Here is a 57,671-nt window from a genome sequence, read left to right as displayed (position 1 = left end):
AAACCGCCAAATGCTTTCGTCAGAGCACGCTTTGGTTCGCTAAAAGTCCAGATTATCAAAGGTTTATCCGATTTTTTCTTGTGTGGCATGAGGTTTGCTTTTGCAGGCTCAAGGTCGCGATAAGCGTGCCTATAACAAATCCCTCCAGGTCAGGAGGGTTGGCGCCTAAACAAGAAAGGTGGTGCGGACGTCTCTGGATGTCATTGCCGCGCCCATGAGGATTCACCATGACTGCCACAACGAACGATGTTGTCCGTCAACCGTTCTACAAAATGCTCTATGTCCAGGTGCTGGTCGCCATCACCATCGGCATCCTTCTCGGTCACTTCTACCCAGAAACAGGCGTTGCCCTCAAACCGCTCGGCGATGGTTTCGTCAAGCTGATCAAGATGGTCATCGCCCCCATCATCTTCTGCACCGTGGTCAGCGGCATCGCCGGCATGCAGGACATGAAGGCAGTCGGCAAGACCGGCGGCTACGCGCTGCTCTACTTCGAGATCGTTTCCACCATCGCCCTGATCATCGGTCTGGTCGTGGTCAACGTCGTGCAGCCGGGCGTCGGCATGCACATCGACCCAGCCACGCTGGATGCCAGCAAGATCGCAGCCTATGCCCAGGCGGGCGAAGCGCAGACCACCATCGGCTTCCTGCTCAACGTGATCCCGGCAACCGTGGTCGGTGCATTCGCCAACGGCGACATCCTCCAGGTGCTGTTCTTCTCCGTGATCTTCGCTTTCGCCCTGCAGCGCATGGGTGAATTCGGTCGTCCGGTGCTCGAGTTCATCGATCGCATCGCTCACGTGATGTTCGGCATCATCAACATGATCATGAAGCTCGCGCCTATCGGTGCCTTCGGTGCCATGGCCTTCACCATCGGTCAGTACGGTGTCGGCTCGCTGGTGCAGCTCGGTCAGCTGATGATCTGCTTCTACGTCACCTGCGTGTTCTTCATCCTCGTGGTGCTCGGCGGTATCGCTCGTGCCCACGGTTTCAGCGTACTGCGCCTGATCCGTTACATCCGCGAAGAGCTGATGATCGTGCTGGGTACTTCCTCTTCCGAGTCGGCACTGCCACGCATGCTGACCAAGATGGAAAAACTCGGTGCCAACAAGTCGGTCGTCGGCCTGGTGATTCCTACCGGTTACTCCTTCAACCTCGACGGTACTTCGATCTACCTGACCATGGCGGCGGTGTTCATCGCCCAGGCCACCGACACACCGATGGATATCGGTCACCAGATCACCCTGTTGCTGGTGCTGCTGGTCGCTTCCAAAGGTGCTGCAGGCGTTACCGGTAGTGGCTTCATCGTCCTGGCCGCCACGCTGTCGGCCGTTGGCCACCTGCCGGTCGCCGGCCTGGCGCTGATCCTGGGTATCGACCGCTTCATGTCCGAAGCCCGTGCCCTGACCAACCTGATCGGCAACGGCGTTGCCACCATCGTGGTCGCCAAGTGGTGCAAGGAGCTGGACGAAGACACCCTGCAGCGCGAACTGGCTTCCGGTGGTCGTCCGGACATCGTGACCCTGCCTGGCGACACGGCTGGCAAGGTGTCCTGATACTTGATGTCGTCGACCTCCCCGGCTAGGGGGAGGTCACCTGGCCCGCCCTTGTGGCGGGCTTTTTTATGGGCGTTGAAAACAGGTGGCCTCGACGCCGAGAGCCTGCTGGGCCTCGGACAGGGGGGACCCGTATTCTGCCGGCTCGCCTCGATCACTTCCTGAAGACTGACTCGCGCATCGCAAGAGCGCTCACGGTCTCGACCGATGCTGGCTGCTCAGCTCAATCCACTAGTGTCTCAGTGCGTCTCGACTATGCTTCTGGCTGGCTCCTGCCGGCAGTAGTGTGCAGAAAAGGGCACCAGGCGTAGGGTCATAAGTCGATCGAGGACAGGGTGTTGCAGTTATTGTCGCCAGGGAGTTGCAGTGAGCCATGGACGTGAAGCCAATTGCGCGCGGCGCCAAAGCCCTATCGAAGTGGCTATTCATCGTTGCGGTCATACCGTCATCGATAGGGATGGTTTGTTTTTCCGGTGACATTCGTGAGTTGTCGATTCTGATCGTCGGCGCAAGCCTGTCCGTCCTGTTCTTGGTGAACGCCATTGTCTGCATCGTTCTCAGAACCGTCCCGGCCTCGTTCAGCGAATATGGCCGAGTCGATCCCACTCCCTGGAAGACCAAGCCACTGCAGTTCGTGTTGTGCATACTCCTGTTCGTTTCAATATCGGCAGCGATGATGCTAATCACGGTGCAGCGTTACGCGGAGTTTTATCCGTAGCATTCATGGCCGTCAGGTACGGGTTGAAACCGCTCGCCCCAGCCACCACTGATGTTTGCCAGACCCAATGCAATTCCTCGCTCAAGGTCCGGTAGCTCTTCGGGCGGCGAGTGAAATCAGGATAGGGCGGGCAGGGCAGCTGTTTGCCTTCACCCGCCCGATTCTCAGCGCTGGCGCGCCTCCCGCACCGCTGCCTGGTGGGCTGCCCTGACCAGGTCCCAGGCGTCTGCGCTAAGCAGGTACGCGGCTTCGCTTATGTGTTGCACGTCCAGCGCATCTGCCTGGGTAATGTTCATGGCGGCGAGACTGTGCAGCAGGCCGCGCACCGCTCTGAGGCGCTGTTCGACGCTTTCCTGCAGGTCCATGTACGAGCAACTGCTGTCGATCAGCAGCACCGCTGTGGTGGTCGGGTTGCTGGTGAGTGGGAGGAGGTCAGTCATGGCGCTGGCCTCCGTTCTGGTGATCGGCGCGGCGGCGTGCGGACGAATTGGGGGCGTGCGTATGCTTCATGGCTTGAGGCTCCTTGATTGAGGAACCGCCAACATCACTTCCACATGATGGGTGGCGGCTGTGCGCAGGTGTGGAAGACCGGGAATCAAGGAACCCGGCGCGCCCGAAAGCGCCCCGCGCACAGCCACCATAAATCGAAACGGCGGGCACAAAAATAGCGCCTGCATTCGGTATGGTGGCGCTTGTGCGCCTTGATTTGCACGGGCTTCCACACCCGGTCGCTGAATGTGCAGCGACGCGCGCAGGTTAGCGTGGCAAATGCTCAAGGGCAAGCCAGTGCCACACCTGATCGAGTGGCCGATGCCCGCTGGGAGGCCGCAATTGCCGCGGGGGCGTGCAAGCGATAGTGCAGGCATTCTGTGCCGCTGGTCGACACACCGTGTCGTCCGCTTTCCAGCACCGCGCGTGTTTACCGGATTATCCTGATATGGCCATATGCGATTACTATTTGCAGCCTTAGATGGCCGAATGGCTTAAAAGCGGGATCGGCGGGTTCGCCGCTCCTGCAATGCCCGGCTCCTGCCAGCTCTTCACGTGCACGAATCCATGGTCACCACCGTCATCCTTGGCATGCTCTGCGTGCATTTGCTGTGTTTCAGCGTGATGTTCCTGCTGATCAGCACCCGGCTGAGCGGCAAGAAACTGGGCATGGATGTCTTTGCGCTAGGCAACCTTCTGCTCGGGCTCGCCTACATCTTGCAGTTGTTCGGTGGCCCCGCGAGTGGCGCGGTGCTGAGTATCGTCAACCACACGCTGACGCTCTGCGCCCCCGTTGCCTATGTTTTGGGTGCCATGCGTTTCTTCGATCGGCCCACCTCGGTATGGCGCCCGCTGCTCGCGCTGGCAGGGACCTACACGGCAGTGCAACTGCTGGTGCAGTCGACGCTCGGGACCGAGGCGCGTCACGCGCTGCTGGCGGGGGCCTGTGCGTCGCTGTTTCTGGCCATGGCCCTGGGCGCGCTGCTTGTCAGACGAAATCTGGCTAGGGATCTGCGTGTCGAAATGCTCGTGTTTGCCGTGTTGATCGGCGGCATCTGCGCCCTGAACGCGGCGAAGCTGGTGATGATTCTCGGTGGCGGGCTGGCGGCGCTCGATATGAACACCAGCTTCCAGCGCACCTTCTACATCTACATGTCGTTCCTGGGGACGGTACTTCCTCCGTGCGCCGTCTGGCTGGTGCTGCGCCGCCTCACCGACGAGCTGCGCAGTGTGGCCGCACAGGACCCGCTCACCCGCCTGCTCAACCGGCGCGGGCTGACGGATGGCCTGGATGCATATTTCCGCTCGCGAACGGCCGCCCCTGCGTACCTGCTGATCGTGGATATCGATCACTTCAAGCGCATCAACGATACCTACGGTCACAAGGTGGGCGATCTCGTGCTGTGCCATGTGGCCGACGTGCTCAACGCCAGCGCCCGGGAGGGCGATCTGACCTGCAGGCTGGGTGGCGAGGAGTTCGCGGTCGTCTGCCTGGGCACCGACAGGGCTGGCGCCATGCAACTGGCAGAACGCATGCGTGTGGCCATCGAACGAACCCAAGTGCCTGGCATCGGCCTGAACCCGTTCATCCGCTGCACCGCCACCATCGGCGTTTCGGATCACTTCACCAGCACGCATGCGCTGGACGAAGCGATGCAGCAGGCAGATGCCGCGCTCTATCGAGGCAAGGCGTCAGGGCGCAATCGCGTCGAGGCAGACCAGGCGCGGTCCACCGTGATCCAGGTTGGTTGATGGGCGCAGGGAAGCCTGCGGCCTGACAGTGCTACAGGACCGTACGCGGTACCCATCCGCCCTCAGGCTCGCGATCGTCTCAGGGTTGGCCGCCGAGCTGGGAAAGAGTTTCTGCAAGCTCGTTCTTGCGGAACGGTTTGGCAAGCCGCGGGATATCCGGATCTAGCCCTTCAAGTTCGGCATAGCCAGAGACGATCAGAACCGCGGTGCCGGGCCGGGCAGTACGTACCCGCCTGGCCAGATCGGTGCCGCTGATGCCGGGCATGAGGTGGTCCGTGACGAGCAGGTCGAACTGCTGCCCGCTGTCCAGCAGGCGTATGGCTTCTTCGCCTGACGCGGCCTCGATCACCCGGTAGCCCAGGTCCGCCAGCATGTAGGAGGTGCTGGCGCGTACCAGCTCTTCATCGTCGACCAGTAAGGCCACCCCACGCGTCGATCGTGGTTCTGGGGCCTCGACGATGCGCGACGCCTCTAGCGGCATTGTCGTGCTGCGCGGCAGCCAGAACTCGACATTGGTGCCCAGACCAGGCGTGCTCTGGATCGTCAGCGCGCCGTTGAGCTGGGATGCCAGCCCGTGGGCCATCGACAGGCCGAGCCCGGTGCCCTTGCCGATGCCCTTGGTTGAGAAGAATGGCTCGATCGCCCGGGCGAGCGTGGCCGCATCCATGCCGGTGCCGGTGTCCGCCACGGACAGGCAAAGATACTCGCCTGCCGCAAGCTTCGAGCGGTGTCCCTCACGGACCGATTCCGTGCTCGCTGATATGCGCATCGTGCCGCCCTCGAGCATGGCATCGCGCGCATTCACGGAGAGATTCAGGAGGGCCATTTCCAGCTGGTTCGGATCCGCGATCGCCGCTGGCAGATGCTCCGGGGCATCGACGACGACCTTGATTTGCGGCCCCGTAGAGCTGGCCACCAGATCGCCCATGTCGCTCACCAGCTTGCCCACGTCGACCGAAACCGCCTGCAGCGGCTGGCGGCGAGCGAAGGCGAGCAACCTCTGCACGAGCGTCTTCGCCCGGTCGGCCGATTGCATGGCGCCGGCGATCAGCCGCTGTTCCCGTTCGCCCCCTACGCCTCTGCGCTGGAGCATGTCGAGCGTGCCGACGATCGGCGTGAGCAGGTTGTTGAAGTCGTGTGCCACGCCGCCGGTAAGCTGCCCCATGGCTTCCATCTTCTGGCTCTGGCGCAGCGCCGCCTGAACTTCTTCCCGTTCGGCGATGGCCTGGACGATCCTGCCTTCGAGCGTGGCATTGAGTTCGCGCAGATCTTCCTCGGCGGCCTTGCGGGCGGAGATATCGACTGCAGTGCCGGTGACGCGCAGGCAGCGGCCAGCTGCATCGAACACCCCACGGCCTTTGGCTGCCACCCAGCGAACGATGCCATCCTCCCGGCCAATCGTGCGGTAGTCGACATCGTAAAGCGTACGGCGCTCAGGGTCGGCCGCCGCTACGAAAGCGTCTATCGTCGCCTCTCGGTCCTCGGGATGCAGGCCATCGTAGAAGTCGTCCAGCGTCACCGGCACGTCAGTAAAGATGCCGAAGATCTCTTTGGTCCGCAGCGACCAGATCAGCGTGTCGTGAACGATATCCACGTCCCAGAAGCCGACCTCGGCGTTGTCGACGGCAAGGCGCAGGCGTTCTTCGCTCTCGCGCAGGCGCATCTCGGCAGCCACGCGTTCGACATGCGCCCAGCAGCGCTCGACGACCTCCCTGACCAGGGAAATTTCCGACGGCGACCAGTTCCGGGGCTGATTCTGGTGAACCGCCATCATTGCCGTCAGCCGGCCATCCTTCACCAGCGGGCAGCAGATGATCGCGCCGATGTCGATGGCGCTGAAGGTCTCGCGCCCCTCATCCTGGCCAAGCTCCGCCATGACGTCGCGGACGATCAACGTGCGCCCGGCGCGCATGTCCGCCGCAGCCCTTGGGCCAAAGAGGTCGAGGCTGTAGGTTCCGGCCGAACTCTGGATGCCGGGCGCGTTGTAGTCACTGCGGATCCAGAAACGGTCGTGATCGATATCCACGTCCGCATAGGCGCAGCGCGATACATTCAGCGTCCGTCCGAGCAGCCCGATCGCTGCGAGCATCGCCTCTTCGGCATGGCGGATGTTGAAGAGCTGGTTGTCGAGCTCATCGAAAAAGTGCAACCGCGCTGCGCTCTCTTGCAGCGCCGCTTCCGCCTCGTGCTCCGCGGTACGGTCGCGGAAGATCTTCACGAAGCCGCCATGGTCCATGGCCAGCGGCATCATCAGCCCTGAGCCCCAGAAGCGCGTGCCGTTCTTGCGAACGTGCCAGCGTTCGTTGGCTGCCCGACCCTGAGCCTGGGCGAGTTCGAGCTCGGCGTGGAATACATGCTCGGTCTGGTCCATGGCCGTGTAGAACAGGTCGCCCGCGCGGCCCACCACCTCTTCGGCGCGGTAGCCGACGATGCGCTGCGCACCGATGCTCCAACTGGTGATGGTGCCTTGCGCATCGAAGGTGATGATCGCGAAGTCCTCGGCGCCCTCGACGATCTGCCGATAGCGCGCCTCGCTGACCCGGATAGCGGCCTCCGCCCGGGCGCGGTGCACGACCAGCCCGACCGTCTGCACGACGAAGTCGACGATCTCGAGGTCCGCCGACAGAGGCTGGCGGGGTTCACTGTGGTACAGGACGAAGGTGCCGAGCAGGTCGCCCTGCGCCGAACGGATCGGCGTCGACCAGCAGGCGTGCAGACCCTGCCCGACGGCCAGCTCCCGGAACTCGGCCCACAGCGGATCGTTGGCGATGTCCGACGCGTACCGTGGTTCGCTGTGCAGTGCCGCGGTGCTGCACGCGCACAGGCTCTGGCCGATGGCGAGGCCGCTGATGGCGTCATGGTAAGCGCGCGGCAGGCTCGGCCCTGCGCAGTGCCGCAGTTGCTGGCTGTCTTCGTCCAGAAGCAGGATGCTGCCCAGGAAACGGGAGGTGGACAACGCTTCCACCTCACGGACGATCGCATCCAGGGTGGAGCTGAGGGGCGTCTCTGCGACGGCCAGTTCCAGGATGCGGTTCTGCGCAGCCCCAAGTGCTGCCGCGCGATTGCGTGCCTGGGTAAGGCGCGCATTCTCGATGGCGATCGTCGCCAGGCGCGCCAGACTTTCCAGGCGTTTGATCGTATCGTCGTCGTGTTCGCGAGCCTCCGACCAATAGGCCCCGAGCGCTGCGACCGGAACCGGCCTGCCGATGGGCACCATCACCAGGCTACGGACGAAGGTCGGCGCGTAGGCATCCTGCGGGATGCGCGGGTCGAGGCGGACGTCACGCAGGGCGACCGTCTCGGCGTGGTGCATCACCCACCCCGAAATGCAGTGGTCGGCCGGAAAGGTCTGGCCTTGCCAAAGGGGAGACACCGCATCTTCCGCCACGTAAGAGCAGCGTCCGTCGTGTTCGATGACGACCGCGACGCCCTCCGCGCCGACAGCAGCCCGCGCGGTGTCGCGCAGGATGGCGACGACCTCGTCCACCGATCCGGCCATGACCAGTCGCTCGCTGGCATCGAGCAAATGAGACAGGCGCTCATCACTCTGTGGGGCTACCGGAACAGTAGGCAAATCGATCTCCCGACGGCGGCCACAGATATCTCTTCCGGGGGCTGCTGCAAAATGAATGTGGCGAAAGGGGAAGGGCGTCCCCCTTGCTTGGCATGGTCCAATTTCAGTTTCTCAGCATACGACTGCCGAACAGTACGAACAGCATCGCTCAATTTTAGGACGCCTGAAATGGGCCGCCCGAAAATCTTCGGGGGTACGCAAAACAGCCGCACTGGCAAGGTCGGGTCGAGGGCTCTAGATCAGGCGATTGGGTGTGCGGTCTCGGCAGTTTCACGGATTTCTTCCTGGGGCAGAAAGCGATCGACGTCGATGGCGTCGATCTGATCGGCGTGCAAATGGCGCTCGGCGTAACGCATCGGCAGCCCTGCCTGCAGAAACAGTGCGAACAGATCGGCATCGATATGGCCCTTGTCGCGCAGCCTGGCGAGGATTTCGATCGACTCGGACAGGGTCTTCGCCTGCTTGTAGGGGCGGTCGGAGGCGGTCAGCGCTTCGAAGATATCCGCGATGGCCATGATGCGCGCCGGAATGGACAGCTGGCTCTTGTCGAGCTTTCGCGGGTAGCCGGTTCCGAGCAGGGTTTCGTGGTGGGTGCCGGCGTACTCGGGAACCCGCTTGAGGTTCGAAGGCAGCGGTAGATTTTCGAGCATGACGATGGTCTGGATGATGTGCTCGTTGATCTTGAAGCGCTCTTCGGCAGTCAGGGTGCCGCGGCTGATACTCAGGTTGTAGAGCTCGCCATGGTTGTAGAGATGCTCGGGCACGCTGACCTGAAAACCGTACTTGGGGTCGAACGCCTTGGTCTCGGGGCGCGGGAAGATGTGATGGGGCTTGTCGGCCAAGAGCCGTTCGACCGCAGGCAGAGGCGCCACTGGCAGTTCGGCGACGCGCGCCAACTCGGCGGTGGAGAGCCCCAGGCGATCATCGAAATGCCGCAGCCAGGTTCGTTCTCCCGCTGTGTGAAGGGTGCCCACATGCTCGGGGTTCATGAGCTCGCCGCCGATATTGCACCCGGCAATGAAGGCGAATTCATCCTGCAGCGTCTGGGCCAGTTGCCGATACTGCGCATCGGCCTGCGACCGATCCTGGCCATCCAGCACGCGCTGCAGGCGCTCGATCTGCGCATCGCGCAACAGCACCTCGAAGCGCATGCGCACCTCGTGGATGCGGTTGTAGATCGTTTCCAGCTTGGTGGCCTTGTCGACCACGTGTTCCGGCGTGGTGATCTTGCCGCAGTCGTGCAGCCAGGCACCGATACGAAACTCGCGCCATTCGTCTGCGGTGGTGAAACGGAAGTGCTCCAGCGGCCCTTCGCTGACCTCGCTGGCGGCCTCGGCGAGCATCATCGCCAGCTCCGGTACGCGCTCGCAGTGCGCGCCGGTATAGGGGCTCTTGGCGTCGATCGCGCCGGCGAGGATTTCGATCATGCCGTCGATCAAGGCCCGCTGCGAATCGATGAGGTTGTGGTTTTCCAGGGCGACGGCAGCCTGGGAGGCCAGCGCGCCAATGAACGAGATCACCTGTGGCGAGAAGGCGATCACCTCGCCGGTGTCGACATCCAGGGCATTCATGAACTGCAGCACGCCGATCACTTCGCCGCCACGTGGCGCCAGCGGCACGGTCAGCATGGAGACGGTATGGAAGCCGGACTCGCTGTCGAAACCACGGGTGCCGCTGAGGTCGAAACGGCTCTCGGCGTAGACGTCGTCGATCACCACGGTTTCGTTGTGCAGTGCCGCGTAGGTCGACACATGCCGTTCGTTGCGCAGCCCGGTCTGCGGGTCGTACAGGGGGATTTCGAACGTCGGCAGTTCATCGTCCATGGAGCGCAACGCGAAGCGCAGCGTTTTGTGCTCCGTCTTCAGGTACATGGTGGCGGCCTGGGCATTACAGATGCGCTTGCCCTGCATCAGGATATGCCGCAGCAGCGCGTCACGGTCGCGTTCGGATGACAGCAGCAGGCCGTTCTCGACCAGGCTGGAAAGCTTCATCTGGGAGACCTGCAGCGCGTGGGTCTGGCTTTGCAGGGCCGCTTTCATCTCGATGTGGTTGCGATTGAGGGTTTCGATTTCGGCGAACATCGACGCGGGCGGCAGCTCGCCGGAAAAATCCATCTGGCGGATTTTCTGGGTGTCCTGCACCAGCAGATCGATGGTGCGATCGATGCTTTCCATTCCGTTGAGCACCAGCGGCATGGTGCACAGCACTATCACGATGGACAGGCAGAGCGAGACCGCTGGCGCAACACCCAGGGTAAGCGCCAATATAGGCCCCAGCTGCAAAAGCACGAAGCTGGCGACCACCAGCTTGCTGCTTCTGAACCGTAGCCTGAATCGCGGCTTGATTTGCCCTGATGACATACTGCAACCTGCGCTCGGGTCCCATCGCGTACTACTCGTACATCCGGCCACGCAACGCTGTGGCGGCTGGATGTGCAACGCTCAGTTCAACTAAGGGAAATAGAATGAAGAAGGAGATTACTGTGTTTGCTCGCTTCAGGATATGGCCACTTGCCAGTGCCTTGCTGGCCTCGGTAGCGCTCGCAGCTGAGCCAGCGACATCGATAGGTTACGTGATGAAGGTACAGGGAGAAGCCACCGTCAGCATAGATGGCACAACGCAATCGGCGACGATTGGCACGCCATTGTACGTCGGCAGCGTGGTAAAAACCGGTCCGGCAGGCTCGATGGGGGTGACCTTGAAGGACAACACCCTGATGTCTTTCGGCCCCAACAGCGAGCTGACCATCGATGAATTTCTCTTCGACCCGGCCCAGGACGACCTGAAACTCAGCGCCAAGATCACCCACGGCACGCTCGATTACGTTTCCGGCACCATCGCCAAGCTCAAGCCCAAGGCCGTCGAGATCAACACCCCGACCGGCACCATCGGCGTGCGTGGCACCCACTTCCTCGTCAAGGTCGACTGAGTTCGAGTACGGCAATGTCCACATCATTCACGCATGCAATCGCCGTTGTTGTCTTCGCATTGCTGGCCAGCGGCTGCGCCTCCAAATCCTATGTGGTGCTGGTGGAGAGCCCCGACGGAACCACAGGCGCCATCGAGGTCAGGACCGACAAGGGCCTCACGCGTGTCGACCAGAAGGGCTATGCCGTCAACCTCGACGGCAGCAGCGCCCAGCCGTTCCAGGTGGCCGAGCCCCGTCTCGACAAGGACTTTTCCGCGGCACGGGCGGCGCAGCCCGCGATGCCGAAAAGCTACCTGCTGTACTTCAAGACCGGCGGCGCCAGCCTGACCGAGAAGTCCCAGGCGGAAATTCCGGAAGTGCTGCAGACCGTCAGGGAGCGTGGGCCTTCGGCGGTGTCGGTGATCGGCCACACCGACACCGTTGGCAGCAAGACGTACAACGAAGATCTGGGGCTGTTGCGCGCCCGGGCCATTGCCCGGCAGTTGCAAGACAACGGCCTTCAGGCGCTGGAGCTCGTCGTTACCTCCCATGGCGAAGGCAACCTGTTGGTCGATACCCCGGACAACAAACCGGAGCCCGCCAACCGCAGGGTCGAAGTCACCGTGCGCTGAAGCCTGCACCGGCCGGCGTCTACTTGCGGGCCATCACCAGGCGGGTGCCTCGCTCGCCACTGCGCAGGCGCTGAAGGTGAAAGGCCGTCAGCCCGTCCCACGGGCGCTGCTCGCTCAGCGTCTCGAACACCGTCAGGGCCGTGTGATCACCGCGCTCCAGCAGAGCGTAGGCGGCCTCGTAAGCCTCGTCGCAGGTCCCGACCGGCGCCATCATCGCCTCGAGCGGCTCGAACACCTGCACGGCTTCGACCTTGCCCTTGAGCACGATTTCGCCAACGGGCCGCATCGGCACCTCGGGGCAGCTGTCACGAATCGCCTCGGACACGCACAGCAGGGTGCCGATCTGGCTGTTCAGGCTCTCCAGGCGTGACGTGGTGTTCACCGGATCGCCCAGGGCGCGGTAGTCGAAGATCATCGAGCCGCCGAAGTTGCCCACCACCACTTCACCGCTGTGCACCCCGATGCGCGTCTGGCCGAACTCGATGCCTTGCTCGTGCAACGACGCCACGTAGGACCGGGTAAAGCGATTGATCTCCAGCGCGCAGGACAGCGCCCGCTGCGGGTGGTCGGCCTGGGGGATGGGCGCGGAAAACATGATCGCCACCGCATCGCCGACGATTCGATCCAGCGTGCCGTCATGACGGAAGGCGATGCCAATGACCTGTTCCAGGTAATCATTGAGCAGGCTGACCGCCGCCTCGGGAGTCCGGCGCTCCATCATCGAGGTAAACCCGGTGATGTCGGTGAACACGAAGCTGCACAGCTGCCGCTGACCACCGAGCGTCAGGCGCTCCGGGTGCGCCACCAGATGGTTGACCAGGTTGGGCGATACATAGCGTGAGAATGCCGCCTGGATCCAGCGCTGTTCGCGTTCGGCAGCCATGTGGCGGACGATACTGGCGGCGCCGTACACCAGCATCAGCCCGATCGAGGGCGTGAACAGATCGAGCAGCAGCCGGTGCGCCACGAAACCGTACCAGGCGCCAGCATTGAGCAGGGCGACCAGCGCCACCATCAGCACCGCCGATACCAGGGCGGGCGCATTCAGTGCCAGCAGCCCCAGTGCCAGGCTGCCCAGCAGCAGGGTCAGGCTCTCCACCGCCAGCGACCAGCCTGGCCGCAGCAGCAAGGTGTCGGTCAGCACCTGTTCCAGTGCCTGGGCGTGAACCTCCACCCCTGGAATGATCCCGCCCAGCGGGCTGAAGCGCAGGTCCTGCAAACCCTGGGCAGAGGTGCCGATCATGATGATGCTGCCCGCAACGGGCGGCGCCGAGCCGTCCAGCACTTGCCAGGCAGGGATGCTGCGGGCCGCTCGAGGCGGGGAGAAATACACCCAGAGCTCGCCGCTGGCGGCAGTGGGAATCTGCAACCGGCCGATATCGACCCGCTGCACCCCGGCCTCGCTGCTGATGATCCGGTAGCGACCGGCGCGCTGTGAAACGCGCAGGGCCTCCGCCACCAGCGACGGGCGCAACTCGCCAGCCAGCGACACGAATAGCGGCACGCGCCGCACCACACCGTCGGCATCGGGCCGGAACGTCATGGCGCCGACGCCGCGAGCCGCCTGCTCCAGCTGCGGCAGCGGGCGGGTAGCACCCTGGAAGGCCGGCACGAACGGAACCGGGGAAGGGCCTTGCAGCACCATGCCAAAGCGACTCAACGGTGGGCCGAGCTCTTTACCGCGTCGCTCGGCGGCAAATCCGAGCACCGTATTGCCACGCTTCAGGACGTCGGCGAATTGCGCATCATGGTCCGGCAAGGCTGCCAGCCCGGCGGCCAACTCGGCTGGCAACGGGTTGCCACGCAGAAACTGGGAAGGCGAGGTGCGATCCGCTTCGGCGAACAGTACGTCGAACACCACGGCAGCCGCGCCAGCCTGCTCCAGCTTGTCCACCAGCGCCGCGACCTGGGTGCGAGCCCAGGGCCACTGGCCGATGCGCTCGAGGCTTTGCTCGTCCAGGTCGACGATACGCACTGGCGCAGCCTGGTAATCACGTGGCTGCCAACGCTGATACTGGTCGAAAACCGCGTTGCGGACTTTCTGTACCGGCAGCGGGTCGAGCAGAAATACCAGCAGGAGGCCCAGCAGGACGGCAAGGCAGAAGCCGCCGCCCACTGAAAACAGACGGAATCTAGGCACGCTCAAAGGCTCTGGGCAGGATGGAGAACTGCAAATGGGTGTGCCGAAGATACCGAAAAAAATGCCGCACAGGTCGAGTGCTTCGCTTCGGCAACGCGCAAGGCCCCGATCCGGCCGGTAAAACCGACCTCGAGGCGCGTACGAACCGGCTCGATGCTGCAGGCGCTAGGCAGCCTGCGCTTTCAGTTTCAGCGCCACCAGTAGCGAACGCAGTTCCGCAGGCTGCACGGGCTTGGACAAGATCGGAATAGCGTCGTCGGCCAACTGCTCCTGTACACGGCGCACGTCGTGCCCGGTCATGATGATGGCAGGCACGTTGCGGCCGCTGAGTGCGCGCACATGGTTGATGCAGTCGGCCCCGGAGGCCTCGCGGCCGAGGTCGAAGTCGGTGACCACCAGGTCGAAGTCCGTCGACACGTCGGGTAGCGAGGTGAAGGTGGAGACCTCGCAGCCCCATTTCGTCAGCAGGGTGGCGGTGGCCAGCAGCACGTTCTGATCGTCCTCGATCAGGCACACCCGCAGCCCGTGGAGCATGCGAGGTACCTGGCTCACGCCCGTCGTGGGCGCGCTGCGCTCGACCGGCGCCGCCACCTGGTGCAGGCCGTCGATTGCCGCCAGGGTGCCGCGGCCCTCTACCGAGCGAATGCGGATGCGCAGATTCATCAGCGTGCCCAGCCGCCTGACGATCGTCAGCCCCAGGCCCATGCCCTCGACATCGCTGTCGCGCGCCTGACGCACGCGGTAGAACTCTTCGAAGATGTTATCGAGGTGCGCTTCGGCGATACCGCGGCCCTTGTCGTACAGCTCGATGGAGAGCCCAGTGCCTTTGCGCCGGCAGCCAATCAGCACGGGTTTGCCCGACGCGTACTTCAGCGCGTTGGAGAGCAGGTTCTGCAGCATGGTGGTCAGCAGGGCGTGATCGGCACGGACGTAGATCGGTGGGCAGTGCAGGCGAACATCGACTCCGGCCCAGCGAGCCGCCTCGGTGTTCTGCTGGATCAGGTGCTCCAGCAGCTTGTGCAGCGGCAGGGTCTCCATCTGCGGAGCCACCTTGCCGCTGTCCAGGGAGTAGATGTCGAGAATCGAGCGGAACAGGCGGGCAACGCTGTGCAGCGATTTGTCGATGTTCTCGACCAGACGCTTCTGCTCGGTATCCAGGCTGCCGTCGCGCAGGCAGGCGGTGAACAGGCTGATGGAGTGAATGGGCTGGCGCAGGTCGTGACTGGCCTGCGCCAGGAACTGCGATTTGGCCAGGTTGGCGGCCTGCTCGGCCTCGGTCGCCCGGCGTGAGCGCTTGATCAGGGTGTGTATGTAGGCGGGCACCATCAGGGTAGTGAGCATCAGGGTGACGATCAGATACGGCTGCGACTGCCAATAGGTCGAAATGCCAGCGGTCATGAGCAGCGAGAGCATGGCCATGATGGTTGCCAGCAACAGGTAGCCTGACTTGTAACGCAGCCCGTAGCCGACGGTCACCCAGAGCAGCACGGCATAGATCGGCAGCATGGGCGCACCGCCTGCGGCGATCATCGCGGTAAGGCAGCCATAGTCGATGAGCATGGTGAGTACTCGCCTTGCCGGTCGGTTGCCGGGGCGGCGACGAATATCGACCCACAGCACCAGGGAAACGACGAAGCACGCCGTCATCAGCCAGAGGACCTGCAGGGCCAACCACGATTCTATGATCGATAGCTGATGGAGCAGCAGCGCGTAGCTGGTGATGATGGGGGCGATGATCAGACGCACCACCGCCTGAGAACGCTCGACGTCGTATACGGTGGGGGCGGTTGCGAACATGGAAACTTCCCGAAAGCCATTCGATTCGAATATCCGCCCACCTTAGTGCGCAGACTTTTGCAGGCGCAATACGACAAGGGCGTCACGGGGGCCTTTAGTACATTCGTACTATTCGGTCGCCAACACGCCCTGCCTTGAAACCCAGGCACCGTTTTCTCGTTCAGAGGCCTCTCGACGGTAGAGAGGAGAAGGCGATGGCTTCGAGAAGACGGCATGCGGGGGACTGCCTTCGATGCGCTGCAGCCCGTATTGACATATCGGTAAATCTCGATATGATCGACGCATGGAATTGATCGAAGTATTCAAAGCCCTCTCGAACCCTACACGCCTGGCAATCCTGAAAGGCTTGAAGGACCCCGCAAAGAATTTCCCCCCGCAGGATGAGGGTGACGTTCTCACGGTGGGCGTCTGCGTCAGCAGTATTCAGGAAGGTATCGGGCTGTCGCAGTCGACGGTGTCTGGTTATCTCGCCACGCTGCAGCGAGTGGGCCTGGTCGAAGTCAGGCGCATCGGTCAATGGACCTACTACAAGCGCAACGAAGCAACCATCGGTGCGCTTGCCGAGGTCATCGGGAAAGAGCTGTAATTTTTTACCGCAATATATCGAAATATCTCGATATCCCTTTTTGTCGATACGAGGATTCACCATGAAAGCCATGACACTCACATCATTCGGCGGTCCTGAAGCGTTCCAGCTGCGCGACGTAGCCAAGCCCGTACCACCAGCAGGGCACGTGCTGGTCCGGATTCACGCGACCTCCATCAACCCGCTGGATTACCAGGTGCGGCGTGGCGACTATGCCGACCTGGTGCAGTTGCCGGCCATCACCGGCCACGACGTATCGGGCGTTGTCGAAGACGTCGGGCCAGGCGTGACCCGCTTCGTTCCGGGAGACGAAGTCTGGTACACCCCGCAAATCTTCGCAGGGCCAGGCAGCTATGCCGAGTACCACGTCGCGGCCGAAAGCATCATCGGCAAGAAGCCTCCTTCACTGAGCCATCTCGAAGCGGCGAGCCTCACCCTGGTTGGCGGCACGGTGTGGGAGGCACTGGTCATGCGTGCGGCGCTCAGAGTAGGGGAAAGCATCCTGATACACGGTGGCGCGGGCGGCGTCGGCCATGTGGCGATCCAGGTGGCGAAAGCCATGGGCGCACGGGTGTTCACCACCGTGCGCCAAGCGAACGCCGAGTTCGCACGCAGCATGGGTGCCGATGTGATCATCGACTATGAAAAAGAGGACTACGTCGACGCCGTCATGCGGGCAACCGATGGCCATGGCGTCGATGTGGTGTTCGACACCATCGGCGGCAACACGCTGTCACGCAGCCCTGACGCGCTTGCGCAGCTCGGCCGCGTCGTCACGATCGTGGATATCGCGCAGCCACAAAACGTCGTGCAGGCCTGGGGCAAGAACGCCAGTTATCACTTCGTCTTCACACGGCAGAACCGCGGCAAGCTCGATGAGTTGAGCGCATTGGTGGAGCGCGGTCAGCTGCGGCCTCACATTGGTGCCGTCTATTCGCTTGCCGACATCGGGCTGGCCCACGCCCGGCTGGAAAGCCCCAACAACGGCATGCGAGGAAAAATCGCGATTGCGGTCGAGCCATCGCTCATCCCCTGAGTGCGTCCTTTCACCCGGCCAAGCCATTTTGGAGTAATGCCATGATTTACGAGATCGCTGTACTGCCCGTTCCCGAAGACCGCATTGCACTGTTCAGGCGAGCCTTTGCCGAGGTCGCACCCTTGCTCACCCGCGCGAAGGGCTATTGCGGCCACATGCTGGCGCAGGGCATCGAAAGCCCCCAGCAATTCAACCTGATAGTGCGCTGGCAATCACTCGAGGACCACACGCCAGGTTTCGAAGAGAGCGAAGACCACCAGTTGTTCATGCAGGGCCTGGCGCAATACTTCTCGGCAGAGCCGACGGTTTACCATATCGAGGGGGCGGCTTTTGCTGCCGGCGAACAGGCCGACTCGAACAGCGCCGTCAGCTTGGGTAGTGCGGGAGCCTCAAAAGGCGTGTGGTTCTGAAACGATGGGCTGTTTCGGATATTCAACCCGAAGCAAGCGGTGAACCGCCGGATGCGAAGTCATGGGTACACGACCCGGATCAGCACGTGGTGGAGGGACAGGTGCGAATGGAAGGTTCTACCCACCTGATTGTCGTCAGCGGGTTTCAGTGCGAGGGATTCTGGTGAAAGACAGGTGTACGTATTACGTCGGTTGGGACGTTGGGGGCTGGAATTGCGACAAGAACCCCGCGAGTCGGGATGCGTTGGTCATTCTCGACTCGGCCAGAGCGCTCGTTGGCACCCCATGGAGGGGGAACCTGCGCAGGCTCTTCAACGAAGCGAACAGCGCTCAGGGCTTGGTCAAGGGAATCCTCGAACTGTGCCAGGTCCAGCCACCTCGGGATGATTCATGCCGGTTGCTCTTCGCGATCGACACACCGCTGGGGTTCTCCAAAGGCTTCACGGATCTGATTGTTTCCAGGCGGGCGCCTGCGCAAATATTTTCCTCATCATCGAACCCTTATCTCCACAGAGAGACGGAGCGGTTTCTGTTTGAGCGAGGGCTGTCCCCGTTGTCTCCCATCAAGGACATGATCGGCAGTCAGGCCACCAAGGGTATTCATTTCCTTGCGCGTTTCGCACCGGAACTCGAAAGGTGTGGGCTGTGGACGGACGGCTCTAGCATCCACGCCATCGAGGCCTACCCATCGGCCTGCAAGCGATCAGCAAGCATCCGCGCGCTCCGCTTGCCGTTTTACGAGGATATTGATGGCACTGCCTCGGCAAAAGCCAAGCCCCGCGATGAGTTGTACCACCCGGATCTGGAGGACGCGCTGACCTGCGCGCTCATTGGGTGGGCATTCGAGAAACGACCGGATTTGCTGGCTCATCCGCCGCCTACCATCGACCCTTCTGAAGGATGGATCTACGTCCCGTCCGATGGTTTGAAAGAGGTGGAAAAGGGATGACTCGTTGCGGTGTTGGTGCCTGGTGTGAAGGGCGCCGGTCGACCCATAGCATCCCGCTCATCGGGGGGAATTACCAGATCGATACAAGTGCGTATGCACACTCCACATTTTCATCCTTCAGGATACGATAGAACGAGCCGTTCGCCGGCTAGCGCCCGGTGGCTGGCCGGTGATGCGCTTGAAGGCGCGGCTGAAGGCCGCCTGAGAGGTGTAGCCCAGGCGCTGCGCTACGGCCTCAATAGGCAGTCGTTCGAGACTCAGCCACTGGCTGGCAAGGCGCATCCGCAGTTCCGTTGCATAGCGCAGCGGGGGGATGCCGACCGTGACCTGGAAGCGTTCCGCGAAGACCGAGCGAGAGATATTACATTGTGCCGCCAGTTCCGCGACGGTCCAGTCACGCGCAGGCTCCCGGTGCAAGGCCAAGAGCGCACTGGCCAGCCTGGGGTCGCGCAACGCGGCCACCAGGCCTGAGGCATTGCCGCAGGCGCACTCAACCCAGCCACGGACGATCATCGCCGCCACTACGTCGGCGAGACGAGCGAGGATGCCTGCGAAGCCGATGCGCGCGGAGCGAACTTCGCGCTCCATGGAGGCGAGAATCGGCATAAGCCCAGGGTAACGCTGGCCCCTGGCATCAATCAGCATCAGACCAGGCATCAACCCGCCGAGGCCTTGCAAGCTTGTGAGTTCGAACTCCATGCAGCCGCTGAAGATAATGGTGCTGGGGCTGACATCGGGGGAAGCATCCACGGCGCAGATCGCGTCGCCGAGGGGGACCGCGTCGAAGCTACCGATGTCTTGGGCGGGTACGTCCAAGCTTGAGAGAAGTTGATGGGCTTCACCCTGGGCGATGAACACCGCGTTGCCGGCCGACAACTCGTACAACGTGCCATCCGCCGCACGCAGGACGGCGGTGCCGACGGCAAGGAAGTGGAAGTAGGCGTGTCCTGGTTTGGCAGCAAAACCCAGCCCGAAAAAGGGGCCGGCCTGAATGCGGCGGTACTCGACGCCCCGCAGGCGCATGCCGCGTAACAGCTCGTTGATGAGATCGGACGATAAGGCGAACTGATCCGTGGATGTCATTTCGGGGTTTTGGTCAAAAACTGAAGACTTTGCATCATAGAACATCCTGCCCTGCGTCCATAGACTTCTGGTTGAGATTAACTCCAGAGGTATTTAGTGATGGGTAATAGGGTGTGTGACGTCGAGGCTGACGCGAGCTTTGGCACCGAGGCTGATGCAGAGCCAGCAACACCGGCCTGGATGGCGGTATTTTCGCTTGCGATGGGCGTGTTTGGATTGTTGACGGCGGAATACCTTCCGGCGAGCTTGCTGACGCCGATGGCTGTTGAGCTGGGTGTGTCGGAAGCCTTGGCGGGGCAGGCGGTGACAGTCACAGCGGTAGTGGCGCTGTTCTCCGGGTTACTGGTGCCAGGCTTGACACGAGGGATCGACCGGCGCGTGGTATTGCTGTGCTTTTCCACGCTGATGATTGCCTCCAACTTGCTGGTGGCTTTCTCTTCCAGCCTGATGGTTCTGCTGATCATGCGGATTTTGCTCGGCATCGCACTGGGCGGCTTCTGGAGCATGGCGGCGGCAGTGGCGATGCGTTTGGTGCCGGCGACGCTGCTGCCGCGGGCCCTGTCGATTATTTTCAGCGGTATTGCGGTGGGCACTGTGGTGGCGGTACCGCTGGGCAGCTATTTGGGCGGGCTGTATGGCTGGCGCAGTGCTTTTGTGGCGGCCGCCGCCGTCGGGGTAGTGACGCTGGTTTTCCAGCTTTTCACGCTGCCACCTCTGGCACCGCGCAGGCCGGCCCGCTTGAGAACGGTGCTGGAAGTGTTACTGCGCCCGGGCATTGCCGTGGGCATGTTGGGCTGCGTGCTGGTGCATACGGGGCACTTCGCGTTGTTCACCTATATCCGGCCGTTCCTGGAAAGCACAACCGGCGTGGGGGCCGAAGGATTGGCGCTGATGCTGCTGGGTTTCGGCGCCGCTAACTTCGTCGGCACCCTGCTGGCAGGTTGGCTACTCGAGCGTAGCCCCTGGGGGACGATGGTGATGATGCCTGCGCTGGTCGGCGTTGCAGCATTAGCCCTGGTTTTGCTGCCTGCTTCTGTGCCGTCTCAGGTGTTGTTATTGGCTCTCTGGGGCATGGCTTTCGGTGGTGTTCCGGTAGCGTGGTCAAACTGGGTAGCCCGGGCGGTGCCAGACCAGGCAGAAAGCGCGGGAGGAATGGTCGTAGCCTCGGTGCAGTCGGCGATCGCTGCGGGTGCCGCTGCCGGGGGCGCTATGTTCAGTTTCAGTGGCATCGCCGGCGTATTTGTCGCTGCCGGCATCCTGATGCTGCTCGCAGCGCTGTTGATCGGGATGCGGGTCAAGGTCGAAGCACCAGGGCACGGCGCAGGGGACAGGCCGGTTCTGCATGTTTAAGATGTGTGGTCACTCGTTGGGAGTCGATGAATATCTGCTTTTGGCGAAAGCAGCCAGTCAAGAGAGGCAGCTAGCGTCCAATTGCTTCCGTTCAGGAGCTGCGGCCTTGAGCCCAAAGCTGCCAGCCTCCTTTGGGAAACGTGTACACGACTGCCCGCAGGGATAATCGCAAGTGATCTGGCTGCATCTTCTAAACGCCCCAGGAAGAGTATTTGCTTTTTTACTTCGCTGTTCCTTGCCCAGGCATACTGTTCCAACTGGAGTCATAAGCCTGGATGCAGGTGCAATTTCGCCCTTCGCTCTTTGCCCTGTAGAGCTGTTCATCTGCCCACTTCAGGTGTTGTTGGAGGCTAGCCTTCGAACTCGGCAGACGGACTGCCGCACCGATGGAAAGGGTCAGTGTCTCGGCAACGTCGGAGGCGCGATGTTCGATGCCCAGTCGCTTGACCGCTGAGTGAAGCTTTTGCGCCACCTTCATGGCACCGGCTTCATCGGTATCTGGTAGCAGTACGGCGAACTCCTCACCGCCGAAGCGGCACGCTTGGTCATGAGGACGGTGCACTGAGACGTTCATGGCCTGGGCTACATCGCGCAGGCATTGGTCGCCCTGCAGATGACCGTAGAGATCGTTGTACTTCTTGAAATAATCGACATCGACCATGAGCAGCGACAGTGGCCGCTGCTCGCGTATGGCGTGGGCCCGGGCGGCCGCGAAACGCTCGTCGAACCCACGTCGATTGGTGATGCCGGTCAGCCCGTCGAGCATTGCCATCTCACGTAGCACGTCGCTCTGCAGTTTGAGCTTAAGGTGGTTCATCACCCGGGCGCGTGCTACCACGGAATGAAAGGGTTTGCGAATGTAGTCCACGGCGCCGAGCTCGAAGCCGATGGTTTCGTCGTCTTCATGATCCTTGCCGGTGACGAAGATCACCGGAATATCGCGGGTCTCGGCCGCCGCCTTCAGGCGCGTGCACACCTCGTGACCGTCGATGTCCGCCATCATCACATCGAGCAGAATCAAATCCGGGGCAATGTCACGGCTCATCTGCAGCGCAAGCTCGCCACTGGTGGCCATGTAGACATCGCAGTCAGCACGAAACAGCTCGTGCAGCACGCGGATGTTCAGCGGCTGATCGTCAACGACCAGCAGCTTTGGGCGTTTGTGGAGGAAGGGTTTCAGTCGCTCCAAATCAATCACCTCTTATCGAGTGCTGTAGTGCATGAAGCAATTGCCGCGCCTGCGCAAAGTTTAGTGCATTCACCGCCACACGAATTTCCTCAGTGCGGGTGCGCCACTTCATCGGTGTATGCGTGGCCAGGGCCTGTACCGATTCGAGGGCTTCTAGGTTGCCTTCTTGCAGCTGTAGATCAAGGAATTGCAGTATCTGCGCCCAATCTCCAACCTCCCGTGCTGGCTCCTCCGTCGGCTCATCTGCCACAGGCGCGCAGGCGAATATCGCCTGTAGCCGCTCGCAACTCTCGTTAAGTTCTTGGCTGAGTGTGTTTAGCCAGGTGGTGTCATGAAGGAACGGGCTGGCATCCTCGGCCATCTGTTTTTCCAGTTCGGCGACTCGCATCGATACCTGCCTAGCGCCAATGGTACCGGCGCTGCCCTTGAGGGTATGCAGGCTTCTGAGAATGGCGCGGCTGTCACCTTGTTGCAGATACATTTGCAACTGATTCAGTTGCTGCAGCAGATCGGCAGGAAAGGCCTCCAGCATCGAACGCAACAGCGTCAAGTTGCCGCCAAAGCGTTTCAGGATAGCCGCCTGCTCCTCGAGTGGCTCATCTTGAGCCGTGGAGGATGGCTGTGCATTATCCAGGCCGCACCATTGGCGGATCACCGCGACCAATTTCTCGATGTCGATTGGCTTGCCGATATGATCGTTCATGCCAGCGGCCAGGCACTGATCACGGTCGGCGAGGGAGACGTTGGCGGTCATGGCAATGATTGGTTGCGCCTGGCTTGCCGGGTGTTGGCGAATGCGCCGGGTTGCTTCCAGTCCATCGATATCCGGCATCTGGATATCCATGAGAATTGCGTCGAAAGGGGGATGCGCGGTGTGCGCCAGTTGAACGCCCTCCAGCCCTCCCTTGGCCAAGCTGACCTCTGCGCCTTCACCGGCCAGTAGCTCGCGGGCGACCTGGCGGTTGAGCGCGTTGTCCTCTACCACCAGAAGGCGCAGGCCCTGCAATCGCTGTCCTGATTGGTAACCCGGCACCGGTGCTGCGCTACTGCCGCCTTTATGGGCCTTGAGGATGCAGTTGACGAGCTGGCGCGGCGTGACCGGCTTGGTAAGGAAGTCGGCAAACGGTGCGTCTGCTTCGCCATAACGGTCGGCCAGCACTTCGCGGCCGTGGGCGGTAATCATGATTACCGTTGGTGGTAGCTGATTCTGTGAGCTGCTTTCACGCATACGTTGCGCGACCTCAAGCCCGCCCATCTCGGGCATGCGCCAATCCAGCAGGACGATGTCATAGGGCGGCTGCGCCTGCTGCACGCAGCGCAGGGCTTGCTCGCCGTTAATGGCGGTATCGGCGTGCCAACCCAGGTCGAGGATGGTCTGCTGAAGCAACTGCCGCGCAACCAGGTTGTCGTCGACGATCAGCAGACGAAGGTGCTGCGACTCATCACGCGAGCACAGCGGCAGGTCTGCGCCACCACTCACGCCTAATGCAATATCGAACCAGAAGCGGCTGCCTTCTCCTAGCTGGCTCTCCACCTGTAGCGTACCGCCCATTAGTTCTACCAGGCGTTTGCAGATCACTAGGCCCAATCCAGTGCCGCCGTAGCGTCGAGTGGTGGACGCTTCCGCCTGAGTGAAACCGTCGAAGATGCGTTGCAGCTGCTGCTCGCTGATACCAATACCGGTATCGCTCACGGACACACGCATCCTGAGCTGCTCGGCAGTGCGCTGCAGCTGCTGCAGACTGACCACCACCTGGCCGCTGTGGGTGAACTTGAGGGCATTGCCAGCCAGATTGATCAGTACCTGCTGCAGGCGCAGGCTGTCGCCCAGTAGTACGCCGGGCAGAGCGGTATCGATGTCAAACATGATCTCGATGTCCTTGCCACCCTGGTTGCCGGCCAGGACAACCGCCAAGTCGCGCAGCATGGGTTCCAGCTCGAAGTCGTGCAGGTCTAGCTGCAGCTTGCCGGCCTCTATCTTCGAGTAGTCGAGAATGTCGTTGAGCAGGCCGAGTAAAGAGTGCGCGGCGCCCTGCGCTTTCTGTATGTAGTCGAGCTGCCGTGCGTTGAGTTCAGTCGCCTGTACCAGTTGCAGCATGCCCAGTACCGCATTCATCGGAGTGCGGATTTCGTGGCTCATATTGGCCAGAAAGGAACTCTTGGCTGCGCTGGCCGTGTCGGCTTTCTCCTTGGCATGGCGCAGGCTGGCTTCGAGTTGCAGCTGGGCAGTGATATCGCGGTTGATTCCTGTGATCTTGACGGGATTGCCCTGGTGATCTCGCTCTACATGGGCACCGGGCTGGATGTGCAGTACTTGGCCGTCGGGTCTGACGACACGGAAAATCCGGTCGAAGGTTCCCTTGCCAGCCAGCAGGTCACGTATGCTCTCCTCGGAGGGCGCGAGGTCGTCAGGGTGGATACGCTCGCGCCAGCGCTGGTAATCAAGCCCTTGCTCGTCAGTCTCGGGCGAATAGCCGTAGAGCTCGAACATCCGTTCGTTCCACTTCAAGCGATTGTCGATCAGGGTCCAGGACCAGATACCTAGTTCCGCGACCTTGGCTGCCATCGCTACCTGATCTCGTGCTGCCAGCGCCTCATGGCGTAACCGCACTTCCTTGGAAAGATCCAGAGCAATACCGAGGTAGCCGATCAGATTCCCACCTGTTTCGCGCATGGCCGTGACCAGCAGCGTTACCGAAAGCCTCGAGCCGTCCTTGCGTACGTACGTCCACTCACGATTTTCCGCCTCATCCAGCTCTGACTTGTGCACGAACACGCGAAAGCCGGCGATGGGCTGAGCGTACTCTTGACTGAGTTCCTCGCCCCGCGCTTGAACCTCCTCGGGCAGGTGGAAAATTGCCGGTGTTCGCACGCCGACGACTTCCTGCGCGCCATAACCCAGTAGACGCTCGGCGCCACGGTTGAATACGCGGATCACGCCTTCAAGGTCGGTGGCGATGATCGACACCTCGGAAGCTGAATGCATGACGGTGTTGAGCAGCACATTGAGCTCGCGCAGCTCTTGGGTACGCACGGTGACCTGTTCTTCGAGGCCGGCATTGAGCTCTAGGATGCGCGATTCGGCTGCTTTCTGCGCAGAGATGTCGCGCACCGTTTTCGATAGGCCGATCAGGGTGCCGGTATCATCGAGCAGTGGGGATACCGAGACCGATACATCGATCAGGTGAGCATCCTTGTGACGTCTCTGGGTGTGGAAGTTACCCACCGGCTGGCGCGCGGCGATACGCTGCAACGCCGTACGCTCTTCATCGGCGAGGTGTTGCGGAATGGTCAGATCGAACAACGTATGGCCGATGGTTTCTGCCGCGCTGTAGCCGAAAATTCGTTCAGCCCCACGGTTCCAACTCAGCACTTTACCGTCCAGGCTTTGCCCGATGATTCCATCGATCGAACTTTCCACGATAGCCGCTGAGCGTGCCTGTTCAGCGACGACCTGGCGATGACGTTGGCGGCTGATCAGCATCACGCCCATCAGCGCGGCCAATAGCAGACTGAGCAGGGTGCCAACTAAAGCAATCAGACGCGGGGAAAGCAGGTTCAATTGGTCGACGAACAAGGGGGTGGCATGCAGTTCGATTTTCCAGAGGCGCCCATAGACCTGCTGCGATAGCGTATGGCTGGCCATGTAATCCGAGGGGGCCGTTGGGAGTGTTTGACCAAAAAATCCCAGTGCTTGGTCGGGGTCAGTGATATCGGACAGCTGCAGGTGCAGGCCCTCCCGGTCAAGCTTCAGACCTTGCAGCACTTCCGCGGTGAGCAGGGGGGAGTAGCTCCAACCGATGCCCAGGGCCATGCGCTCCTCAAGAGAGTCGGGCGTGACCGAGCCGCGATAGATCGGTAGCAGGATCAGAAACGACTGCAGTGGGCTGCCGGTGGCCTGAACCAGAGTGATCGGCGCGGTAATACGCATCTCGCCGCTGGCCATGGCCGCAATGGCGGCGCTACGGCGGTTGTGCTCCGAGGCGATGTCGAGCCCCAGGGCCTGGCGGTTGTTCTCTACGGGCTCGATATACTGGATGACGAAGCGTTCACCGTCATGCGGCTCCAGCTGACGGATCTGGAAGCTGGGCACGCCATCGGCGCGGGCGAGGGCTAGGAAGTTGTCCTGTTGTCGCACGGGGACTCGCCGAATGAAGCCGAAGCCGCGCGCTCCGGGGAATTCCTGGACTACATCGCGTGTTTTGCTGTACCTGAGAAAGCCATCTCGGGTAATGCCGTCCTCACCGCCGGCCAGGACTGCGCCACGTGCGCCTCGCAAGCCGTATTGGTAAAGCTCAATACGTTTGATGACGCTGTCGGCGGCACGCTCGGTCGCATTGACCAGTGCGTCGTGAATCCGTTGTTGGTTGTTTTGCTTTAGCACACCGGTAATCAAGGCCGTGGCGGCCATGCTGGTGGCGAAGGTGAGCAGGACGATCAGCCGCACCGTGGTTGCTCCGTTTTTTATCATTGATGTTCACGGGCCATTTTCAGGCCCATGCAGGCACATAGCTGCTCGAAGGGCACGGGGCGACAGTAGTGGAAGCCTTGCATCAACTCGCAGCCAAGAGCGAGCAGCCTGTTCGACTGCTCTTGGCTTTCCACGCCTTCGGCCACCAGCTCCAGGCCCAGAGCCTGGCCCATGCGCACGATAGCTTCGATGATCGCTGCGTCACTGTGGTCGGTAAGCATGTCCCGCACGAAGCTCTGGTCGATCTTCAGCACATCGATTGGAAACTTCTTGAGGTAGGAAAGGCTTGAGTAGCCAGTACCGAAATCGTCAATGGCAATGCGTACGCCCATCTGTTTGAGCGCTTCCAGCAGACCGCGCGCCTGATCAACGTCACGAGCCAGCACGCCTTCGGTTAGTTCCAGTTCGAGCAACTCGGGCGGCAGATCCGTCTCGCGGAGTGCCTCCTTGATCATGTCCAAAAAGGATTCTTCGCGAAATTGCACCACCGATATATTCACGCCCACACAAAGGCGCTTACCCATGTCGAGCAGCTTCTTGGCGTCGCTACAGGCCTTACGCAGAACCTGCTTGCCGATCGGTACGATCAGGCCTGTTTCCTCGGCCAGCGGGATGAAGGCTGCCGGGGATATCAGCTCACCTTCATCGCGCCGCCAGCGGATTAACGCTTCCATGCCGCAGCTCTGCTCGCGGCGTACATCGAAGCGCAACTGGTAGAACACCTCGAATACGCCGGACTCCAGAGCACCGCGCATGTGGCCCTCAAGCAGGTGGCGGGCGCGGACGTTACTTTCGATGCTGTGGGAGAAGAAACGATAGCGATTGCGGCCTTGCTGCTTGGCCTGGTACATCGCCGCATCGGCCTGACGATATAAGCACTCGAGGTCTTCGCCGTCGTCGGGGAACACGCTGATACCCATGCAGGCGGAGAGGTCAAAGCGACTCCCTTCAATATTCATCGGCAGGGCGATGACTTGCAGCAGGTGTTCAACGTAGTCGCTAATGGTTTCGGAGTGCTGGACATCGGTCACCAGGATTACGAACTCATCGCCACCCTGGCGGCTGACGGTATCCATGTGGCGTGATGTCTCGCTCAGACGCCGGCCGACCTCCTTGAGGATCAGGTCGCCAGTGGAGTGGCCCAGAGAGTCGTTGATGCCTTTGAAATTGTCTAGGTCAAGCAGCATCAGAGCAAGGCGAAGGCCATTGAGCCGGGCTTTCTGCAGCATTTGTTCTGCTCGGTCGCGCAGCAACATACGGTTGGGCAGACCGGTCAGATCATCGAAATAGGCGAGTCGTTTGGCCTCTGCGCGCAGATTGAGGTGTGCCCGCACATGTGCGCTAACCACCGGAATGCTTAGAGGCTTCTGGATAAAGTCGATGCCGCCATGCTCCAGTGCGCGAATTTCGTTGCCCGCCTGCGTGTGGGCGGTGACGAATAAAATCGCCGCATCGCAAAGCTTGGCATCGGACTTGATCAGGCGGCAGAGTTCGAAGCCACCCATGCCAGGCATCTCGATATCCAGCAGTATCACATCGGGTCTGCAGAGGCGGGCAACTTCCAGCGCCATGCGCCCATTGTTGGCGACATGCACCTGTGCCTGTTCGCCAACGGCCTCTTGCAGAATTCTAACGTCGGCGGGGTGGTCGTCGACGATCAGGATCACGGGTGTGGGATCGAATCGGTTTTCAGTCATTTCGCTACCCCGGAAATCCTATTTCCTGTGGGTGAGACTAGCCCAGCTTCTACGATTTGGCTGTTGTCTCGATGTCGTTTATGTACATCGGCGAACGTGCCAAACAGGCGCACTGCACATCGTTTGTAGGAGCGGGATGGGGCTGATAGCCCCTCAGCGGATGGGCAGCGATCGGTCTTGCGCCGCACATCATCTAAAACTCGTTCAGATGATCCGTCAGGCCCAGGTGGTGGATTTCAAATTGGCAGAAATGAGTGAGCTGCTGGCCGCCAAACAGCACCAGTCGCCGTTTCCCCTGGCCCCTGCCGATCAGGGTATCGAAGCCAAGCGCGTGGAGCTGAACGTAGAAATCCATTCCCTGTTGAGTCGCCAAGCTGATCTTACCCAGTTGAAGCGGCAACTCATCGAGCAGTTCGGCCCGGATTCGGCTGTCTGCACGCCAGTAGGTGCGTGAGCGTTTGTATCAGGGCTTCCTGTGCGGGGCGGGGTGGTAACCCAAGTCGGTGACCGCTTTTTCAATGCTGTAACGCCGCTGCACGCCATAAAACATCCGTAGCTGGCTTCCCAGCAATTCGGCTGTTTTGCCGATGATGGTTGCCCATACCCGTTTCTTTTCGAAATTCTGCGAGCCTGATCGCGTTTGTGCATTCAATCCGTTGCGATGGTTTGCACGGGACGAAAATGCTGCTATAAACAATTAACGAATTTATTAATTGGTTCATTGTTGAGGTGGGTAGATGGACAAGATTTTCGAGGCCCTGGCGTCCGGGCCGCGCCGTCAGATCCTGGCGTACCTTTCCGAGGTCGAGCTCACCACGTCTGAGCTGGCCGAGCGCTTCGCCATGAGCGCCCCGGCGATTTCTCGGCATCTGTCGGTACTGGAAAATGCCGGGTTGGTCACCAGTGAGCGGCGGGGGCAGTTCGTCTATTACCAGCTCAACTCCGACAGCCTGGTGAATTCTCTGTCGAGTTTCATGTTCGACCTTTGCCCGGTTGCCGGGCCACTCAAGAAAGAGTCCAAAGGGTTGGCCAAACAAAACAAGCCTCGTTAAGCAGGGTAGGAGTGCCTCGGCGATGACTGATTTACCGGAAAGCCTCAAGCAGCACCGCGTCAGAACGGCGAATGTCGACAGCGTGCTGCTCGGAGAGGTCCGTTATTCACCCCTCAAATCCCTGTGGTTGACTGGCATGAGCCTGGCTGCGCTGGTAGGTGGCGTGGCTACGTTTAGTTGGGCTGCGTTCGCGCTTTTTCTGCTGGCGACCGGGACGGTGCTGTTGCTGGGGCATTCTCTGGGCAGCCACCGCAAGCTGATTCATGACAGCTATCAGTGCCCAAAGTGGCTGGAGTACACGCTGGTTTATCTTGGCGTACAGGTCGGTCTCGCCGGGCCTTTGGGGTTGCTGCGACAGCATGACTTGCGTGACTACGCGCAACGGCTTCCCGATTGCCATGAATACCTGCGGCACGGTCGCTCGTTCTGGGTCGATGGCTGGTGGCAGTTGCACTGCGACCTGGCGCTCGACAACCCACCGGCGCTCGAACTCGAAGAGCGCATTGCCAATGACCGCTTCTACCAGTTTCTGGAGCGCACCTGGATGCTCCAGCAACTGCTGCCGGCAGTGGTGCTCTACCTGATAGGCGGTTGGGGCTTCGTGTTCTGGGGTGTCTGTGCCCGCGTCACTGCCGGGGTAGTCGGGCACTGGCTGATCGGTTACTTCGCCCATAACGACGGCGACATGCACTACCGGGTGAACGGTGCTGCGGTACAGGGTCGTAATATCCGCTACACCTCGCTGCTGACCATGGGCGAATCCTGGCACAACAATCACCACGCCTTTCCCGGTTCCGCGCGGCTCGGGCTGTTCCCGGGGGAGTGGGACCCAGGCTGGTGGATGCTGATGGTGCTGAAGAAAGTCGGATTGGTCTGGAACATCACTCAGCCCAGTGACCTGGAGATTCGCACAGAGTTGGAAGCCCTCGACAGCCAAAGTGCCGCACACGCTGGTTACCTCGGGCGCCGCGAGGCAAAGGAAGCCGAACCGCAAGCTGGTATGTGCGCACTGATCAAACTGTCGCTGCAGACTGGGTCAGCCGTCGCACCTCTGCGCCTGGAAGGGCCAGCGGTAACTATCTCCGGCACGCTGCTGCAAACCCTTATCGGTTCTGGCTCGTACTTCATGCATTCACCGGCTGCTCAGCGCCTGCAACTGAACATCAGTGATACCCGGGTGTTCGGCCTGCCGGCATTGCTGCTTGCCTTGTCGCGCCGCGGCCGAATTCTGGCGGGTTTTTGCGCACTCCTGATGCCGCTGGCCTTTGCCTGCGATCGGATCAGAGGGGAGCTGAGGTAAGAGCCGCGGTTGTGAGCAGTGCCTGGCTGTGGGCCAGGCTTGCCATTTCCAGGCGCCGCCACTCAGCGATGGGTAGGGGGGAACTACCAGTGGAGCACGTGCTATGCGCATGAAACTCTCACCGAGATGGTGCCCCAGGAAGTGGTTTAACTCACCATGGCACTAGCGCAAGTCGATCAGCAGGTCGGATCGAACAACCGCACTTCCTTGATATCTATGATTTCCCAGACTTTTCCGACGACATAAGGCTCAACCTTTAGCCAAGCGTCCAGTTCTTCCCGGCTGTCGAATGAGAAATAGGCATTGGAGCCAACCATTCGGCCCTGCTCATTCAAGAGCGCTCCGCCACTAAGAAACTGCCCACGTGTAGCCATCATTTTGAGCCCTTCCAGATGAGCAGCTCGGTAAGACAACCTGCGCTCCAGTGCCTGCTCGTCTGTAAAATCGTGTGCAACAAGTGCAAATTGCATGAGACCTCGCTCTAGAGATAACGGAGTTAAGTAATCACTTTCAAACGGACAGTGCTTCACGCTGGCCGTTGTGGGTGGCGGTTTCAATGGATCGGCGCGATACCGTGATTCCTGCATAAGCAGGGAGAGGCAAAGGGCAGGGCGTGGATACCCAGTCGGCGTACCCACTTGCAAACTCGAAAATTAAAAGATGCCTTTTGTATGTGATCTGCTCAGGACTTGTTTCTGGAGCGAAACGCCGCGACTTTCATGCGATTTCCGCACGTTGCCATGCTGCACCAGCGCCGGCGGTGCGATTTTGTCAGGTCGTGAAAAAGTAGAACGCAGTCGTGCGCTTCACACTGACGAACGAATTCGAATTTATCGTTGGTTACCAGCCCCACCAAGGCCTCGGCTATAGGCTCAAGCAGGCTTTCAGCGCTGCTATCGCGCTGTTGGGGACTAATTCGGTATGCCTGATCTTCATCATTCCAAACCAATTTTCGAATGGGTCGCCCAGCCTCAAGCAACGCGTTGATGACAGTGGGGTCTGCGGGAGAGTCTTTCATCGCTGAATCGACAATCTCCCTCGCGCATCTACGCAACTGGTGAGCTAGCGCCAGCAGCCCGTTTGGCGCCCAGCAATGGAATGGTTCTGGCAAGAGCCCGGCCATCTGTAGCCATCCGACCACGCTCTGGTCGTCAATTAGGCAGTCATGATAATCGTCTCCTACTCCGTACTCGCTGTTGATGAAGTCTAGGGCAACGTTGTCAGCTAAAAAGAGTGCGCTTGGGGTCATGCCGCTGGGATCCTTGGTAGGAGTAACCGTTAAAACATTGTTGACAGGTTACCAAATCCATTTGTAACCTTCAAATCTAAATTTTGAAGGTTACAAGGTGGTTTGCTATGAGTTTTTCCAGGTTAATTGCCGGGCTTGGTGTCGCGGCTGCTCTATTCGCAGGAACTGCTCACGCGGCTGCATCGACCAACCAGGTTCATTACCGTTACGAGCAAGTGGGTGACGTGAAGGTGTTCTACCGGGAGGCTGGCAGCCCGACCGCGCCGACAGTGCTGCTATTGCATGGCTTTGCCGCCTCTTCTTTCATGTTCCGTGACCTCATTCCAGCGCTCGCTGATCGCTATCATGTGATTGCCCCCGATCTGCCTGCTTTTGGCTTCACCGAAGCCCCGGCGCGGGGGAAATATGCATACACCTTCAGTCAACTGGCCACGACTATTGGCCAGTTCACCGAACAGCTCAAACTCAATAAATACGCGCTCATGGTTCACGACTACGGTGCCCCAGTGGGGTGGCGTTTGGCTGCTGCTCATCCTCAGCGAGTCACGGCGATCGTTTCTCAGAACGGCAACGCCTATGACGAAGGGCTGGGAGCCAGTTGGGCTCCGATACAGCGGTATTGGCACGATCCAAGCCAGAAGAACCGGGAGGCCCTGAGTGACTTCCCCACGGCGGCATCGATCAAGTGGCAATATCTAGAAGGGGTTGCCAACAAAAGCTCCGTCGCGCCGGATGGTTATACGTTGGAAGGGCTGCAGGTGTCGCGCCCTGGCAATGCCGACATTCAACTCGACCTGGTATTGGATTACGCGTCGAATGTCGCAATGTACCCAGCATTTCAAGCCTATTTCCGTAAGTATCAGCCGCCGCTACTCGCCGTATGGGGCAAGAACGATCCGTTTTTCCTCCCGGCCGGGGCTGAAGCCTGGAAGCGCGATATTCCTAATGCGGACATCCGTCTGTATGACACAGGTCATTTCGCTCTCGAAACGCACGGCAAGGAAATAATCCCGGTCATTCGAGAGTTTCTGGATAAGAATATTCGTTGATTCTTGCGCCCTGCGACTCGGCAGTGCACGTAGAGTGTGACGACTCACGCCACGAGCATCTGCCTTCATGCAGCAGAATATCGGTTGATTCATCGTCAATGCCCATTTGATTCAACAATGCATTTGCCAGGTCGACGACGATATCGCTGTGGCCATCGTTGGGGGGCTTCTCCGCGTGCAGTCCGGAGTCGTCACCTCGAACGTGCTTGTTCCGATTTGGTTACTTGCGGCGTAGGCATCCCCTCGAGAGTGCGATGAGATAACCCACGGAAATCGCCTGCCGTTGTCCCTTGCCAAGTAGCACATACTTCAACCGCATGGGGTTGATCCCCTTCACGCAGATACTTACATGTGTCGCTGCGCATCTACTCAGGTCTTGGCCAGGCTTCTGCTGGTCTTTTCACACTGACGGCAGGTTGCACGAGCTATGCATAGGGCGGCGTCCAATGGCCGCTCTGGCCGAAAACAGCCGCTCGGATGGGGAAGGGGTGGGCTGACAGCTATCTGGTTTTCGCCAGTAGCAAGTCACCAGACAATGGGCTTGTCGTCCCAAGCCCAGAAGGTTCCGCTGTCGGCCGGTCCATGTGCTCCTATCAACTCGATAATGCGATCCGCCGAGAACGCTGGTTCGAACAGTTGTCCATCGGGCACGTTCGCCTGGAATGGCTGAGACAGACCCGTGTCCGTCGTGCCTGGATGCACTGCCAGGACGGTGGAGGCAGGGTTCAGGCGTTTCAGTTCGATACTGGCCGTGTGTAGCAACTGGTTGAGCGCCGCTTTACTGGATCTGTAGCTGTACCAGCCACCCAATCGGTTATCGCCGATAGAGCCCACTCTCGCGGAGAGCGCCGCGAAGGTGGAGGGCTGTTTGCGCAGTAACGGGAGTAGGTGTTTAAGCAACAGGATCGGCGCGAAGGTGTTGGTCGCGAAGCTCGCTTGCAGGCTCGCCAGCGTCACTTGTGTCAGGCCCTTTTCCGCTTTTGCACCGTCCTGATGAAGAATGCCTAGCGTGCTGATGACGAGGTGCAGGTGATCGCATTGTTCACGCGTCTCGCTCGCAAGTGCTTCGAGGGATCGCTCATCGCGCGCGTCGCAGTCGACGCGTTTCAGGCGATGGCCGTACTGCTCTCCAAGCTTTTCCAGCTCTGGGGAGGTGCTGGCTTGTCGCGCTACCGCCCATACCCAGGCCACGTCATCGTGAGCAAGTAACGCTGCGCACAGTGCCAAGCCGATACCTCGGCTGGCCCCGCATATGAGCACATCAGCTTCGCTGTCCAGTCCGGGGATCAAACTCATAAGGCACCTTGAGGAGCATGGCTGAAGTGTCAGTTATGACCTGAGAACCCGGAAAAGGGTAGCTTCGGTTCTATCTTGAATGGCTTCAAAAGACCGTAGCTGGATATCGATGCACGCGACAGTGCAGGGCGATCACATATCGATCAGCGGATTCTCCAGCGGTAAATGGCAGACCGGTCGGGCTGCCGTTCACGCTGCTTAGTACCCAAAGATCAGCCCAGCCACTGGACGTGGCCAAGGGCTGCCGTTGGCCTGAAGCCCACACTGCGTTGGAGACCTCAGGCACTGATCCAGTAGCCGGCCTGCTGGGCCTTTGCTGATCTGCGCCTCACGCCACCTCAAGCGCTTTAACGATAGCTTCGTTGAACGCCGGGATGTCATTGGGGTTACGCGAAGTAATCAAGGTCCAGCCATTGGCGTGGCATTGCTTGACTTCAACGTCCACCCAACCGGCGGCACCGGCGTTTTCTAGATCGAGCCTGACACTGGGATAGGAGGTGAGGGTCTTGCCAGCGATAACGCCAGCGTTGATCAGCAGCCACGGCCCATGGCAAATCGCAGCGATTACCTTGCCCGCATCGGCGAACTCCTTCACCAGGCGCTGGGCGTTTTCATCCAAGCGCAGCGTGTCGGCATTGACCGTACCGCCCGGGATTACCAGCGCATCGAAATCCGACGCCTTGAGGCCGGCCAGCGCAACCTGAGAGTCGACCGTGCGATCTTTCTCCGTGTCCTGAACGAACGTCTGGGTCGTTCCGCCGTCACTCGAGCCATGGGTGACCGAAGCACCCTGCGCCTTGAGCGCTTCAAGCGGTTTAACCAGCTCATCGCGCTCGATCCCCGTATTCGAGGTGATGAACAGTACTTTTTTGCCTGCCAGTTGATTACTCATGGTGGTCACTCAGTCCTCTCATCAAGGTAAAAAGGAAGCGTGCGGCTGATGATTCTTCCGACGCGTTGAAGATGGGAGGTCAGAGCGGTTTTGAAAGTTCATCCGGATTCGTCCTGAGCGCAATGCGATGGAAGAAGCCAGGAAAGTCGAGGGTTTCACATTCGTGCCTGCAAGAATCGAGCAGGTAAAACGCATCCCCCGCGTGACCTGGAGCCACGGAAAGCAAGGTTTTCTGCGCCTTGAAGCTCGTACAGAGCACGTCTATGGGAATCTCGATATTGCGCGATCAGGCGCCGGTGACTGACTTGGCAAATGAGCGGGCAGGGTGAGGCGGGCGGCAGTCGAGCGCTGGCTGCCATTAGCCGAATGCTGCCGGTGACGACGGGCAGCTATCGGCCAAAAGTGGACATTGGCGACGCTTTATCTAGCGTGTATTTGAGATTAAGATCTAGCTCAGGAGATGGCATTCCTCCTTAACCGCCTCTGGCTAATGATGCCTACGAACCCTGGAAAGGGCCGTAGGCTATTGCGCGCTTTCCAGTATCACCCCCTCTTCTGGAAAGCCTCTATGTACAGCTCTCTGCTTGCCGTCATCATTGGCGGATCTCTCGGCTGTGTTGGCCGTTGGGTTTTGTCGATGAAGCTCAACCATCTGTTTCCGAACCTCCCGCTGGGCACCCTGTTAGTCAACCTGATCGGTGGATTCATCATCGGAATGGCGATGGCGTTCTTTGGCCGCTTTCCGAACCTTGACCCAGCGTGGAAGTTGCTGATCACCACGGGGTTCTGTGGTGGGCTGACGACTTTTTCCGCGTTTTCTGCCGAAGTGATGTTCATGCTTCAGCAAGAGCGCTTAGGGTGGGCGGCGGTCACCATAACCACACACGTGCTGGGCTCGTTGCTGATGAGCTTCGCCGGCTATTATGGCGCTACCAAACTTTCGTAGAACCCACTAAAAAAGGCCCGTCTGCGACAGGCCTTTTTGGCAGCGGGATCACATCCGCTGGACGTCCCAATCCTGGCGAATCTCAATTTTCTGCTGCTGTTCCTCCTGCAACTGATCTTGCGCTTTGGGTGCAAAGCGCAAGATCAGGCAGGCCACAGCGGCGGATAGCAGCGAGCCCAGCATGATGCCGATTTTGGATTCTTCGACGAACTCGGGGTGGCCTGGGAAAGCTAGCCCGCTGATGAAGAGGCTCATGGTGAAGCCAATCCCGCAGAGCATCGATATGGCATAGATCTGCAGCCAAGTGCAGCCTCGCGGCTTGGCCGCCAGCCCTGACTTCACCGCCAGCAGCACGCCGCCGAACACCCCTAGTTGCTTGCCGATGAACAGCCCTGCTGCGATGCCGAGCGGCAGCGGCGCGATGACGTCCGCCATGGAAAGGCCTGCGAAGGAGACGCCTGCGTTGACGAAGCCGAAGGCGGGGACGATTAAGAAGCCTACCCATGGTGCGATGCCATGCTCCAAACGGTGTAAGGGCGAGTCAGCGGCGTCCGGCTCTCCAGGTGTAGGTATGTAGGGAATCAGGAACGCGCCCACGACGCCTGCAATGGTGGCATGCACTCCTGAGAGAAGCGTCACGTACCAAAGCAAGGCCAGGCCGATCAGATACGGCCATAGCACCATCACTCGCATGCGATTGAGCACGAACAAAACGCCGATGATCACTGCTGCTGCGAGCAGCGCCATGAGGTTGATTGAGGATGTGTAGAAGATTGCGATGATGGCCACTGCGCCCATGTCATCAATGATGGCCACGGAAACCAGCATCAGCTTGAGGGATAGCGGTGCATGGGGCCCTAGTAGAGCCAGGGCGCCGATGGCGAAAGCGATGTCGGTAGCGGCAGGAATGGCCCAGCCATTAGTCAACAGAGGGTCGCCCTGGGTTAGCGTCAGATAGATCACTGCCGGTACTGCCATACCCATCAGAGCTGGCAACGCCGGTAATCGGCGCTGCTCCCAGGAAGATAGGCGCCCATCTACCAGCTCGCGCTTGATTTCCAGGCCAACCAGCAGGAAGAAGATGGCCATTAGGCCGTCATTGATCCACAGGTGTAGTGTCATAGGGCCAAGCTTGTCGCTGAGCGTAGGGCCTGTTTCAACGTGGAGAAGATGCAGGTAGGTGCTGGCCCAGGGACTGTTGGCAACAATCACGGCGGCTGCGGCTGCGATCATCAGCAGTACGCCACCGGCTGCCTCGCTGGCCAGAAAGCGCTTGAGCGCGGACTGCCTTAGGGGGGATGACGATTGGGTCATGAAGGGTTCTCCTTTAGCGAATGAAAACTGGCGCTGTATCGCGCAGAGCACGCGGCCGTTAAACGGCGGACACAGCGAAGCACTGGCCAGGAAATACGCTGGTCAGCGGTAGGAATGCGGAGTGTTGAGTTGGCAGGGCGTGCCCAGCGGAGCTTCAGAGAAGCGGGGCGTTGCCATGAAAATTGGGACTGCTGCATGTCTCTGGAAAGCCTCACGGAAAACGACTAATCGTTCTCCGTATACGGGGCTAATCCCGGGCGCACGCAGCACACGCCAATAAACAGAATCATATCTCGGGGTCATGCGAACCTCAATCAAACAGCATTTCAGGCTGTTACGCGTGCTCTTCAAAAAATCGTTGATGGCACTAGCAATGCGATCAATGTAACATGTGGATATCCGCATATTCGGTTTTCCATTTATACGAGTCGCCATGCTGACCCCACCCGAAGCCTTCAAGTGCCTGGCAGACGAGACCCGCGCTCGTGCCACCCTCCTAATCTCTGAGCACGGAGAGCTCTGTGTCTGCGAGTTGATGTGCGCCCTGGAAGACAACCAGTCCAAGATCAGCCGTCACTTGGCGCAGCTCCGGACAGCCGGCCTGATGCTTGATCGCCGGCAGGGACAATGGGTGTATTACCGGCTTAATCCCAGCCTTCCAGAGTGGTTCAAAGACGTGCTTCGCATTACGTCAGAAGGCAACGCTGCGTGGCTGGGCGACAGCACGGCCCGCCTGAGCAAGATGAATGGACGCCCCGAGCGTGCCACCAGTTGTTGCTAGTTTTTGCCGAGAGCCTTTGAGATGGTCGTCGCAGCGGCTGTATTTGTCTTCACCCTTATCCTGGTCATCTGGCAGCCACGCGGCTTAGGCGTTGGCTGGAGCGCAACTGTCGGTGCCACCCTGGCCCTGCTGGTTGGTGCGGTATCGTTTCAGGACATCCCGACTGTCTGGGCGGTGGTATGGAACGCGACCGCAACATTCATCGCGATCATCATCATTAGCCTGTTGCTGGACGAGGCCGGTTTCTTCGAGTGGGCGGCCTTGCACGTTGCTCGTTGGGCGAATGGTAACGGACGGCGCCTCTTTGCATTTACAGTGTTGCTGGGAGCAGCGGTTTCAGCGTTATTCGCTAATGACGGTGCCGCGCTAATCCTCACCCCCATCGTCATTTCGCTTTTGGTGGCACTGCGTTTCTCGGCGGGCGCCACACTGGCATTTGTCATGGCTGCAGGCTTCATTGCAGACACCGCGAGTATGCCGCTGGTGGTCTCCAATCTGGTCAACATCGTTTCTGCTGACTTCTTCAAACTGGGCTTTGCCGAATATGCCTCCGTCATGGTGCCGGTCACCGTGGCCAGCATGGCATCGACGCTGCTGGTGCTTTTCCTGTACTTCCGCCGTGAGGTGCCAGCCACTTACTCGTTGGCCGATCTGAAAGATCCTCGATCCGCGGTGCGAGACCGCAGCACCTTCATCTGTGGCTGGTGGGTGCTCGGGCTGCTGCTGCTCGGCCTATTTGCGCTGGAGCCGATAGGCGTGCCAATCAGCGCAGTCGCTGCTGTATGTGCAGCGATCCTGTTTGCGGTTGCATCCAAAGGACATGTGATCTCGACTTGCCGGGTACTGCGTGAGGCGCCTTGGCAAATCGTGGTCTTCTCGCTGGGCATGTACCTGGTCGTCTACGGGCTGAGTAATGCAGGTCTCACCAGCCACCTCACAGCCGTACTCAACCGACTTGGCGAGCATGGCGTCTGGGCCGCAGCGCTCGGCACCGGGCTGCTGTCAGCCCTGCTGTCATCGGTCATGAACAACATGCCCAGCGTACTGATCGGTGCGCTGTCCATCAATGCGAGCGCCACCTCGGGCTTAGTACGCGAGGCGATGATCTACGCGAACGTGATCGGCTGCGATCTTGGCCCGAAGATTACGCCCATCGGTAGCTTGGCCACCTTGCTGTGGCTGCATGTCCTTCAGCGTAAAGGTATCCGAATCACCTGGGGTTACTACTTCAAGGTTGGTGCCTTGCTCACTTTCCCAGTTCTGCTCATCACCCTTTCTGCGCTCGCTCTGCGGTTGAGCCTTTGAGCCCGCCAATGGCGGTAGGAGTTAGCATGCGAGTTCTATTCATGTGCACGGCCAACAGTTGCCGGAGCATCCTCTCTGAAGCGATGTTCAACCACATCGCGCCCCAGGGATTCGAGGCTGTGAGTGCCGGTAGTTTTCCCAAGGGGCAAGTGTTGCCGCGCAGTCTGCAAACGCTGAAAGAGGCAGGTATCTCTACCGCAGGCTTGAGCAGCAAGGGTAACGACGCTTTCGAGGCGAGCCCGCCTGATATCGTAATTACCGTCTGCGACAAGGCCGCTGGTGAGGCATGCCCGGTGTACTTCGGCCCGGCGCTCAAATCGCATTGGGGGCTGGAAGATCCTTCCGATCTGCAGGGCGAAGAAACCGAGATTTCAGCTGCTTTCAATGCGACGCTCGCGCAGATTGAACGGCGTTGTCGCGCATTCCTGGAACTGCCGTTTGAAGACTTGAGCCGTGACGAGCTGAAGCGCGAGCTGGATCGTATTGGCCAACTCTGAGGAATCCATCTATGACCGTTGAACTCCCCAACGTCGAACACGCCCTGATAGGCCAATTCTCCAAACGCATCGAAGCGAGCCAGCACAAGCCGCGAATCCTATTGCTCCATGGCTCCACCCGTGAGCGCAGTTTCAGCCGGCTGTTGGTCGAAGAAGCTGCGCGACTGCTTCAGCACTTTGGCGCAGAGACCCACATCTTCGATCCATCGGGCCTTCCGCTGCCTGATGACGCGCCGGTTGAGCACCCCAAAGTTCAGGAGCTACGTAATCTTGTACTGTGGTCTGAGGGACAGGTCTGGTGCTCACCGGAGCGACACGGCGCCATGTCCGCTGTATTCAAGGCTCAGATCGACTGGATTCCGCTCACGCTGGGTGCGGTCAGGCCCAGCCAGGGCAAGACACTCGCGGTTATGCAGGTATGCGGTGGCTCGCAGTCGTTCAACGTGGTCAACCAACTGCGCGTTCTGGGTCGATGGATGAGGATGTTCACCATCCCTAATCAGTCCTCGGTGCCCAAGGCCTACATGGAGTTCGGCGAGGATGATCGAATGAAGCCATCTGCCTACTACGATCGCGTGGTCGACGTGATGGAAGAGCTGATGAGGTTCACCCTTCTGTTGCGTGATCAGAAAGACTTCCTCTTGGATCGTTATTCCGAGCGCAAGGAATCGGCTGAACAGCTATCTGCCCGCGTTAACCAACGCTCCATCTGAGGTGCCGGATCATGATCAATGTGAGGGAGGCATCCGATTCGGATGCCGAAGCAATCCAAGCAATCTGTGAACCTGTGGTGCTTGTCACTGCTATCTCGTTCGAAGAGGTGCCCCTTCAGTAGAGGAAATGCGGGGGCGGATACTTGCGACCCTTGAGACCTATCCCTACTTGGTGGCTGAACAAGAAGGAGTTGTCATCGGCTATGCCTACGCAAGCCAGCACAGTGCTCGAGCAGCATACCGCTGGGCTGTCGATGTGACGGTGTACATCGCTGAAAACGCGCGCCGTGAAGGGGGTGGGGCGGCGGCTGTACGCGACCTTGTTATCGATGCTCAAAGGGATGGGCTACCGCTCCGTCTATGCGGGAATTGCACTGCCAAATGCAGGGAGCGTCGGGCTTCATGAGCGGCTAGGTTCCCGGCATATCGGCACATTCCCCCAGGTGGGATACAAGCATGGTGCGTGGCATGACGTGGGGTACTGGCTTCTTGATCAGGGCGACCGATCAGTGTCGCCCCTGGGGCCTATTCGCTTTCTTGGGTACCTGCCGAATTGCGATTAGCGCATTATCTCCTAAGGCGAGGCAATGACTGCTTCTGGCCGGTAGCAGCCGTTGACGACGGGCAGCTACCGGCCAATAGCAGACGTTCGCGGGTGACTGTTAACGCCATCCATAGCTGACAGTGGCTAATAGCGAGCGCAATTCGATTTGCTGTTGGCAGCCGTGGCCGACGCTACCCATCCCGAACGACGGCCATAGCGTGAGGTGCCTCTACCTTGCGTCATTGCAGAAGCGGTGAATTGCCCCGCAAGCCGCACGCAGCGACTCATCATCCAGAGCGTAGGCAATACGAAGGTAGCCTGGAAGTCCAAACGCACTACCTTGTACGACGGCCACGTTGGCCTCTTCAAGTAGTGCCAAAGCGACCGCTTCGTCGTCAACTAGATCACTGCCGCCCGGCGAGCGCTTGCCGATCAGGCCGGAACAATCGGCAAAGGCGTAGAAGGCCCCGCCTGGAACTTCGCAACTGATGCCCTGCGCCTGGTTGAGTAGCTCGACCATGAAATCTCGACGCCGCTGGAACACTTCACGGCTGTGGGCGATGAAGTCTTTCGAACCGTCCAGAGCAGCGACTGCCGCATGCTGCGAGATGGAACAGGCGCCCGAGGTCTGCTGGCCCTGCAACTTTTCCATCGCTTCGAGCAACCAGCGAGGCCCAGTGGCAAACCCGATCCGCCAGCCAGTCATGGCGTAGGCCTTCGATACGCCGTTCATGGTCAGCGTCCGTGCAGCCAGTAGGGGCTCAACTTGGGCGAGCGTGATGAAATCACGCCCGTCGAAGATCAGGTGCTCATAGATGTCGTCTGCCAAAATCATCACTTGCGGATGATCGAGCAACACCTCAGCCAGGGCTTTCAGCTCGTCGCGATCATATACAGCTCCCGTGGGGTTGGACGGCGAATTCAGGATCAGCCAACGAGTCTTCGGCCCGATGGCTCTGGCCAACGCTTGCGGCGTGAGCTTGAAGCCCGACTCGGCGCCACAGGTAACGATCCGCGACTCGCCGCTGCACAACTCAACTATTTCTGGATAGCTGACCCAGTATGGCGCGGGGATTACCACCTCGTCGCCTTCATTGAGGGTCGCGGCCAAGGCATTGAAGATGACCTGCTTGCCTCCACAGCAGACTAGTGTGTCCTGCCAGCTTACATCGAGACCGTTCTCGGACTGGTACTTACGGGCTATGGCTTCACGCAGCGCGCGAAGGCCTGCCACCTGGGTGTAGCGGGTATTTCCATTGTTGATCGCAGTGATGGCCGCAGCACGGATGTGCTCCGGGGTATCGAAGTCAGGCTCACCCGCACAAAGCGAGATGATATTCGCCCCTTCAGCGCGACGTTCCGCAACGCGGTCGATGATTTTATAGGTCGCCGAAGGCTTGGCAGCCTCCAAACGGCGGTTCAGCGTTTCCAGGCTCATGCGTGCGCCTCCGGGAGGGAAAGGCCCATCAGGTCCATGGTGGTGTGACCTTCGCGCAGCTTGGCCATGAACACTGCCTCTTTATCGGCGCGTTTCTGCCCTTCGTGCAGTGTGCGTTCAACTGCATCGACCGGGATGATGATCACACCATCCTCATCCGCGACCACTAGGTCGCCGGCAGTGACCTGCGCCCCGCTGAAGTCGAACGGTTTGCCTACGGACGGCGTGGTCGCCTTGACGGTACCTTTGACGGAGATGCCCCGAGCAAAAACCGGAAAGCCGCGCGCTTCAAGCGCGGCGATATCGCGCACGCCGCCATTGATTACCAAGCCAACAATACCAGCGGCTTCAGCCGCCACAGTAAGTACTTCACCCCAGTAGCCGGCAACGAAATCGGCGGAGTCACAGACCAGGACGCTACCGCGTGGCGCGTTCGCCACGGCAATGTGCAGGCCCAGGTTGTCACCTGGCGAACACTGCAGCGGGTACGCCGGTGCAGCAATGAATGCGCCTTTCCAGACAGCGCGAATCTCGCGGTCCACAGCGCACGGCAACCCGGAGGCCTCGTACAGGGTGGAGCTGCCGAGGACCTTTGCAATGTTCTGATACTCGTGTGGAAGGCTCATGATTTTTTGCTCTGCAGAGAATGGTAACCGAGGGCGTCACGGGCTTCCTTAAGGCTCTTGCCAGTGGCGATTTGTTCGCGGATCTGCGCTTCAACGTGTTCGATGCGCCGTGCCAATTCGGCGACTTCTTGAGCACGACCGCGCGGGACTATGACGACGCCATTGGCGTCAGCGACGACGATGTCGCGGGCACAGACCCGCGCTTGGCCAACCGACACCGGCTGGTTGACGGCCACAACTTCCACGCGGTCTTTGCCGGTACGCATGAAGCGACCTTTACTGAACAGTGGATACCCCTCGCCCAGAGCCTTGTTCACATCGCGGCAGACACCGTCTATGACCGTGCCGGCGATACCGCGGGCCAGGGCGTACTGGGTCATGATGTCGCCCCAAACAGTGCAATCGGTGCGACCCTCGTTGGCGATGACCACAACGTCGCCTGGTGCTACGTCATCGATGAAGTCCCCGACAGTGCCGGGCGGTGTGCTCGCACTGACGTACTGAACGGTGAAGGCTGGGCCGACCACAACCTGGCTGTAGTTAGCCAGCGGTACTACGCCAAAGGCTTGGCCTGGAAGGCCTAGCTTGTCCATAGCGTCGGAAATCCCCGGCGTATCCAGGCCTTCGAACAAGGCAACGAGGTCTTTATCTGAAAGGCTCATATCAGTGCTCTACCTTGATAGCTTCGAACTGGGTGTCGTGCATGACTTCCTCGACCGATCGGCCTGCACGCACGGCGTCCACCATGCCGGCTTGTCGGCGGTCGATACGCTCGGCCAGACCAAGAACCTTCTCGATGGCATTGGCGGGGACAAAAACGGTGCCGCATTCATCGGCGATCACATAGTCGCCTTCCTCTACCTCGACGCCAGCCATGCGAACTTTTACGGCTGCGTCTATCTGGATGAGCCGGTTACGGGCGCTGATCATGGTCACGCCGCGGCCGAAGACCGGATAGCCGATGTCCACGCTGCCGCGGATGTCACGGCTGAAACCGTCGATGACCGAGCCCCGGATACCTTTGCGCTGGGCGGCGTTCGCCAGGATGTCTCCCCAGCTAGAGATACCATCGACGCCACCCGCGATCACCAGCACGCGGTCATCGGTGGTGATCTGCTCCACTACCGGAGTAATCAGGTGAACGGTGGGCGCCACGTCCTGCTTGGGCCCCAATTGAACAGTGCTGGCTCGACCAACAATCTTTGGGCATTTCCAAAGCGGCATCAGGCCATTAGTGGCGCCAGGGAGCTGGAGGAAGTCCAGCGCGTCCGACACCGTGTTGGTGTCGAGTGCGGCCAGGCGCTCAAGCGGGGCTTTCAAACTCATCGGTTGCAGACCTCTTGCTAGGTGAGGCTTGAGTATCTGCGCCGAGATTTGATACGTATATTACGAAGAAGCTAAGCTTTTCATATCCAAAACCTATGGAAGTGCGCCGTGATCAACTTTCGCTTGATACGCCATCTATGGCTGTTCCTGGCCGTAGCTGAAGACCAAAACTTCACCCGTGCAGCTAAACGGCTGGGCATGTCACAGCCGCCATTGACCGAGCAAATCCAGGCGCTGGAGCAGTCCTTACGGGTTCAACTGTTCACTCGGTCTCGCCGAGGCGCTCACCTGACCGCTGCGGGAGCTGCCATACTCCCCGCCGTACGAAAGTTTGCTGATCAGCTGGAACGATTGGAGCTTGCGGTACACGAGGCCGTAGCCGGCCACGCTGGCGTAGTGACGATTGGGGCGATTACCTCAGCAATGATTGATGTACTGCCCCCGCTGATCGAGCAGTTTAAGCAGGATCATCCACTGATCACGGTATCGGTTCGAGAGATCGATAGCGCGGAGGCTATTCCCGCTCTTGAGGCCGGCGATATCGACATCGCCTTCGCGCGCCTTGAGGGCAACCTCGGTCGGCATTTGCAATCTCTACCGTTGTCCGAGGATCGACTGGCAGTAGCACTCCCCAACGATCATCCCTTGTCCGCGAGTAAGTCCGTCTCCCTCAAGTCCCTCGCCGATGAAACCTTGGTGATGGCTTCGCGCGATGTGAGTCCTGTCTACTTCGACTATCTGGTCGGACAGTGCAAAGCCAGCGGCTTCGCCCCGCGGATAGTGCACCAAGTTCGCTCGGTCTCGTCACAAGTTGCCTTTGTCAGCTGCGGCCAGGGCATTGCCTTGGTTCCCAGCTCGATGGGCAAGCTCGCGCCTAAAAACGTACTCATTCGGCCTCTGTTCCCGGAGGTCAAAGTGGTGACTACGGCCATGGCGTGGCACAGCGAGCATAAGAATCCGCTCGTGGATGCCATGATCGACCAAGCGAAGCAGACCTTGCTTTCATAGGCTAGACATATAACAGGGTTCGTGGCTTCGTATTTTACAAATCCTATGGCGAGTTCAACATTGAGGATGTCTGTAATAGGAGCTCCGACCCGTGTCCCATCCAGCTCGCTTCACCCACGAGAAAATTCCACTGAACATCGACGGTATACAGCTCGACCTTGCGGTGATTCATCGCCGTGGGCCTAAAGCGCCCATCCTGTTCCTCCACGGTTTTGGCTCCACAAAAGAGGACTACGCCGATATCACGTTGCAGCCTTCTTTCGATGGGCATCCCTTCATTGCCTACGATGCTCCAGGCTGCGGTGAGACCGAATGCAGCGACCTCTCGCGCATCAACATCCCATTCCTGGTGAAAACCGCACAGGCCGTACTCAAGCATTTTGAGACCAACACTTTCCACTTGGTAGGTCACTCCATGGGAGGTTTGACCGGCCTGATGTTGGCTCATGGAGATCCTGCGCGCGTGCTGAGTTTCGTCGACATCGAGGGCAACATCGCTCCTGAGGACTGTTTCCTCAGCCGCCAAATCCACGATCATCGCTGTGATGATGTACGATTTTTCCGCGACTTTATTGAACGCACTCGATTGGCATCGGACCCTGCGAGCGCGCTGTATGCCGCAAGCCTGGCGCACAAAGTGCGTGCCGGCGCGGTGCGCGGCATTTTCGAATCAATGGTGGATTTGTCCGACAATGGTCAGTTGATGGATAAATTTCTAGGCCTGCCATTCCCGCGCCAATACATGTATGGCGTGACCAATTCCCACCTGTCCTACCTCCAGGACATTGCAGCACAAGGCGTGCACCTAGCGTGCATTCCTGATTGCGGCCATTTCCCGATGTACTCGAACCCTGTGCTCATGTGGCGGCGGATCAAAGCCCTACAAGACTTCGCCTAAGCAGATTTAACCATTTACACGCGGTTATGTCGGCCGCATGAAGCTCCGCACTACTCGGTAAAAATAACAATTAGGTTGCGCCATGCTTGAAGCCAATAGCGGTCATCGAGTGCCTACAAGACCAGTGGCGATTCACACCTGCTTTGATCCGCTTTTGTTCGCTGTAATTTCGACACGTCAAAAAGACAGTCTTGATGCCGATCAGTAGCGTCTAGCCATTACGATGCCTTGGCAGGTTTGGTACGTGTGGCCTTTGAAGTCGCTTTTTCACCTAGCCTAGTCGCGTTTGCCATTTTCGCGTCTATGCAAATCAAGGGATTACCGCATGAAAATGGACGTTATCAGACATCTCAAGGTGTGTTATGCGACAGCAATGTCGCCTAATTAATAGTTAGGCGGCAAAGGCACAGGAGGCATGTTACGGGCATAGAAGCTATTCATAGTTGTGCTGTTAAACAACGTGCACGCTCGAACTCATTCGCTGCTTACCAGGCCTCAAGTCCGATCATCAACGCCGTATCGGGGCGAACAGACCGCATGAGTGCGTTCCCAGCAAAAACCAATATGTTGCTTGCAGGGCCCTCGCGGGTTGGCCACAGTGCGGTATTTATTACCTGCGTCCGGCTCGAAGTCCTCTGCCTAACAGGTGGTTCAAGTCACTCGCTTCGCTCGTTCGGGATCGCGTTCCGCGGCCCCTTAACCAAACGTTAGGCGATGACATCGGCCCGCCAAAGCAGCAATTAAAGAAGGCTAAACCTCAATGAACCTCGACCTCTCACCTCCCTCGGTTGGTTTGAATAAGGATGCGCTCGCCCGGCTTGGTGCCTCTATTCAGGCCGACATCGACAGCGGAAGGCACTTTGGCGCTTCAATCCTCGTCGCTCGCCACGGTCAGGTGGCCTACCAGGCGACCTTCGGAATGGTTGCTCCGGGTCGGGCTCCATCAGGTGACGATCGATACCTGCTCATGTCGATGTCAAAGGCCTATACCGCGACGCTCGTCCTCAAAGCGATTGATGAAGGCCGTTTCGGCCTTGATACACGCATCGCGGACCTCGTTCCCGGCTTCGGCGCACTGGGCAAGCAGCGGGCAACCGTGCGGCAATTGCTGGCGCACACCGCGGGGCTGCCGTTCGGTCTCGTTCCGCCTCCGCTTGGCCTGGACAAGGTCGGAAACCTCGCGGTCAAGACAGCCGCGATGTGCGCATTGCCTGCGGCCTACAGTCCCGGCACCAAATGCATCTACACATCGGGCTTGGGCTACGATCTGTTGGGCCAGATCCTGGTCAATACCGATTCGAAAAAGCGCGGTTTCAATCGCATTGCCCAAGAAGATTTGTTCACGCCGTTGGGCATGGCGGACAGCAGCTTCGCGTGCTCGATCGACGATCCTCGACGGGTTCCGGTGTCGTTTACTGAGGCGAATGTGGGACCCACCACACCGATGCTTCTGCGCCTTTTCAATGAGTTCCTTGACGCGGACGCAGAGATGCCGAGCGGGAATGCGTTTTCCACGATCAAAGATGTCTTCCGGTTCACCGAAGTTTTCCGCGGGCGTGGGACAGCGCACGGCCAGCGTGTTCTCTCACCCGTGCTCTTCGACTACGCTCGGCAGGATCATGCGCCCGGCTTGATCAACGATGCGACCGCCTTCGAGGTCGAAGAGCGGGGCCTCAACGATTTCGCGGCGCACTTTACCTTGCTCGGTGGTTATATGCGCGGGAGTGGGCACATCCTGAACGCGACCGGGCACACCGCATCGCCTCAAAGCATTGCGGCGGTCGGCGGTGCCTCGACGGCATGGATGATCGACCCTGAGCGGGATCTAACCGTCATCTTCCTATCTGCCGGCTTTATTGAGGGCCTGCGCCATATCGAGCGTGTGCAACGTATCAACGACCTGGCCTTGGCCGCGGTCGAGGCCTAGCAATCTGCGGCGGAAGCAATCCGAGGACTGCCTAACAATTCGTTCAAGCCGAGCCCGCTTCGCGGCTCGACTTAACTCAGGCGTTATGCACACGAATATGCCCCATCGACAAGCGCGATTAAAGGGCATGCGACGTCTCCCCATCCTCAGTAGCACTTGTATTTAGAGTCGATCTATCTGTCCGCTTTTGGCCGGTAGCTGCCTGCTGCCACCGGCTGCAACCGGCCAATAGCGGACAGCGCAAAACCGCTAACTTCGGACCTGCTAGGGAGCGCAAGCCGTTGGTGCTCTAACATGGGGCAATCGATAAGCACGGTAGAGCGCCTTGCCAATAGGTGCCGAGAAAAGCACCGGCCACAAGACCGGGGCTTTTTGTGGGCATCTATTCGGCAGGAGTCTAAAGCGGCCTTATTGCTCATCGCACCCAGCGTTGCCACAGCTTTCCAGGCACTTCTGGTTGGCGGCACCCATACGCTCGACATCATTGCAGGCATAGACCTGGAACCAGTTCTGCTTGGCGACGCGGCAAGCTTCACTCTTGTACGGCACGGTGACGTGTTGCTGTGGCTCCTCTGGTGAGCACTGGTAGGTGGCATCGAAGGTTTTCATTCCAGCATCGGCGGCTACCTGGGCAACGATGTCGTCCAGCTGTTGGCTGCGCTCGGCATGGCCCGGAGTGCTGCTAATACCAGCGATGTTCTGCAGGGTTGCATTAGAGGCGTCGGTCTCCGAACGACGGGCTACTGCTGAGCTCCCCTTGAGTGCACTGTTGGTGCCCATGCTGGCACCACTCAGCGCCGACACCGCGGGCTGCAAGCTCCCTGCATTCTGTACGCCGAGGTTCTGTTGTGCGGTGGCGATGCCTCCGGCTTGGCCGTCGGTGAGAATATCGGCCGCCATCCCGGTGATCATTTGGTTGCGGATTTCGCTGGAAACTCCAGATACCGAGCTGACAGCTCCCGCGCCAATACCAATAGCCATGACCTTGCCGAACAGGTCACCACCGCCCGAGCCAGTTTGCGCCTGCTGGCGAGCTGCAGCTTGTTGTTGAGCTAGCTGCTGTGCCTCCTGATTGGTCGCCATCTCACGGCGCAGGCGATTGTTTTCCAGCCGGGTCTTGTACAGGGCATCGATGCGCTCTCCCTGGGAGTATTCACAACGCTCGGGACTGCCATCGACAGTGCAGACTCCATTGCCGTCGGGAGCGAAGCTGCTCATCTCGCCTTCATATATCGGGCTTTCATTGATGCTCACTTGGCCCTTGGTGAAGCCCAAGCCACCGTTGACTGCCACCATGGTGCCTCGAATCTGCAGGCCGGTGTCCAATCTGGACCAGGTGACGGTACCAGCAGGAACGCCTTTCTTGAACGGGCCGGAAATGCGTTCCAAGCCGGATGCATCGTAAGCATCCACAGTGCCTGACCAGCTGTTTTGTTCGCAGGTACCACTTGCGAGGCGCCAGCCAGGGAAGCCGCACGACTTGGCGCTGGCCAGTTGAGCGCTGGACATATGGCGGGGCCCCAGCTTGCCATTGCTGACCATGGCCTGAGAAACCTTGCCATCAGGTGAGGTGACCTGTACCAGACCATCATCCAAGTGGCCGAGGTCGAAGTTCCCCTGTACCTGCTCGCCGTTGGCAAAGCGCATGACGCCTGGGCCGTTGGCCAGGGGGAAGTTGACGATGCCTGCCGCATCGAAGTGAATATATTGCTTGGTGGCTTCTAGGTGGGGAAGGCTGTAAGTCACGCCGTCAAAAGCAATGTTGGCGTGTTTGGACTGTGTGGGCAGGCTGCAGGTGCCGGTCCAGGTATTGCCCTGAGGATCGCCCAAGGTACAGGTGCTACCTGGGAGCAAATAAACTCCCATCGAGAAGGAGACCATGGTGAATTTGTCGGAGCTGACCGTCCAGCCCGCAGGTGAGGTGTAGGTCCCTTTGGGGCCGGCCATGCAGCCGGAGCCGAACGTCAGGCTCCCATTAATTTGTCCGCGAAACAGCACCGTGCCGTTGGGGCGGTAGATTTCCCCGTCGCCCTCAAGATAGCCGGGCTGGGGCGTTCTGAACTCACCTTTGCAGGTTACATTCAGGTTGCCGCTGAAATCGAACCAGCGCCCCGAGCCCTTACCCTGTGGTACGCCGCCTTTCCACTCGCCGCTGTATTCGAAAGCCGAGGTGGCCGGACTGGTCTGAAAACGGTGGGTATAGACGCCATCGGAGATACCGGTTGGCATTGCTGCTGGCGTGAATTGCGTGCACCCGACGAGAAGCATGGACATCGCGCCCAGGCAAATGGTGGTGCGTGATGAGGCGAGCAGGCGCATATGGCACATCCTTGATTGGTTTATCGGATCCGAAGTTTCGCTCGCCGCCTGCTTTAGGAGAGGCGCGGACGAGAGCGATCGCAGATTGCCATATTCCGGGAAGGGCTCAAGCGTGAAAGGCTCGACTTTTATTGGTACGTTTGGAGTCTCGAGGAGGCAGTTAGCTCTTAGTCTTGCTTGGCCTATCGAGACCAACAGCTATTGGCCCAGAGTGTGTAAAAACGTCCGGATAAACCCCTGCTATGATTTCTGAGAAATTTGTCGCGAGGGAAGCCCGCGCAGAGGTTTATCCAAGGTGAGTACCGAGGTCACAGCAACTTGCTTCCCGAGAGCCTCGGTGATTACCTCAGCGAGACTAATGCGGTGCGGGTGGTCGATGTCTTCGTCGATGTATCTGCCTCTCTTCCCATCTGTATGAGGCGCTCGATGTCTAGCCGATACTCCCCATCTCCTACCAGAGCTGTCCTAGACCTGCAAAACGCACGTTCGCTTGTGGGAAAGCGGCTGAGTGTGCTGCTGCACGACCAGTACTATTTCAACGACGAGAAAGATCCGGGATATATAGGTTCTCTAGAGTGGCGTTTTGGCGAGCAAGAAGTTCTATCCATGTATCTCTTGAGTGATGGCCAGCGAGTCGGCTCGGACTTGTTGCCTTCTGATACGCCGGCTTCCTTTGAGATAGAGCCGAACGTGACATGCTCCTGGAAGAGGGAGAACCTGCTTGCAGGTCTATCGGCAACCCAGCTAGAGAACACAAAAATTTGCGCAGTTGAGGGAGTTGTCGACTCTTTAAATGGGCATGAGCCTTGGCTGGCCGGATTCAGAGTTACGTTCGAGACCGGTGACTCATTGATCTACCTTAATCAGGGCGACGAGGCCGTCGTATTGATTAATGCGCTACCGCCGGTAAATGTAGGCCTCGAAACACGCTTTGTTACCTCGATTTGATGACAGCTAGAGGTGGTGCTGTTCATAAAGGTCAGCAATTGGCCGGTAGCTGCCCGTCGTCACCGCCTGCAATCGGCCAGAAGCGTCGCACGGGAAGGTGACTTTCTAGCGGAATCACGTGCTGAAATTGCCCGTTTGCTAAACTCTTAAGCTCACGAAGCAACCATCAGCACTCCCAGGGAAGCAAGCACTAATGGAACTGACATTGAACGCCGCACGAGCATTAAGAGATGGTGGCATCGATGCCATGGCTGCCTTGGATCAGATGCTGATTCAGACCCTTAAATACCTCCCTGCAACACAGCATGCAGACATCAAGCTCGTTACCGGCCGGCTCATGGGCGCTGTCGCGAAGGAAACGATTGAAAAGGGCATTACGGCTTTCCCTGAGCTGAACCCGGACGACGAAACCTGGATTTCGATAGCGATCAGCAAGGGGCTCGAAAGATCTTCAGTACCTTAAACATTGGCAAAGTGTCTTGCACACATGTCGCCAGATCCGTACTCAACTAGCCTCCAGCTCTGACCGCTCTTCATAGCCGCTGGCAGGTAGTTACACCTCGAGAAAGCCCACTATCGCCGCCGAAAGCGGCCGGTTGCGAGTTGCTCGCTCTCGGCCGGCAGCTTCCATATCTACCAGCAGCATCCTCGCTGCCCTCCGAAAAGGCTGCTCTCGCTCCGTGATCTGGAACGTGGCCCATTCGGTTTTCACCTCCGGGCCAACCGGCCATAATGGCGCCTGCTTCTCCACTCAACCTGCCTGCCGCCATTGCGCAGCAGCGCGACTCTGCAAGGAACGCTCATGAGCTTTTTCCGGAAGCTGTTCGGACTCTCACCCAAACCCGCCACCGAGGCAGCATCGCCAACGCCACAGGCGGCGCAGACGCCTGACAGCGAGAGCCTCTTCGACGCCGCTAACCAGGCCGCACGGGAGGCCAGTGCCGACTGCCTGGATCGCCACTGGCAGTCGGTCGGCAGCGTCGAACAGGATGTGCTGGGCTACCTCATGAGCCCGAGTTTTTCCGGCGGCCCGTATTGGCCCTCCACCCGCCAGGCCTATCGCATCGTGCGCCGCGGTGACGCCATCATCCTGGCAACCGAAGGCCTCTCGGATCCCTTCGACGATGAAGAGGGGCAGGGCAACGGCTTCGAGATGGAGCTGTTCCTGGAAACCGCCGATATCCCGGAGCATGCCCGCGGCAAGCCGGGCGAGGTCGACCCGCTCAGGTACAGCTGGGCCTTCGAGCTGATCAAGCACGTGGCCGGCACCGTGGCCAATGCTGGCGGCATCGTCAATCAGATCGAGCAGTACGGCGTGCTGTCCCTGGAGTTGCCTGGCCTAAGCCAGTCGCACTACATGAGCGAGCAGATTCCCCCTGCATTCGTCAGCGACGACGATGCCGTGGGCGTACTCATCGGCGGCCCGGCGCCTGACTTCGCGACGCGCCTGGATGACATGCCGTTGTCGCCCGTCACGCTGATGCCCGTGGTGCTGATCACCGCCGCGGAGCTCGACTACGTGCGTTCTGGCGGCGGCGCCGCCCGTGAGGATCTGGTGCAGCGCCTGCAGGCGGCCGGTGTCAGCCACCGCAGTAACCTGCAGCGCGCCAGCGTGGTGTGAGCGGGCGGGCTGCTGCCTGGCGGCCTGACCTTTCAACTTCACCAATTCATGACTCGAGTGCCGACAGATGTTATCCGCACAGCAAGCCTGCTCAATCGTCCTTGGCCTCTGTGAAGGTGTCACCAGAGACGGCAGGCCGGAGCGTTTTGCCATTCAGTCTTGCGAGCTTTCGGCGAAAGGCGACTATTGGGTGATCTGCTGCAACAGCGAAGACTACGTAGTGCACGGCAAGACCGAATACTGTTACGTCGGCGTCAACGCCCATCTCGTCGACGTCACGACCGGTGAATGTGAAACAGTGGCCAGCTGTTTTTCGGTTGAGCAATACCTGCAAGACAAAAGCGACCGTCAGGCCGCCGCTGGCAACAGCTATGTACTTTGCCCGGCCTTCTCCCGTGAAGATAAAGCTGCAGTGATCAACCTGCGACGAAAGCTGTCGTGCTCATACCCGGACAGCTTTGTCCTGCTATCGAGCACCGGCCGACATTGGCTTACCGGCATACGCAGGTACCTCGAAGATGCCCAGCGAATGCTCGCGGGCGAAGGCATCACGACAACCATCGAGCTAGACCCAGACCCGAAAGGCGCCATCGCCATCGGGCCGGAGGCTTGGCACATCGATAGCGTGCTAAAGGCTGTTCAGAAAAAGCTCGAAAGGGACGATTGACGAGAAAGGCGAAAAATTCTTCTCTGCCACAGCCGGCCTGAATGCTTGGCAGTGAGAGACGCCAGCATGGAGCGGGCAGGGCAGATGGCTGCCGTGCCCCGCCCCAATCTTCAACCCTTGCGCGCCTCCCGCACCGCTGCCTTGTGAGCCGCCCTGACCAGATCCCAGGCATCCGCGCTAAGCAGGTAAGCGGCTTCGCTTATGTGTTGCACGTCCAGGGCATCTGCCTGAGTGATGTTCATGGCGGCGAGACTGTGCAGCAGGCCGCGCACCGCTCTAAGCCGCTGTTCGACGCTTTCCTGCAGATCCATGTACGAGCAATTGCTGTCGATCAGCATTACCGCTGTCGTGGTCGGGTTGCTGGAGAGTGGGAGGAGGTTAGTCATGGCCCTGGCCTCCGTTCTGGTGATCAGCGCGGCGGCGTGCGGACGGATTTAGGGCGTGCTTGTGCTTCATGGGGTGGTACTCCAAGTTTGGTTTGGAGCCGCCACTGATCGTCGCCAAACGATTGGGGTGGCAGCTGTGCGCAGGTTGGCGAACCGGGAACTTGGGACCCGGCATACCCGAAGGTATCCCACGCACAGCCGCCATAACACGAAACGGCAGGCACAAAAAAAGCGCCTGCTGTCGTATGGGGCGCCTATGCGCCAAGTTGCTCGGGTCGCCAAACCCGGTCGCTGAATTTGCAGCGACGTACGCAGGTTAGCGTGGCAGATGTTCAAGGGCAAGCGGAAGGTCGGCTCAGTAGCGGCGGCTGTTCAGCGCTTGTGTTGGATCAGGCTGCTACGGAGCGAGGTGCAGAATGGAAGTGGTCGAGTCGAACAGGGAGATAAGGCTTTTGAAGGTTTGAAAACCTGCTGCTCGCGGGCTGTTTCTGATTCATACCGGCAGCTTATGGCTGGTAGCTGCTACCTGGGACAGGCTGCTGTCGGCCAGAAGCAGCCCTTCAGCAATGGAACATCGTAGGTCGATAGACCTGTGCAACTCATGGATACATGGCGTTGCTAGAATGGTGGTTTGTACTCATCTCACATCAGTGACATATACCGCTAAACTGGCCCGACTTAACGAACAGGTTGAACAACACGGAAGAGGTCAATCGATGGATGCCGCACAACGGGCTGCCAAAGCCAAGCAACACCGGCAACAGGAATACGAAAAATACTGCAACTCCTTCTCTCACTACCTGCCGCTTTGGAAGGTCGACGACAAAGAGTGGGTTGCCCAACGAAAGCAGACCTGGAACGCTATCGCTGAACGGGAGAAGCAAGAAGATGAATTCTTCGTCAAAACGGAATGGGAAAATCGGGGCCGCTTTTTCCAACGAGGCAAGCCGCGAATAAACGATGCGGTGTTGTATCCAGACGAGCGTATCCGGCTCACCCCCTTCGACTCTGTCGATCAGATACTTGAGTTTTATCGCGCGGAGCATGTCTCGCATCGCGGGAGGCTGCACGAAAATGCACTGCGTATGACCAGCTATAGGCTGCGTGCCTGTCCTGCTGAGTTTCACCGGGTGGAGCTGATTGCCAAAGCACTCTATGACCCCAAATGGGTCGGCTGCAAAGAGCCGATGGGTATCGATCAGCGGCAAAAGTATGTGGTGACCTGCCCTCGCGACGCCGTGCGCTCTTATGTAAATGACGCACGCAGCCACATTCGGCATTCGGAATCGTCTAGTCGAGAAGAAGTCTATCGACGCTACAAAAAACGCTTCACGGGCCAGGAACGCAGCTATGTCGAAATCACTATCGATTACTTTTTGAGCTCCCTGGCTATCGCGTTGGACGACAGCTACACAGGCTATGGCGAGGTGTTGGATCAATCGGATTTTGAGGATATGCATGAACTGGCCAAACTTGCATATGCGGTCAAACCAGATGCCGGCAACCCTCACATAGAACTGTTCATTCAGCAGATGAAAGATAGGGTCATCCCCCACCCTCTGTTTCAACAGGCTTTGTCGGTTCCCTTAGCAACGCGCTGAAAATCTAGTTACTCAGTGAGCGGCTTCGAGGGTGGGCATAGCGGATCACTCCATTCGCGTCAAACGTAACGCCCACAGTCCAATGGGGCAGAAGAAGGGGCAGATACACTTAGTGGTCGTCTGCTGTCATTAACGATTAGCAGTAATCGCCCAATAGCGGGCTTTTAGAATAGTTAATTACATCTGCACCTCCGACCCTGAGTGAGGCCGTGAGCAAAGCTGGTGGGGGCAACAAATCATCGTCCACAGGCAATCGTTTATTGCTGAGGTGCAGTTCGCACGCCCATTTCTAGTCTTCAATCTGTTAGATTTTCAGCCTATCCGGCAACCAGTTAGGCTGCTTTTAACTCGTACTACCTTCAAGGAAGAAAACATGTCAGAAAATTATTTCAAGGTTGAATGCATTGCCGAGCCCAAGGAAAAACTCGCTCCGCTGCTAGCTGAACTGCAAAAGCTGGTGCGTAGCGGTGCCTATCAAGGCTCACTGCTAAGTGACTGGGACAATCCTGTACTGACGCCGCCCGCGCTGTACGGAAATTTGCTGCTCTTCACTCTCGAGGCATCCAGCCACGACATGATGGGCAAAGCGCAGGTGGACGCGTTACATACCTTAGGCGCCGACTACGTTCGTATTTCTGCCGAATACACCCAAGTAGGCGAATCTGAAACCATCTGCTTCCAAGCTGGCAAAAAGATTTCCGCCAAAGCATTCCCTAAACCTATTCTGGATGATGCCGGTAAGGCATACATGTTTATCCAGGATGAGCAGGACAGCTCGCTGGCTGCGCTGATCAAGGCAGGCCTAGACCCCGACTGTATTTTTACCGGCCGCCCACTATTTGTTCACGCCTGTGAACACTATTTGGAAAAGTCGATGGCAGCGTTGCTCAAGGCAGGCGTCAACTTGAGTGCCTGCAAGCCATACACGCGGGAAGTCATCTATGCAATTTCTGCTTTAGAGCAACAGAGAGATCGCCGCGCCGTCCTCGCAGGTCTGCTTGCCGGCGGTGCCGACGTTAATGAGGTTTGGTTAACGGCCGAGGGATTTTACAAAGACCCAGCCATGACCGAAATGCTCATAGAGGCGGGCGCAGACATCAACCAGCCGTTCTCAGAAGAGCAAGGCTCCCTGTTGTTTCACAGTGCCGAGCTGTTCGACGATGACCCCGTGCTGCTGGCTCTGCTGGAGCGTAACGGCGCGCTGGCCATCGCGCCAGAAATCCAATATGACTCTGACCGTCTAGAACGCCTCATTTACAGCTTGCGAGGGGCAGAGACTCTGGAGCAGTTGGTAGCCGCTGGTATCGACCTGAACAGCTCTGTAGGAAGTGAGCCCGCGGCAGTTACGGCACTAACCATCAAGCCCAGTATTGCCCTTGGCCTGATCTCGGCTGGTGCAGATGTTAGCCAATGGTTGGAGCCAAGTTACTTTCAAGGCAAAGTGCTTTATCACCTTGCCTTTAACGACAGCAACCACCCACTGGACGACAACGAAGCCGCCGCCACGCTCGGTATTTTCCGGGTTTTACTAGAGCGCGGCCTAAACCCCAACCTTGCTTGCCAGGCTCACGTTTACTACCAGAGCAGCACTTGCTTTGGTTACGCCGGTTCGCTGTTTCTACTGCTGATTA

Annotated in this window: 48 protein-coding genes, 2 pseudogenes and 1 riboswitch (1 of these 51 cut by a window edge); of the genes and pseudogenes, 30 read left to right on the top strand and 20 right to left on the bottom strand. The window is 59.4% G+C overall.

What is annotated here, in order from left to right; translation table 11 throughout:
• Positions 1 to 227 precede the first annotated feature (227 nt).
• Together QRN22_RS17805 and QRN22_RS17800 are read left to right on the top strand one after the other, a co-directional pair.
• Positions 228 to 1,556, top strand: a complete 1,329-nt coding sequence (locus QRN22_RS17805) for a dicarboxylate/amino acid:cation symporter (RefSeq protein WP_042554349.1) — start codon at positions 228 to 230, stop codon at positions 1,554 to 1,556.
• Between the two features lie 373 nt (positions 1,557 to 1,929).
• Entirely contained in the window at positions 1,930 to 2,274 is a 345-nt protein-coding gene (locus tag QRN22_RS17800; protein WP_042554348.1) for a hypothetical protein, read from the top strand.
• Between the two features lie 164 nt (positions 2,275 to 2,438).
• On the opposite strand, the gene QRN22_RS17795 is transcribed toward QRN22_RS17800, so the two are convergent.
• Positions 2,439 to 2,714 (bottom strand): hypothetical protein, encoded by a 276-nt coding sequence (locus QRN22_RS17795; RefSeq protein WP_052493810.1) that lies wholly within the window; start codon positions 2,712 to 2,714, stop codon positions 2,439 to 2,441.
• Positions 2,715 to 3,387: 673 nt separating this feature from the next.
• On the opposite strand from QRN22_RS17795, the gene QRN22_RS17790 reads away from it, so the two are divergent.
• Positions 3,388 to 4,515, top strand: a complete 1,128-nt coding sequence (locus QRN22_RS17790; protein WP_231570170.1) for a GGDEF domain-containing protein — start codon at positions 3,388 to 3,390, stop codon at positions 4,513 to 4,515.
• A gap of 79 nt (positions 4,516 to 4,594) precedes the next feature.
• Here QRN22_RS17790 and QRN22_RS17785 read toward each other — a convergent pair whose 3' ends face one another.
• Positions 4,595 to 8,014 carry a GAF domain-containing protein gene (locus tag QRN22_RS17785; protein ID WP_231570173.1) on the bottom strand — a complete coding sequence of 1,140 codons (3,420 nt, stop codon included), beginning with the start codon at positions 8,012 to 8,014 and terminating at the stop codon, positions 4,595 to 4,597.
• A gap of 314 nt (positions 8,015 to 8,328) precedes the next feature.
• Positions 8,329 to 10,353: an HD domain-containing phosphohydrolase gene (locus QRN22_RS17780; protein WP_231570169.1), complete on the bottom strand. Its 2,025-nt coding sequence runs from the start codon at positions 10,351 to 10,353 to the stop codon at positions 8,329 to 8,331.
• A gap of 311 nt (positions 10,354 to 10,664) precedes the next feature.
• Between QRN22_RS17780 and QRN22_RS17775 the strand changes: the two genes are divergently transcribed.
• Complete coding sequence (locus QRN22_RS17775) at positions 10,665 to 11,018, top strand: FecR family protein (RefSeq protein ID WP_231570168.1); 354 nt, start codon at positions 10,665 to 10,667, stop codon at positions 11,016 to 11,018.
• Positions 11,019 to 11,032: 14 nt separating this feature from the next.
• Positions 11,033 to 11,629, top strand: a complete 597-nt coding sequence (locus tag QRN22_RS17770) for an OmpA family protein (RefSeq protein WP_042554344.1) — start codon at positions 11,033 to 11,035, stop codon at positions 11,627 to 11,629.
• Between the two features lie 19 nt (positions 11,630 to 11,648).
• Here QRN22_RS17770 and QRN22_RS17765 read toward each other — a convergent pair whose 3' ends face one another.
• On the bottom strand, positions 11,649 to 13,769 hold the full coding sequence (locus tag QRN22_RS17765; RefSeq protein WP_042554343.1) for a CHASE2 domain-containing protein: 2,121 nt from the start codon (positions 13,767 to 13,769) through the stop codon (positions 11,649 to 11,651).
• 165 nt (positions 13,770 to 13,934) lie between these two features.
• Positions 13,935 to 15,566, bottom strand: coding sequence for a hybrid sensor histidine kinase/response regulator (locus QRN22_RS17760; RefSeq protein WP_042554342.1), 1,632 nt, complete (start codon positions 15,564 to 15,566; stop codon positions 13,935 to 13,937).
• Between the two features lie 283 nt (positions 15,567 to 15,849).
• Here QRN22_RS17760 and QRN22_RS17755 point away from each other — a divergent pair, with 283 nt between their 5' ends.
• From QRN22_RS17755 to QRN22_RS17740, 4 genes are all read left to right on the top strand, one after another.
• Entirely contained in the window at positions 15,850 to 16,152 is a 303-nt protein-coding gene (locus QRN22_RS17755; RefSeq protein WP_042555548.1) for an ArsR/SmtB family transcription factor, read from the top strand.
• 61 nt (positions 16,153 to 16,213) lie between these two features.
• Positions 16,214 to 17,188: a zinc-dependent alcohol dehydrogenase family protein gene (locus QRN22_RS17750; RefSeq protein ID WP_042555549.1), complete on the top strand. Its 975-nt coding sequence runs from the start codon at positions 16,214 to 16,216 to the stop codon at positions 17,186 to 17,188.
• Between the two features lie 41 nt (positions 17,189 to 17,229).
• Positions 17,230 to 17,598: an antibiotic biosynthesis monooxygenase family protein gene (locus QRN22_RS17745; RefSeq protein ID WP_042555550.1), complete on the top strand. Its 369-nt coding sequence runs from the start codon at positions 17,230 to 17,232 to the stop codon at positions 17,596 to 17,598.
• A gap of 244 nt (positions 17,599 to 17,842) precedes the next feature.
• Positions 17,843 to 18,547 carry a hypothetical protein gene (locus QRN22_RS17740; RefSeq protein ID WP_231570207.1) on the top strand — a complete coding sequence of 235 codons (705 nt, stop codon included), beginning with the start codon at positions 17,843 to 17,845 and terminating at the stop codon, positions 18,545 to 18,547.
• 117 nt (positions 18,548 to 18,664) lie between these two features.
• Here QRN22_RS17740 and QRN22_RS17735 read toward each other — a convergent pair whose 3' ends face one another.
• Positions 18,665 to 19,630, bottom strand: a complete 966-nt coding sequence (locus QRN22_RS17735; RefSeq protein ID WP_042555812.1) for an AraC family transcriptional regulator — start codon at positions 19,628 to 19,630, stop codon at positions 18,665 to 18,667.
• A gap of 99 nt (positions 19,631 to 19,729) precedes the next feature.
• Between QRN22_RS17735 and QRN22_RS17730 the strand changes: the two genes are divergently transcribed.
• Positions 19,730 to 20,980, top strand: coding sequence for an MFS transporter (locus QRN22_RS17730; protein ID WP_042555552.1), 1,251 nt, complete (start codon positions 19,730 to 19,732; stop codon positions 20,978 to 20,980).
• A 220-nt stretch (positions 20,981 to 21,200) separates the two neighbouring features.
• On the opposite strand, the gene QRN22_RS17725 is transcribed toward QRN22_RS17730, so the two are convergent.
• Genes QRN22_RS17725 through QRN22_RS17715 form a run of 3 tightly spaced genes read right to left on the bottom strand, consistent with a single transcriptional unit; the run spans position 21,201 to position 28,337 of the window.
• Entirely contained in the window at positions 21,201 to 22,169 is a 969-nt protein-coding gene (locus QRN22_RS17725; RefSeq protein WP_231570208.1) for a diguanylate cyclase, read from the bottom strand.
• Position 22,170: 1 nt separating this feature from the next.
• Positions 22,171 to 26,580 (bottom strand): response regulator, encoded by a 4,410-nt coding sequence (locus QRN22_RS17720; protein WP_502945152.1) that lies wholly within the window; start codon positions 26,578 to 26,580, stop codon positions 22,171 to 22,173.
• A gap of 56 nt (positions 26,581 to 26,636) precedes the next feature.
• On the bottom strand, positions 26,637 to 28,337 hold the full coding sequence (locus tag QRN22_RS17715; RefSeq protein WP_042555555.1) for a putative bifunctional diguanylate cyclase/phosphodiesterase: 1,701 nt from the start codon (positions 28,335 to 28,337) through the stop codon (positions 26,637 to 26,639).
• A gap of 136 nt (positions 28,338 to 28,473) precedes the next feature.
• On the opposite strand from QRN22_RS17715, the gene QRN22_RS17710 reads away from it, so the two are divergent.
• The 3 genes from QRN22_RS17710 (at position 28,474) to QRN22_RS17700 (ending at position 30,689) form a co-directional block, all read left to right on the top strand.
• Positions 28,474 to 28,791 (top strand): MerR family DNA-binding protein, encoded by a 318-nt coding sequence (locus QRN22_RS17710; RefSeq protein ID WP_231570210.1) that lies wholly within the window; start codon positions 28,474 to 28,476, stop codon positions 28,789 to 28,791.
• A 283-nt stretch (positions 28,792 to 29,074) separates the two neighbouring features.
• Positions 29,075 to 29,389 carry a metalloregulator ArsR/SmtB family transcription factor gene (locus QRN22_RS17705; RefSeq protein ID WP_042555556.1) on the top strand — a complete coding sequence of 105 codons (315 nt, stop codon included), beginning with the start codon at positions 29,075 to 29,077 and terminating at the stop codon, positions 29,387 to 29,389.
• 22 nt (positions 29,390 to 29,411) lie between these two features.
• On the top strand, positions 29,412 to 30,689 hold the full coding sequence (locus QRN22_RS17700) for an acyl-CoA desaturase (protein WP_156152765.1): 1,278 nt from the start codon (positions 29,412 to 29,414) through the stop codon (positions 30,687 to 30,689).
• A 176-nt stretch (positions 30,690 to 30,865) separates the two neighbouring features.
• On the opposite strand, the gene QRN22_RS17695 is transcribed toward QRN22_RS17700, so the two are convergent.
• Both QRN22_RS17695 and QRN22_RS17690 read right to left on the bottom strand, forming a co-directional pair.
• A complete protein-coding gene (locus QRN22_RS17695) occupies positions 30,866 to 31,159 on the bottom strand; it encodes a YciI family protein (protein WP_042555557.1) in 294 nt (97 codons plus the stop codon).
• 212 nt (positions 31,160 to 31,371) lie between these two features.
• The gene (locus QRN22_RS17690; protein WP_042555558.1) at positions 31,372 to 31,938 is read right to left on the bottom strand and encodes a CGNR zinc finger domain-containing protein; all 567 of its coding nucleotides are present in this window, start codon (positions 31,936 to 31,938) and stop codon (positions 31,372 to 31,374) included.
• 107 nt (positions 31,939 to 32,045) lie between these two features.
• On the opposite strand from QRN22_RS17690, the gene QRN22_RS17685 reads away from it, so the two are divergent.
• Positions 32,046 to 32,987, top strand: coding sequence for an alpha/beta fold hydrolase (locus QRN22_RS17685; protein ID WP_042555559.1), 942 nt, complete (start codon positions 32,046 to 32,048; stop codon positions 32,985 to 32,987).
• Between the two features lie 525 nt (positions 32,988 to 33,512).
• Here QRN22_RS17685 and QRN22_RS17680 read toward each other — a convergent pair.
• Positions 33,513 to 34,283: an SDR family NAD(P)-dependent oxidoreductase gene (locus QRN22_RS17680; protein ID WP_042555560.1), complete on the bottom strand. Its 771-nt coding sequence runs from the start codon at positions 34,281 to 34,283 to the stop codon at positions 33,513 to 33,515.
• Positions 34,284 to 34,611: 328 nt separating this feature from the next.
• Positions 34,612 to 35,175 carry a type 1 glutamine amidotransferase domain-containing protein gene (locus tag QRN22_RS17675; RefSeq protein WP_042555561.1) on the bottom strand — a complete coding sequence of 188 codons (564 nt, stop codon included), beginning with the start codon at positions 35,173 to 35,175 and terminating at the stop codon, positions 34,612 to 34,614.
• Between the two features lie 447 nt (positions 35,176 to 35,622).
• Positions 35,623 to 35,682, top strand: a riboswitch (Fluoride riboswitch).
• Between the two features lie 61 nt (positions 35,683 to 35,743).
• Between QRN22_RS17675 and crcB the strand changes: the two genes are divergently transcribed.
• Positions 35,744 to 36,121: a fluoride efflux transporter CrcB gene (gene crcB / locus QRN22_RS17670; RefSeq protein WP_042555814.1), complete on the top strand. Its 378-nt coding sequence runs from the start codon at positions 35,744 to 35,746 to the stop codon at positions 36,119 to 36,121.
• Between the two features lie 48 nt (positions 36,122 to 36,169).
• Here the strand turns inward: crcB and nhaA are convergent, their stop codons facing one another.
• Complete coding sequence (nhaA, locus tag QRN22_RS17665) at positions 36,170 to 37,435, bottom strand: Na+/H+ antiporter NhaA (protein WP_042555562.1); 1,266 nt, start codon at positions 37,433 to 37,435, stop codon at positions 36,170 to 36,172.
• A gap of 433 nt (positions 37,436 to 37,868) precedes the next feature.
• Between nhaA and QRN22_RS17660 the strand changes: the two genes are divergently transcribed.
• From QRN22_RS17660 to QRN22_RS17640, 5 genes and pseudogenes are all read left to right on the top strand, one after another.
• Positions 37,869 to 38,216 (top strand): metalloregulator ArsR/SmtB family transcription factor, encoded by a 348-nt coding sequence (locus tag QRN22_RS17660; RefSeq protein ID WP_042555563.1) that lies wholly within the window; start codon positions 37,869 to 37,871, stop codon positions 38,214 to 38,216.
• A 21-nt stretch (positions 38,217 to 38,237) separates the two neighbouring features.
• Positions 38,238 to 39,521, top strand: a complete 1,284-nt coding sequence (locus QRN22_RS17655; protein WP_042555564.1) for an arsenic transporter — start codon at positions 38,238 to 38,240, stop codon at positions 39,519 to 39,521.
• Positions 39,522 to 39,547: 26 nt separating this feature from the next.
• Positions 39,548 to 40,018: an arsenate reductase ArsC gene (locus QRN22_RS17650; protein ID WP_042555565.1), complete on the top strand. Its 471-nt coding sequence runs from the start codon at positions 39,548 to 39,550 to the stop codon at positions 40,016 to 40,018.
• A gap of 11 nt (positions 40,019 to 40,029) precedes the next feature.
• Entirely contained in the window at positions 40,030 to 40,731 is a 702-nt protein-coding gene (gene arsH / locus QRN22_RS17645) for an arsenical resistance protein ArsH (protein ID WP_042555566.1), read from the top strand.
• 11 nt (positions 40,732 to 40,742) lie between these two features.
• A pseudogene (locus QRN22_RS17640) lies at positions 40,743 to 41,294 on the top strand (arsinothricin resistance N-acetyltransferase ArsN1 family B).
• A 210-nt stretch (positions 41,295 to 41,504) separates the two neighbouring features.
• Here the strand turns inward: QRN22_RS17640 and QRN22_RS17635 are convergent.
• Genes QRN22_RS17635 through QRN22_RS17620 form a run of 4 tightly spaced genes read right to left on the bottom strand, consistent with a single transcriptional unit; the run spans position 41,505 to position 44,665 of the window.
• The gene (locus QRN22_RS17635) at positions 41,505 to 42,713 is read right to left on the bottom strand and encodes a pyridoxal phosphate-dependent aminotransferase (protein WP_042555567.1); all 1,209 of its coding nucleotides are present in this window, start codon (positions 42,711 to 42,713) and stop codon (positions 41,505 to 41,507) included.
• On the bottom strand, positions 42,710 to 43,339 hold the full coding sequence (locus QRN22_RS17630) for an RraA family protein (RefSeq protein ID WP_042555568.1): 630 nt from the start codon (positions 43,337 to 43,339) through the stop codon (positions 42,710 to 42,712). Before QRN22_RS17630 ends, QRN22_RS17635 begins: the two co-directional genes overlap by 4 nt.
• Complete coding sequence (locus tag QRN22_RS17625; protein ID WP_042555569.1) at positions 43,336 to 44,001, bottom strand: RraA family protein; 666 nt, start codon at positions 43,999 to 44,001, stop codon at positions 43,336 to 43,338. Before QRN22_RS17625 ends, QRN22_RS17630 begins: the two co-directional genes overlap by 4 nt.
• Before the next feature lies 1 nt (position 44,002).
• Positions 44,003 to 44,665, bottom strand: coding sequence for an RraA family protein (locus QRN22_RS17620; RefSeq protein WP_042555570.1), 663 nt, complete (start codon positions 44,663 to 44,665; stop codon positions 44,003 to 44,005).
• Positions 44,666 to 44,773: 108 nt separating this feature from the next.
• Here QRN22_RS17620 and QRN22_RS17615 point away from each other — a divergent pair, with 108 nt between their 5' ends.
• From QRN22_RS17615 to QRN22_RS17605, 3 genes are all read left to right on the top strand, one after another.
• The gene (locus tag QRN22_RS17615) at positions 44,774 to 45,673 is read left to right on the top strand and encodes a LysR substrate-binding domain-containing protein (RefSeq protein WP_042555571.1); all 900 of its coding nucleotides are present in this window, start codon (positions 44,774 to 44,776) and stop codon (positions 45,671 to 45,673) included.
• 91 nt (positions 45,674 to 45,764) lie between these two features.
• Entirely contained in the window at positions 45,765 to 46,571 is an 807-nt protein-coding gene (locus QRN22_RS17610; RefSeq protein ID WP_042555572.1) for an alpha/beta fold hydrolase, read from the top strand.
• A gap of 760 nt (positions 46,572 to 47,331) precedes the next feature.
• The gene (locus tag QRN22_RS17605; protein ID WP_042555573.1) at positions 47,332 to 48,498 is read left to right on the top strand and encodes a serine hydrolase domain-containing protein; all 1,167 of its coding nucleotides are present in this window, start codon (positions 47,332 to 47,334) and stop codon (positions 48,496 to 48,498) included.
• Between the two features lie 408 nt (positions 48,499 to 48,906).
• Here QRN22_RS17605 and QRN22_RS17600 read toward each other — a convergent pair whose 3' ends face one another.
• Positions 48,907 to 50,817 carry a hypothetical protein gene (locus QRN22_RS17600; protein WP_042555574.1) on the bottom strand — a complete coding sequence of 637 codons (1,911 nt, stop codon included), beginning with the start codon at positions 50,815 to 50,817 and terminating at the stop codon, positions 48,907 to 48,909.
• A gap of 258 nt (positions 50,818 to 51,075) precedes the next feature.
• Here QRN22_RS17600 and QRN22_RS26700 point away from each other — a divergent pair.
• The 5 genes and pseudogenes from QRN22_RS26700 to QRN22_RS17580 form a co-directional block, all read left to right on the top strand.
• Positions 51,076 to 51,207 (top strand): annotated as a pseudogene (locus tag QRN22_RS26700) (hypothetical protein); the annotation flags it as partial.
• A gap of 120 nt (positions 51,208 to 51,327) precedes the next feature.
• On the top strand, positions 51,328 to 51,765 hold the full coding sequence (locus QRN22_RS17595; protein ID WP_231570217.1) for a hypothetical protein: 438 nt from the start codon (positions 51,328 to 51,330) through the stop codon (positions 51,763 to 51,765).
• Positions 51,766 to 51,958: 193 nt separating this feature from the next.
• Entirely contained in the window at positions 51,959 to 52,228 is a 270-nt protein-coding gene (locus QRN22_RS17590) for a hypothetical protein (protein WP_042555575.1), read from the top strand.
• 339 nt (positions 52,229 to 52,567) lie between these two features.
• Positions 52,568 to 53,386, top strand: coding sequence for a suppressor of fused domain protein (locus QRN22_RS17585; RefSeq protein WP_042555577.1), 819 nt, complete (start codon positions 52,568 to 52,570; stop codon positions 53,384 to 53,386).
• 67 nt (positions 53,387 to 53,453) lie between these two features.
• Positions 53,454 to 54,053: a hypothetical protein gene (locus tag QRN22_RS17580; protein ID WP_042555578.1), complete on the top strand. Its 600-nt coding sequence runs from the start codon at positions 53,454 to 53,456 to the stop codon at positions 54,051 to 54,053.
• A 110-nt stretch (positions 54,054 to 54,163) separates the two neighbouring features.
• Here QRN22_RS17580 and QRN22_RS17575 read toward each other — a convergent pair whose 3' ends face one another.
• Positions 54,164 to 54,439 carry a hypothetical protein gene (locus tag QRN22_RS17575; RefSeq protein ID WP_052493845.1) on the bottom strand — a complete coding sequence of 92 codons (276 nt, stop codon included), beginning with the start codon at positions 54,437 to 54,439 and terminating at the stop codon, positions 54,164 to 54,166.
• Positions 54,440 to 55,155: 716 nt separating this feature from the next.
• On the opposite strand from QRN22_RS17575, the gene QRN22_RS17570 reads away from it, so the two are divergent.
• Together QRN22_RS17570 and QRN22_RS17565 are read left to right on the top strand one after the other, a co-directional pair.
• Positions 55,156 to 56,040, top strand: a complete 885-nt coding sequence (locus QRN22_RS17570) for a hypothetical protein (RefSeq protein WP_156152766.1) — start codon at positions 55,156 to 55,158, stop codon at positions 56,038 to 56,040.
• A 373-nt stretch (positions 56,041 to 56,413) separates the two neighbouring features.
• Positions 56,414 to 57,671, top strand: partial view of an ankyrin repeat domain-containing protein gene (locus QRN22_RS17565; RefSeq protein WP_042555580.1) — the 5' portion only. Its footprint extends 302 nt past the window's final position; 1,258 of the gene's 1,560 nt are visible here — the first part of the coding sequence; the start codon lies at positions 56,414 to 56,416; its stop codon lies off the right edge, out of view.

The sequence above is a fragment of the Pseudomonas sp. MEJ086 genome (genome assembly GCF_030209025.1).
GTDB classification, from domain to species: domain Bacteria; phylum Pseudomonadota; class Gammaproteobacteria; order Pseudomonadales; family Pseudomonadaceae; genus Aquipseudomonas; species Aquipseudomonas fulva_A.
Note: the sequence above shows the minus strand (reverse complement) of the source record. Positions and strands in the feature narration are given on the sequence as shown.

Coding starts and splice junctions, on each gene's coding strand:
- QRN22_RS17620 (WP_042555570.1), bottom strand. CDS start 44,665: ATGAGTTTGAAAGCCCCGCTTGAGCGCCTGGCCGCACTCGACACCAAC.
- QRN22_RS17675 (WP_042555561.1), bottom strand. CDS start 35,175: ATGAGTAATCAACTGGCAGGCAAAAAAGTACTGTTCATCACCTCGAAT.
- QRN22_RS17720 (WP_502945152.1), bottom strand. CDS start 26,580: ATGGCCGCCACGGCCTTGATTACCGGTGTGCTAAAGCAAAACAACCAA.
- QRN22_RS17730 (WP_042555552.1), top strand. CDS start 19,730: ATGGGTAATAGGGTGTGTGACGTCGAGGCTGACGCGAGCTTTGGCACC.
- QRN22_RS17695 (WP_042555557.1), bottom strand. CDS start 31,159: ATGCAATTTGCACTTGTTGCACACGATTTTACAGACGAGCAGGCACTG.
- QRN22_RS17570 (WP_156152766.1), top strand. CDS start 55,156: ATGGATGCCGCACAACGGGCTGCCAAAGCCAAGCAACACCGGCAACAG.
- QRN22_RS17735 (WP_042555812.1), bottom strand. CDS start 19,630: ATGACATCCACGGATCAGTTCGCCTTATCGTCCGATCTCATCAACGAG.
- QRN22_RS17790 (WP_231570170.1), top strand. CDS start 3,388: ATGTTCCTGCTGATCAGCACCCGGCTGAGCGGCAAGAAACTGGGCATG.
- QRN22_RS17625 (WP_042555569.1), bottom strand. CDS start 44,001: ATGAGCCTTTCAGATAAAGACCTCGTTGCCTTGTTCGAAGGCCTGGAT.
- QRN22_RS17760 (WP_042554342.1), bottom strand. CDS start 15,566: ATGTTCGCAACCGCCCCCACCGTATACGACGTCGAGCGTTCTCAGGCG.
- QRN22_RS17580 (WP_042555578.1), top strand. CDS start 53,454: ATGTTATCCGCACAGCAAGCCTGCTCAATCGTCCTTGGCCTCTGTGAA.
- QRN22_RS17605 (WP_042555573.1), top strand. CDS start 47,332: ATGAACCTCGACCTCTCACCTCCCTCGGTTGGTTTGAATAAGGATGCG.
- QRN22_RS17705 (WP_042555556.1), top strand. CDS start 29,075: ATGGACAAGATTTTCGAGGCCCTGGCGTCCGGGCCGCGCCGTCAGATC.
- QRN22_RS17745 (WP_042555550.1), top strand. CDS start 17,230: ATGATTTACGAGATCGCTGTACTGCCCGTTCCCGAAGACCGCATTGCA.
- QRN22_RS17655 (WP_042555564.1), top strand. CDS start 38,238: ATGGTCGTCGCAGCGGCTGTATTTGTCTTCACCCTTATCCTGGTCATC.
- nhaA (WP_042555562.1), bottom strand. CDS start 37,435: ATGACCCAATCGTCATCCCCCCTAAGGCAGTCCGCGCTCAAGCGCTTT.
- QRN22_RS17690 (WP_042555558.1), bottom strand. CDS start 31,938: ATGACCCCAAGCGCACTCTTTTTAGCTGACAACGTTGCCCTAGACTTC.
- QRN22_RS17750 (WP_042555549.1), top strand. CDS start 16,214: ATGAAAGCCATGACACTCACATCATTCGGCGGTCCTGAAGCGTTCCAG.
- QRN22_RS17635 (WP_042555567.1), bottom strand. CDS start 42,713: ATGAGCCTGGAAACGCTGAACCGCCGTTTGGAGGCTGCCAAGCCTTCG.
- QRN22_RS17785 (WP_231570173.1), bottom strand. CDS start 8,014: ATGGCCGGATCGGTGGACGAGGTCGTCGCCATCCTGCGCGACACCGCG.
- QRN22_RS17585 (WP_042555577.1), top strand. CDS start 52,568: ATGAGCTTTTTCCGGAAGCTGTTCGGACTCTCACCCAAACCCGCCACC.
- QRN22_RS17575 (WP_052493845.1), bottom strand. CDS start 54,439: ATGACTAACCTCCTCCCACTCTCCAGCAACCCGACCACGACAGCGGTA.
- QRN22_RS17650 (WP_042555565.1), top strand. CDS start 39,548: ATGCGAGTTCTATTCATGTGCACGGCCAACAGTTGCCGGAGCATCCTC.
- QRN22_RS17770 (WP_042554344.1), top strand. CDS start 11,033: ATGTCCACATCATTCACGCATGCAATCGCCGTTGTTGTCTTCGCATTG.
- QRN22_RS17685 (WP_042555559.1), top strand. CDS start 32,046: ATGAGTTTTTCCAGGTTAATTGCCGGGCTTGGTGTCGCGGCTGCTCTA.
- crcB (WP_042555814.1), top strand. CDS start 35,744: ATGTACAGCTCTCTGCTTGCCGTCATCATTGGCGGATCTCTCGGCTGT.
- QRN22_RS17590 (WP_042555575.1), top strand. CDS start 51,959: ATGGAACTGACATTGAACGCCGCACGAGCATTAAGAGATGGTGGCATC.
- QRN22_RS17630 (WP_042555568.1), bottom strand. CDS start 43,339: ATGAGCCTTCCACACGAGTATCAGAACATTGCAAAGGTCCTCGGCAGC.
- QRN22_RS17700 (WP_156152765.1), top strand. CDS start 29,412: ATGACTGATTTACCGGAAAGCCTCAAGCAGCACCGCGTCAGAACGGCG.
- QRN22_RS17680 (WP_042555560.1), bottom strand. CDS start 34,283: ATGAGTTTGATCCCCGGACTGGACAGCGAAGCTGATGTGCTCATATGC.
- QRN22_RS17715 (WP_042555555.1), bottom strand. CDS start 28,337: ATGACTGAAAACCGATTCGATCCCACACCCGTGATCCTGATCGTCGAC.
- QRN22_RS17660 (WP_042555563.1), top strand. CDS start 37,869: ATGCTGACCCCACCCGAAGCCTTCAAGTGCCTGGCAGACGAGACCCGC.
- QRN22_RS17805 (WP_042554349.1), top strand. CDS start 228: ATGACTGCCACAACGAACGATGTTGTCCGTCAACCGTTCTACAAAATG.
- QRN22_RS17775 (WP_231570168.1), top strand. CDS start 10,665: ATGAAGGTACAGGGAGAAGCCACCGTCAGCATAGATGGCACAACGCAA.
- QRN22_RS17755 (WP_042555548.1), top strand. CDS start 15,850: ATGGAATTGATCGAAGTATTCAAAGCCCTCTCGAACCCTACACGCCTG.
- QRN22_RS17600 (WP_042555574.1), bottom strand. CDS start 50,817: ATGCGCCTGCTCGCCTCATCACGCACCACCATTTGCCTGGGCGCGATG.
- QRN22_RS17710 (WP_231570210.1), top strand. CDS start 28,474: ATGGGGCTGATAGCCCCTCAGCGGATGGGCAGCGATCGGTCTTGCGCC.
- QRN22_RS17800 (WP_042554348.1), top strand. CDS start 1,930: ATGGACGTGAAGCCAATTGCGCGCGGCGCCAAAGCCCTATCGAAGTGG.
- QRN22_RS17795 (WP_052493810.1), bottom strand. CDS start 2,714: ATGACTGACCTCCTCCCACTCACCAGCAACCCGACCACCACAGCGGTG.
- arsH (WP_042555566.1), top strand. CDS start 40,030: ATGACCGTTGAACTCCCCAACGTCGAACACGCCCTGATAGGCCAATTC.